General features: G+C 70.7%; 45 protein-coding genes (2 of these 45 running past the window's edge). 21 read left to right on the forward strand and 24 right to left on the reverse strand.

Going from position 1 to position 57,671, the window contains the following annotated elements:
• The 5 genes from tkt to ACH34Q_RS25075 all read left to right on the forward strand — a co-directional run.
• On the forward strand, positions 1–1,438 hold the 3' portion of the coding sequence (gene tkt / locus ACH34Q_RS25055; protein WP_395985548.1) for a transketolase. 614 nt of this gene lie to the left of the window's left edge; the window shows 1,438 of its 2,052 coding nt (coding positions 615–2,052); its start codon lies beyond the left edge, outside the window; the stop codon is at positions 1,436–1,438.
• 111 nt (positions 1,439–1,549) lie between these two features.
• Complete coding sequence (tal, locus tag ACH34Q_RS25060; RefSeq protein ID WP_395985484.1) at positions 1,550–2,662, forward strand: transaldolase; 1,113 nt, start codon at positions 1,550–1,552, stop codon at positions 2,660–2,662.
• Positions 2,659–4,329 (forward strand): glucose-6-phosphate isomerase, encoded by a 1,671-nt coding sequence (locus ACH34Q_RS25065; RefSeq protein WP_395985485.1) that lies wholly within the window; start codon positions 2,659–2,661, stop codon positions 4,327–4,329. The genes tal and ACH34Q_RS25065 overlap by 4 nt, the downstream gene beginning before the upstream one ends.
• Positions 4,330–4,431: 102 nt before the next feature.
• Positions 4,432–6,084, forward strand: coding sequence for a phosphoheptose isomerase (locus tag ACH34Q_RS25070; protein ID WP_395985486.1), 1,653 nt, complete (start codon positions 4,432–4,434; stop codon positions 6,082–6,084).
• Positions 6,081–6,563, forward strand: coding sequence for a hypothetical protein (locus tag ACH34Q_RS25075; RefSeq protein ID WP_395985487.1), 483 nt, complete (start codon positions 6,081–6,083; stop codon positions 6,561–6,563). The genes ACH34Q_RS25070 and ACH34Q_RS25075 overlap by 4 nt, the downstream gene beginning before the upstream one ends.
• A gap of 137 nt (positions 6,564–6,700) precedes the next feature.
• Here the strand turns inward: ACH34Q_RS25075 and ACH34Q_RS25080 are convergent, their stop codons facing one another.
• Positions 6,701–9,295, reverse strand: a complete 2,595-nt coding sequence (locus ACH34Q_RS25080) for a phosphoenolpyruvate carboxylase (RefSeq protein ID WP_395985549.1) — start codon at positions 9,293–9,295, stop codon at positions 6,701–6,703.
• Positions 9,296–9,392: 97 nt separating this feature from the next.
• Here ACH34Q_RS25080 and ACH34Q_RS25085 point away from each other — a divergent pair, with 97 nt between their 5' ends.
• The 4 genes from ACH34Q_RS25085 (at position 9,393) to ACH34Q_RS25100 (ending at position 13,939) form a co-directional block, all read left to right on the forward strand.
• The gene (locus ACH34Q_RS25085; protein WP_395985488.1) at positions 9,393–10,994 is read left to right on the forward strand and encodes an acyl-CoA carboxylase subunit beta; all 1,602 of its coding nucleotides are present in this window, start codon (positions 9,393–9,395) and stop codon (positions 10,992–10,994) included.
• Positions 10,995–11,037: 43 nt separating this feature from the next.
• Entirely contained in the window at positions 11,038–11,268 is a 231-nt protein-coding gene (locus ACH34Q_RS25090; protein ID WP_395985489.1) for an acyl-CoA carboxylase subunit epsilon, read from the forward strand.
• Positions 11,269–11,570: 302 nt separating this feature from the next.
• Entirely contained in the window at positions 11,571–12,626 is a 1,056-nt protein-coding gene (locus ACH34Q_RS25095; RefSeq protein WP_395985490.1) for an NYN domain-containing protein, read from the forward strand.
• Between the two features lie 77 nt (positions 12,627–12,703).
• Entirely contained in the window at positions 12,704–13,939 is a 1,236-nt protein-coding gene (locus tag ACH34Q_RS25100) for a YncE family protein (RefSeq protein WP_395985491.1), read from the forward strand.
• A gap of 110 nt (positions 13,940–14,049) precedes the next feature.
• Here the strand turns inward: ACH34Q_RS25100 and ACH34Q_RS25105 are convergent, their stop codons facing one another.
• From ACH34Q_RS25105 to ACH34Q_RS25150, 10 genes are all read right to left on the reverse strand, one after another.
• Complete coding sequence (locus ACH34Q_RS25105; RefSeq protein WP_395985492.1) at positions 14,050–17,232, reverse strand: BTAD domain-containing putative transcriptional regulator; 3,183 nt, start codon at positions 17,230–17,232, stop codon at positions 14,050–14,052.
• 7 nt (positions 17,233–17,239) lie between these two features.
• Entirely contained in the window at positions 17,240–17,710 is a 471-nt protein-coding gene (locus tag ACH34Q_RS25110; RefSeq protein ID WP_395985493.1) for a TadE/TadG family type IV pilus assembly protein, read from the reverse strand.
• Complete coding sequence (locus tag ACH34Q_RS25115; RefSeq protein WP_395985494.1) at positions 17,707–18,174, reverse strand: TadE family protein; 468 nt, start codon at positions 18,172–18,174, stop codon at positions 17,707–17,709. The genes ACH34Q_RS25110 and ACH34Q_RS25115 overlap by 4 nt, the downstream gene beginning before the upstream one ends.
• Positions 18,171–18,560 (reverse strand): TadE family protein, encoded by a 390-nt coding sequence (locus ACH34Q_RS25120; protein WP_395985495.1) that lies wholly within the window; start codon positions 18,558–18,560, stop codon positions 18,171–18,173. Before ACH34Q_RS25120 ends, ACH34Q_RS25115 begins: the two co-directional genes overlap by 4 nt.
• A 155-nt stretch (positions 18,561–18,715) precedes the next feature.
• Positions 18,716–18,937, reverse strand: coding sequence for a Flp family type IVb pilin (locus ACH34Q_RS25125; protein ID WP_395985496.1), 222 nt, complete (start codon positions 18,935–18,937; stop codon positions 18,716–18,718).
• Between the two features lie 37 nt (positions 18,938–18,974).
• Positions 18,975–19,892, reverse strand: a complete 918-nt coding sequence (locus ACH34Q_RS25130; protein WP_395985497.1) for a type II secretion system F family protein — start codon at positions 19,890–19,892, stop codon at positions 18,975–18,977.
• On the reverse strand, positions 19,889–20,941 hold the full coding sequence (locus ACH34Q_RS25135) for a type II secretion system F family protein (protein ID WP_395985498.1): 1,053 nt from the start codon (positions 20,939–20,941) through the stop codon (positions 19,889–19,891). The genes ACH34Q_RS25130 and ACH34Q_RS25135 overlap by 4 nt, the downstream gene beginning before the upstream one ends.
• A 22-nt stretch (positions 20,942–20,963) precedes the next feature.
• Positions 20,964–22,268: a CpaF family protein gene (locus ACH34Q_RS25140; RefSeq protein WP_395985499.1), complete on the reverse strand. Its 1,305-nt coding sequence runs from the start codon at positions 22,266–22,268 to the stop codon at positions 20,964–20,966.
• Positions 22,269–23,312, reverse strand: coding sequence for a hypothetical protein (locus tag ACH34Q_RS25145; protein WP_395985500.1), 1,044 nt, complete (start codon positions 23,310–23,312; stop codon positions 22,269–22,271).
• A gap of 2 nt (positions 23,313–23,314) precedes the next feature.
• Positions 23,315–24,265 (reverse strand): hypothetical protein, encoded by a 951-nt coding sequence (locus tag ACH34Q_RS25150; RefSeq protein ID WP_395985501.1) that lies wholly within the window; start codon positions 24,263–24,265, stop codon positions 23,315–23,317.
• Positions 24,266–24,658: 393 nt separating this feature from the next.
• On the opposite strand from ACH34Q_RS25150, the gene ACH34Q_RS25155 reads away from it, so the two are divergent.
• Complete coding sequence (locus ACH34Q_RS25155; RefSeq protein ID WP_395985502.1) at positions 24,659–29,398, forward strand: FtsK/SpoIIIE domain-containing protein; 4,740 nt, start codon at positions 24,659–24,661, stop codon at positions 29,396–29,398.
• Here the strand turns inward: ACH34Q_RS25155 and ACH34Q_RS25160 are convergent.
• The 4 genes from ACH34Q_RS25160 to ACH34Q_RS25175 all read right to left on the reverse strand — a co-directional run bounded on the left by ACH34Q_RS25160 (position 29,361) and on the right by ACH34Q_RS25175 (position 32,168).
• Positions 29,361–29,942 carry a hypothetical protein gene (locus ACH34Q_RS25160; RefSeq protein WP_395985503.1) on the reverse strand — a complete coding sequence of 194 codons (582 nt, stop codon included), beginning with the start codon at positions 29,940–29,942 and terminating at the stop codon, positions 29,361–29,363. The genes ACH34Q_RS25155 and ACH34Q_RS25160 overlap by 38 nt on opposite strands.
• A 278-nt stretch (positions 29,943–30,220) precedes the next feature.
• On the reverse strand, positions 30,221–30,772 hold the full coding sequence (locus ACH34Q_RS25165) for an exonuclease (protein WP_395985504.1): 552 nt from the start codon (positions 30,770–30,772) through the stop codon (positions 30,221–30,223).
• A gap of 265 nt (positions 30,773–31,037) precedes the next feature.
• On the reverse strand, positions 31,038–31,307 hold the full coding sequence (locus ACH34Q_RS25170) for a WXG100 family type VII secretion target (protein ID WP_395985505.1): 270 nt from the start codon (positions 31,305–31,307) through the stop codon (positions 31,038–31,040).
• A gap of 321 nt (positions 31,308–31,628) precedes the next feature.
• On the reverse strand, positions 31,629–32,168 hold the full coding sequence (locus tag ACH34Q_RS25175) for a hypothetical protein (RefSeq protein WP_395985506.1): 540 nt from the start codon (positions 32,166–32,168) through the stop codon (positions 31,629–31,631).
• A 177-nt stretch (positions 32,169–32,345) separates the two neighbouring features.
• On the opposite strand from ACH34Q_RS25175, the gene ACH34Q_RS25180 reads away from it, so the two are divergent.
• From ACH34Q_RS25180 to ACH34Q_RS25200, 5 genes are all read left to right on the forward strand, one after another.
• Positions 32,346–32,585 carry a type B 50S ribosomal protein L31 gene (locus ACH34Q_RS25180; RefSeq protein ID WP_395985507.1) on the forward strand — a complete coding sequence of 80 codons (240 nt, stop codon included), beginning with the start codon at positions 32,346–32,348 and terminating at the stop codon, positions 32,583–32,585.
• Between the two features lie 254 nt (positions 32,586–32,839).
• Complete coding sequence (locus ACH34Q_RS25185; RefSeq protein ID WP_395985508.1) at positions 32,840–33,232, forward strand: GntR family transcriptional regulator; 393 nt, start codon at positions 32,840–32,842, stop codon at positions 33,230–33,232.
• Between the two features lie 87 nt (positions 33,233–33,319).
• Positions 33,320–33,940, forward strand: coding sequence for a hypothetical protein (locus tag ACH34Q_RS25190; RefSeq protein WP_395985509.1), 621 nt, complete (start codon positions 33,320–33,322; stop codon positions 33,938–33,940).
• Between the two features lie 71 nt (positions 33,941–34,011).
• Positions 34,012–35,796, forward strand: coding sequence for an acetyl/propionyl/methylcrotonyl-CoA carboxylase subunit alpha (locus tag ACH34Q_RS25195; protein WP_395985510.1), 1,785 nt, complete (start codon positions 34,012–34,014; stop codon positions 35,794–35,796).
• A 292-nt stretch (positions 35,797–36,088) separates the two neighbouring features.
• Positions 36,089–37,510 (forward strand): hypothetical protein, encoded by a 1,422-nt coding sequence (locus ACH34Q_RS25200; RefSeq protein ID WP_395985511.1) that lies wholly within the window; start codon positions 36,089–36,091, stop codon positions 37,508–37,510.
• A gap of 130 nt (positions 37,511–37,640) precedes the next feature.
• Here ACH34Q_RS25200 and ACH34Q_RS25205 read toward each other — a convergent pair whose 3' ends face one another.
• Positions 37,641–39,029, reverse strand: a complete 1,389-nt coding sequence (locus ACH34Q_RS25205; protein WP_395985512.1) for an NAD(P)H-quinone dehydrogenase — start codon at positions 39,027–39,029, stop codon at positions 37,641–37,643.
• A gap of 340 nt (positions 39,030–39,369) precedes the next feature.
• Here ACH34Q_RS25205 and ACH34Q_RS25210 point away from each other — a divergent pair, with 340 nt between their 5' ends.
• The 3 genes from ACH34Q_RS25210 to ACH34Q_RS25220 all read left to right on the forward strand — a co-directional run bounded on the left by ACH34Q_RS25210 (position 39,370) and on the right by ACH34Q_RS25220 (position 42,746).
• A complete protein-coding gene (locus ACH34Q_RS25210; RefSeq protein WP_395985513.1) occupies positions 39,370–39,822 on the forward strand; it encodes a gamma-glutamylcyclotransferase in 453 nt (150 codons plus the stop codon).
• A gap of 232 nt (positions 39,823–40,054) precedes the next feature.
• Entirely contained in the window at positions 40,055–40,855 is an 801-nt protein-coding gene (locus ACH34Q_RS25215; protein ID WP_395985514.1) for a purine-nucleoside phosphorylase, read from the forward strand.
• Positions 40,856–40,886: 31 nt separating this feature from the next.
• Entirely contained in the window at positions 40,887–42,746 is a 1,860-nt protein-coding gene (locus tag ACH34Q_RS25220; RefSeq protein WP_395985515.1) for a phospho-sugar mutase, read from the forward strand.
• 162 nt (positions 42,747–42,908) lie between these two features.
• On the opposite strand, the gene ACH34Q_RS25225 is transcribed toward ACH34Q_RS25220, so the two are convergent.
• Together ACH34Q_RS25225 and ACH34Q_RS25230 are read right to left on the reverse strand one after the other, a co-directional pair.
• Positions 42,909–43,544, reverse strand: coding sequence for a PH domain-containing protein (locus ACH34Q_RS25225; protein ID WP_395985516.1), 636 nt, complete (start codon positions 43,542–43,544; stop codon positions 42,909–42,911).
• A 305-nt stretch (positions 43,545–43,849) separates the two neighbouring features.
• Positions 43,850–44,929 carry an adenosine deaminase gene (locus ACH34Q_RS25230; protein WP_395985517.1) on the reverse strand — a complete coding sequence of 360 codons (1,080 nt, stop codon included), beginning with the start codon at positions 44,927–44,929 and terminating at the stop codon, positions 43,850–43,852.
• A gap of 1,205 nt (positions 44,930–46,134) precedes the next feature.
• Here ACH34Q_RS25230 and ACH34Q_RS25235 point away from each other — a divergent pair.
• Complete coding sequence (locus ACH34Q_RS25235; RefSeq protein ID WP_395985518.1) at positions 46,135–47,421, forward strand: DUF222 domain-containing protein; 1,287 nt, start codon at positions 46,135–46,137, stop codon at positions 47,419–47,421.
• A 5-nt stretch (positions 47,422–47,426) separates the two neighbouring features.
• Here ACH34Q_RS25235 and ACH34Q_RS25240 read toward each other — a convergent pair whose 3' ends face one another.
• Entirely contained in the window at positions 47,427–47,885 is a 459-nt protein-coding gene (locus ACH34Q_RS25240) for a hypothetical protein (protein ID WP_395985519.1), read from the reverse strand.
• 282 nt (positions 47,886–48,167) lie between these two features.
• Here ACH34Q_RS25240 and ACH34Q_RS25245 point away from each other — a divergent pair, with 282 nt between their 5' ends.
• Both ACH34Q_RS25245 and ACH34Q_RS25250 read left to right on the forward strand, forming a co-directional pair.
• Entirely contained in the window at positions 48,168–49,106 is a 939-nt protein-coding gene (locus ACH34Q_RS25245) for an RNA polymerase sigma-70 factor (RefSeq protein WP_395985520.1), read from the forward strand.
• Between the two features lie 560 nt (positions 49,107–49,666).
• On the forward strand, positions 49,667–51,232 hold the full coding sequence (locus ACH34Q_RS25250) for a cytochrome bc complex cytochrome b subunit (RefSeq protein WP_395985521.1): 1,566 nt from the start codon (positions 49,667–49,669) through the stop codon (positions 51,230–51,232).
• Positions 51,233–51,743: 511 nt separating this feature from the next.
• Here ACH34Q_RS25250 and ACH34Q_RS25255 read toward each other — a convergent pair.
• The 5 genes in view from ACH34Q_RS25255 to ACH34Q_RS25275 are tightly spaced (at most 2 nt apart) and all read right to left on the reverse strand, a layout consistent with a single transcriptional unit that may run on beyond the window.
• Positions 51,744–53,021, reverse strand: a complete 1,278-nt coding sequence (locus ACH34Q_RS25255; RefSeq protein WP_395985522.1) for a thymidine phosphorylase — start codon at positions 53,019–53,021, stop codon at positions 51,744–51,746.
• 2 nt (positions 53,022–53,023) lie between these two features.
• Positions 53,024–53,446, reverse strand: coding sequence for a cytidine deaminase (locus tag ACH34Q_RS25260; protein WP_395985523.1), 423 nt, complete (start codon positions 53,444–53,446; stop codon positions 53,024–53,026).
• On the reverse strand, positions 53,446–54,807 hold the full coding sequence (locus ACH34Q_RS25265; protein ID WP_395985524.1) for an ABC transporter permease: 1,362 nt from the start codon (positions 54,805–54,807) through the stop codon (positions 53,446–53,448). The genes ACH34Q_RS25260 and ACH34Q_RS25265 overlap by 1 nt, the downstream gene beginning before the upstream one ends.
• The gene (locus ACH34Q_RS25270) at positions 54,804–56,399 is read right to left on the reverse strand and encodes an ABC transporter permease (protein WP_395985525.1); all 1,596 of its coding nucleotides are present in this window, start codon (positions 56,397–56,399) and stop codon (positions 54,804–54,806) included. Before ACH34Q_RS25270 ends, ACH34Q_RS25265 begins: the two co-directional genes overlap by 4 nt.
• Positions 56,396–57,671: the 3' portion of an ABC transporter ATP-binding protein gene (locus tag ACH34Q_RS25275; protein ID WP_395985550.1), read on the reverse strand. 299 nt of this gene lie beyond the right edge of the window; 1,276 of the gene's 1,575 nt are visible here — the last part of the coding sequence; its start codon lies off the right edge, out of view — the gene reads right to left on this strand; it ends in the stop codon at positions 56,396–56,398. The genes ACH34Q_RS25270 and ACH34Q_RS25275 overlap by 4 nt, the downstream gene beginning before the upstream one ends.

The following is a 57,671-nucleotide window of genomic DNA, read 5'->3' on the forward strand; positions in this document are numbered from 1 at the left end:
GACGGTGAACGGCGACTACGAGGAGAACGTGGGGGCGCTGGCCGCCGCGTTCGAGGCGGCCAAGGCCGACACCGAGCGGCCCTCGTTCATCGCGCTGCGCACGATCATCGGCTGGCCGGCGCCGAACAAGAAGAACACCGGCAAGATCCACGGCTCGGCGCTGGGCGCCGACGAGGTGGCGGCCACCAAGAAGGTGCTGGGCATGGACCCGGCCACGTCGTTCGACGTGGCCGAGGACGTCCTGGCGCACGCCCGCGACGTGGCCGACCGCGGCCGGGCGCTGCACGCGGACTGGGAGAAGACGTTCCGCGCGTGGCGCGAGGCCAACGCCGAGCGCGCCGCCGAGTTCGACCGGATCTCCGCGCGCCGGCTGCCCGACGGCTGGGCCGGGGCGCTGCCGGAGTTCGAGGCGGGCAAGGAGGTCGCGACCCGCGCCGCGTCCGGGCAGGTCCTGGGCGCGCTGGCGGGCGTGCTGCCGGAGCTGTGGGGCGGCTCGGCCGACCTGGCCGAGAGCAACAACACCACGATGAAGGGCGAGCCGTCCTTCGTCCCCGAGGAGTTCCAGACCAAGGAGTTCCCTGGGCACCGGTACGGCCGCACGCTGCACTTCGGCGTCCGCGAGCACGCGATGGGCGCGATCTGCAACGGCATCGCGCTGCACGGCGGCACCCGCCCGTACGGCGGCACCTTCCTGATCTTCAGCGACTACATGCGGCCCGCGGTGCGGCTGGCGGCGCTGATGAAGCTGCCGGTGACGTACGTGTGGACGCACGACTCCATCGGCCTGGGCGAGGACGGCCCGACGCACCAACCGGTCGAGCAGCTGTGGTCGCTGCGCGCGATCCCGGGCCTGGACGTGGTCCGGCCGGCCGACGCCAACGAGACGGCGGTGGCCTGGCGCACGATCCTGGAGAACAACGACCGTCCGGCGGGGATCGCCCTCACCCGGCAGAAGCTGCCGACCCTGGCCCGCGGCGACGGGCTGGCCCCGGCCGAGTGCGCCGCCAAGGGCGGGTACGTGCTCGCCGACGCCGGCAACGGCCGTCCCGATGTGATCCTGATCGCCACCGGCAGCGAGGTGTCGCTGGCCCTGGAGGCCCGCGACACGCTGGAGGCCGAGGGCACCCCCACCCGGGTCGTGTCGATGCCGTGCGTGGAGTGGTTCGACGCGCAGGACGACGCGTACCGGCAGCAGGTCCTGCCGCCGTCGGTCCGCGCGCGCGTGTCGGTGGAGGCCGGCATCGCGCTGGGCTGGCGCGGGTACGTCGGTGACGCCGGCGAGTCGGTGAGCCTGGAGCACTTCGGCGCGTCAGCCGACTACAAGACCCTGTTCCAGCAGTTCGGCCTCACCGCCGAACGGGTCGTGGCCGCCGCTCACGCCAGCCTCATCAAGGCCGGGGTGCACGGCGCCGGACGCGGCGAGACCACCGGCAACTGAACGGCCGGCGCTGACCGCACCTTCGGCGCCGGCCGGAAGGCCGGCGCCGAACCGTCCGCGGCCGTCCCCCCGCTAACTCGACCCCCTGCCAACTCGACGAGGAGAAACGCGATGACAGAGAACCTGAAGAAGCTCTCCGACGAGGGCGTGTCGATCTGGCTCGACGACATCAGCCGGGAACGGCTGCGGACGGGCAACCTGGAGCAGCTGGTCAAGGAGCGGTACGTGGTGGGGGTCACCTCCAATCCCACGATCTTCGCCAAGGCGCTCAGCAAGGGCACGGCCTACGACGACCAGGTCCGCGACCTGGCCGTGCGCGGCGTGGACGTCGAGGAGGCGTCCCGCGCGATCACCACGTACGACATCCGCTGGGGCTGCGACGTGCTGCGGCCGGTCTACGACCGGACCGACGGGCTGGACGGCCGGGTGTCGATCGAGGTGGACCCGCGGCTGGCCCGTGACGGCGAGCGGACCTCGGCCGAGGCGCGCGCCCTGTGGTGGCTGGTGGACCGGCCCAACCTGTTCATCAAGATCCCGGCGACCGAGGCGGGGCTGCCGGCGATCAGCCAGGCGCTGTCGGAGGGGATCAGCGTGAACGTGACGCTGATCTTCTCGCTGGAGCGGTACGGCCAGGTCATCGACGCGTTCTTCGAGGGCCTGGAGCGGGCCCGCGACAACGGCGTCGACCTCACCAAGATCGCCTCGGTGGCCTCGTTCTTCGTCAGCCGGGTCGACACCGAGATCGACAAGCGGCTGGACAAGCTGGGCTCGGACGAGGCCAAGGGCCTGAAGTCCAAGGCGGGCGTGGCCAACGCCCGGCTCGCCTACGCGCTGTACGAGGAGAAGTTCGGTACCGAGCGCTGGACCTCGCTCAAGAACGCCGGCGCCCGGCCGCAGCGCCCGCTGTGGGCGTCCACCGGCGTGAAGGACCCCAACCTGCCCGACACGCTCTACGTCGACCAGCTGGTCGCGCCCGGCACCGTCAACACGATGCCGGAGGCGACGCTGGACGCCTCGGCCGACCACGCCGAGGTGTCCGGTGACACCGTTCGGGCCTTCTACGACGAGGCCCGCGCGCATATGGACGCGCTCAAGGAGGCCGGCGTCGACTACGACGACGTGGTCCGGGTGCTCGAGGACGAGGGCGTCGAGAAGTTCGAGACCTCGTGGAACGAGCTGCTCGGCACCATCGCCGACGAGCTGCGCGACAAGGGCGGCGCATGACCTCGGTGGTGACCGCCGGCGGGGCGTCGGTCACCCTTCGCGGCGGCGCCGTCGGCGAGAGCGAGACCGTTCTGGAACGGCTCGTGTCCGACGGCGTCCCCGGTCGGCTGGCCTCGGGCGCGCCGGGCCTGTGGGGACCGGACGCGGCGCCGTCGGCCGCGCGCGGCCTGGGCTGGCTGGACCTGCCCGAGCGCTCCCGCCCGCTGCTGGGCCAGCTGGCCGAGGTGGCGGGCGAGGCGCGCGGCGCCGGGCTCGACCGGGTCGTGCTGGCGGGCATCGGCGGCTCGGCGCTGGCCGCCGAGGTCGTCACCCGGACCGCGGGGGTGGAGCTGACCATCCTGGACGGCACCGACCCGCACCAGGTCCGGGCCGCGCTGGAGGACGAGCGGCTGGCCCGCACGCTCGTGGTGATCTCGAGTCTCAGCGGCACGACGGTGGAGACCGACGCGCACCGGCGGATCTTCGAGGCGGCGTTCGCCGGGGCCGGGATCACCGGTGCCGAGCTGGGCCGCCGCTTCGCCGTGGTGACCACGCCCGGCTCGCCGCTGGAGGCGCTCGCGCTGGAGGCCGGGCACCGGCTGGTGCTCGCCGATTCCGACGTCGGCGGACGGTACGGCGCCCTGGGCGCGCCCGGCCTGGTGCCGAGCGCGCTCGCGGGCGCGGACGTGGCCCGGCTGCTGGAGGAGGCGGCGGCGTTGGCGCCGGCACTGCGGCAGCCCTACGACAATCCGGCGCTGGCGCTGGGCGCCGCGCTCGGCGCCGCGGCGCTGGCCGGCCGCGGCAAGGTCGTGATCGCCGACCACGGCTCGGGCCTGGCCGGCTTCGGCGACTGGGCCGAGCATCTGCTCGCCGAGTCGACGGGCAAGGACGGCAAGGGCCTGCTCCCGGTCGTGGTGGAGAGCGTGGACGCGCCCGGCTTCGCGGCGACCGGCGACGTGTGCCGGGTCCTGCTGGGCAGCCGGGCCGACGCGCCGGGCCCCGGCCGCGACGCGGGGGTGAGCGTGGCGGGCCCGCTCGGCGCGCAGTTCCTGCTGTGGGAGTACGCGACGGCGGTGACGGGCCGCGTCATCGGGGTCAACCCGTTCGACGAGCCCGACGTGCAGGCGTCCAAGGACGACACCGCGGGGCTGCTGCGGTCCGAGGACGGCGCCGGGCCCACGGTGGTCAACCGGCCGCCCGCGCTCGTATCGGACTCCGTGGAGGTCCACGATCCCGGGGAGCTGCTCAAGGGCGCCCGCGATCTCACCTCCGCGCTGGAGGCGCTGCTGGAGGCCGTCCCGGCGCGCGGTTACCTGGCGGTGATGGCGTTCCTGGACCGCTGGGGCGATCCCGACGCGGGCGGGCTGCGCTCCCTGCTGGCCGATCGCGGCGCGGCGGTGCGCAAGAGTCCGGTCCCGGTCACCTTCGGGTGGGCGCCGCGCTGCCTGCACTCCACCGGCCAGTACCACAAAGGCGGTCCGCAGAACGGCGTGTTCCTGCAGATCACCGGCGAGGTCAGCGGCGATGTCCCGGTGCCGGGCCGGCCGTACACGCTCGGGGAACTGCAGCTCGCGCAGGCGTTCGGCGACCAGCGGACGCTGCGCTCGCGCGGGCGGCCGGTCGTCCGGCTGCACCTGCGCGATCGCGTCGACGGCCTCGCACAGCTCACCAAGGCGCTCACGTCCTGAGCGCCACGGACACGCGATATCTCACGTTCCGGAACCAGAAGATCGCGCAGAAGGTCGCGGACGCCGGTTGAATCCTGGAACGATAGGGAGCCGGGAGGAACGGTGTCCGGATTCGACGTACTGACGCGCGGCGACGTGCTCGACGCGGCGCTGCAGGCACGCGACTATCTCGTGAGCTGCGGCGTGCCGAGCGCGCTCGCCGCCAAGGACCCGCGGCTGTGGGGCCGGCGGACGGTGGACCACAGCCGGCTGGGCTGGCTGGATCTGCCGTACGCCTCCCGCGGGCTGCTCGACCAGATCGAGGGACTGATCGCGGAGGTCCGCTACTCCGGCCTCGATCACATCGTGCTGATCGGGCTGGGCGCGGAGAGCACGGCCGCCGAGGCGATCATGGCGGCGCAGCCGCCCGGGGCTGGCCTGGGTGAGCTGACCGTCCTCGACGGCGGCGACACCGCCGCGCTGGGCTTCGCGCTGCAGCGGCTCGACCGCACGCTCGTGGTGCTGTCCAGCAAGTCGGGGGTCTCCCTGGAGGGCGACGCCTACCGCCGGATCTTCTCCGAGGCGTTCCGCCGGCACGGGCTGTCCGAGCGGGAGATCGCCGGGCGGTTCCTGGTGATCACCGACCACGGCAGCCCGCTGCACGACTACGCCCGGCAGAGCGGCTTCCGGATCGGCCTCACCGATCCGTACCTGCCCGGCCACTACAGCGCGCTGTCGGCGTACGGGCTGGTCCCCTCGGTGCTGGCGGGCGCGGACGCGATCGGGCTGCTGGAGGAGGCGGCGACGCTGTCGCCGTCGCTGGGCAAGGACGACGACAACCCCGGACTGCTGCTGGGCGCCGTCCTCGGCGGCTGCGCGCAGCAGGGCACCGAAGGCGTCGCCCGCGACAAGCTGGTGCTGCGCGAGCCGGGCGGCCCGGGGCCGATGTCCTCGTGGGTCTCGCACCTGCTGTCGGTCGGTACCGGCAAGCGCGGCCGCGGCGTGCTGGTGTTCGAGCCGCCTGGCACCCCCGACGGGAGCGTCGGCGACGCGCACGAGATCGCGATCAACCCGCGCGACGCGCAGACCGACGCCGACACCTCGCTGTGGGCGCCGCTGGGCGCGCAGTTCCTGATGTGGGAGTACGCGACGGCCGTGACCGGATGGCTGCTGGGCGTCAACCCGTTCGAGCCCGGCAGCACCGTCGTCCAGGAGGCCGAGGACGACGCCGCGACCCTGCTGCGGGTGGCCGGGACGGGCCCGCTGCCCGACGAGCCGCCGGTCTTCGTCGACGGCGACATCGAGGTCTACGCCGACTTCGCCTGGCCCGCCGGCACCGGCGCCGACGTCGCGGGTGCGCTGGACGCGCTGCTGGGCGCCGTCCCGGAGGACGGCTACCTGTCGATCGTGACCTACCTGTCCGGCGACTTCTCCGGGCGCTACCTCGCCCCCGCCCTGGCCCGCCGCTGCGGCCGCCCCGTCTCGTACGGCCCGGGCCCGGGGCACCTGCATTCCACCGGCACGGTGCACAAGGACGGGCCGGGCACCGGCGCGTTCCTCATCGTCACCGGCGAGCCGCCGGCCGGCGACGCGTTCGCCGACCATCCCGTGCCGGGCCGCCCGTACACGCTGGGCAAGGTACGGCTGGCCCGCGCGATGGCCGAGGTCCGCGCCCTGCGCCGGCGCGGGCTGCCCGTCGTCCGGCTGCACCTGCGCGACCCGGTGGCGGGCGCCGGGCGGCTCACCGAGGCGGTACGGACGGCGGCGAGGGCGTGACCCCGTACACGGCGGTCGTCTCCGGCAAGGCGTCCATCACCGCCCGCGGCCCGATCCGGGAGGCGGCCGAGCGGATGCTGGGCCGGCTCTGGATCGACCAGGTCCCCGTCCGGCTGGCCTCGGAGGACCCGTCGCTGTGGCCCTCGGCCACCCGCGCCGACCAGGACGGCAAGCAGCTGTGCTGGCCCGGCCAGCCGGGCCCGTCCCGGGCGCTCCTCGACCGGATCGCCGAACTGCGCGCCGCAGCGGAGGCCGACGGCCTGACCGAGGTGGCCCTGTTGGGCAGGGGCGCCCCCGCCCGCGCCGCCGACCTGGTCTTCCGCCACTTCGCCGCACTGCGGGCAGAAGCCGAAGAGGCCGAGGCACAGGAGGCCGAGGCACACCAGGAGGAGCCCCCACCAGAGAACGAGCCGGACGCGGCCCCCGACACGGGGGAACCGGGGGGCGAGGGGGCGGAGCCCCCAGGGGTTGGGGGCTAGGGGGCGGAGCCCCCAGCGGGGGGTGAAGGGGGGCGGAGCCCTCCTTCCAAGGGGTGGGCGCCTCCGGAGCGAGCGCCGGCGAGCGCAGGAGGTGCGCGCCCCGCCTGGGGGTGTGGGGGTCCGCCCCCACAGGCAGCTCAGCCTGTGTTTTGTAGGCCTGCTGCTACTCCGTTTACCGATAGGAGCAGGAGTTCTTCCAGGTGGCGGCGTTCTGTTTCGTCTTCTACGCCGTCGCGGAGAGCCCCTAGGGCGCGGAGTTGCAGGTGGGAGAGGGCGTCCACGTACGGGTTGCGCAGTTCTACGGCTCTGGAGAGGACCTTGCGGTTCTCCAGGAGGCGGGTGTGGCCGGTCGTCGCCAGGACCAGGGAACGGGTGCGGTCGTATTCGGCCAGGACGGTCTCTGAGAGTTCGGGGCGGGCGCCCAGGGCCAGGTAGCGTTCGGCGATCGCGCGGTCGGACTTGGCGAGGCTCATTTCGGCGTTGTCGAGCAGGGCGCCGAAGAGGGGCCATGCCTCGTACGCCTCGCGGAGGGCGTCCAGGTCGGCGCCGTCACCGGAGACCGCGGCCAGGCCGCTGCCCAGGCCGTACCAGCCGGGCAGGTTGACGCGGGTCTGGGTCCAGGCGAAGACCCAGGGGATGGCGCGCAGGTCTTCCAGGCCCTGGGCGGCCTTGCGGCGGGACGGGCGGGAGCCGATGCGCAGTTCGGCGATCTCTTCCAGGGGGCTGACCCGGGCGAACCAGGCGGCGAAGCCCTCGGTTTCGATCAGGGAGCGGAACGCGGCGCGGGCGGCGTCGCTGATCTTGTCGGCGAGCGGGCGGTAGCGGGCGGCGGCGGTACGGGCGCGGTCCTGTACGGCGTCGGTCGAGGCGAGCAGGACCGCGTTGGTGACCTGCTCGACGTGGCGGCGGGCGATCTGCGGCTGGCCGTAGCGGGCGAAGATGACCTCGCCCTGTTCGGTGACCTTGAAGCGGCCGGCCACCGAGCCCGGTGCCTGGGCCAGGATGGCGCGGTTGGCGGGGCCGCCGCCGCGGCCCAGGGAGCCGCCTCGGCCGTGGAACATGGTGAGCTTGATGTCGTTGCGAGCGCCCCAGGAGGTGAGGGCCTCCTGCGTGTCGTACAGGCGGAGGGTCGCGCTGGTGGGGCCCAGCTGCTTGGCGGAGTCGGAATAGCCGAGCATGACCTCCAGGCGGCGCCCGGTGTCGGCGAGCCTGTTCTGTACGGCCGGGATCGCGAGCATGCCTTCCAGGACTTCGGGGGCTCGTTCGAGGTCCTCGCCGGTCTCGAACAGCGGGATCACGTCGAGGATGGGCGCGTTGTCGCCCAGGGACGCGGCCAGGGCGTGGACGTTGGCCACGTCGTCGGCGGTACGGGTGAACGAGACGATGTAGCGGCTGCAGGCTCTGATGCCGAAGCGCTTCTGGATCCAGGCGACGACGCGGAGGGTCTCCAGGACCTCTTCGGTCATCTCGCTGCATGGGCCGCCCGCGCGGACTTCTGCCAGGGCCTTCTCGTGGATCTCCGAGTGCTGGCGGATCTCCAGTTCGGCGAGGTGGAAGCCGAACGTCTCGACCTGCCAGATCAGATGCTGGACGCTGCCGTACGCCTGGCGTGGTGCGTCCGCCTGGGCCAGGGAGTCCTGTACGAGGCGGAGGTCGGCCAGGAGGTCGTCGGGTGCGGCGTAGGCCAGGTCGGCGTCGCGTTCGCGGGTCGCGGCGATGCGGGTGGCGGCGTACAGGAGCAACTGCCGGTGCTGCTCGCCCGGGGAACGCTTGGCGATGTCGGCCAGGCGGGCGGGGTGGGCCGTACGGGCCGCGGCCAGCGCCTCGCGCAGGGCGGCCGAGGGCGGCGTGGTGCTCTCGTGGACGGTCAGTTCGCGGCCGATCCGGCCGCAGGCGGCCTCCAGGGCGCGCAGGACGTGCTCGGCCTGGATCATCACCGCGTCGCGGGTGACCTGGGCCGTCACGTACGGGTTGCCGTCCCGGTCGCCGCCGATCCAGCTGCCGAGGCGGACGTACGGGCGGGCCTGCGGCGGCCGTACGCCGGTGCCCTCGGGGTCGAGGGCGCGGTCGAGGGAGCGGTAGATCTCCGGGACGACGCGGAAGATCGTCTCGTCGAAGGCCGCCATGGCGGTGCGGACCTCGTCCAGCGGGTCCATTTGCGTGTGGCGGCGCAGGGCCGTACGCCAGAGGAGGTCGATCTCCTCGCGCAGCCGCCGTTCCAACTCGGCTTCTTCGCTTGCGCCCGGGGCGGCGTTCAGGCGGGTCAGGAAGTCGCTGATCCGCTGGATCGAGGTGACGACGGCGCGGCGCCGGGCCTCGGTCGGGTGGGCGGTGAAGACCGGCCGGAACTCCAGGCCCTCGATCACCTCGGCCAGCCCGTCGTCGCCGGAGGCGGCGCGGATCCGCGCCACGGCCGCCGGGACCGAGCTGGGCACGGAGGTGTCGGGCGTGTCGCGTTCCCGCAGCGTACGGATGCGGTGGTGCTCCTCAGCGAGGTTGGTCAGGTGGAAGTAGACGGTGAACGCCCGCGCGACCTGGCCGGCGCGTTCCAGCGTCCAGCCGTCGACGAGGGCGGAGACCTCGGCGCTGTCGATCTCGCCGCGGCGGGCGGCGATGACGGCGTGCCGGAGGCGTTCGACGTCGTCCAGCAACTCTTGGCCGCCGTACTCCACGAGTCCATCGCCCAGCATGGCGCCGAGCAGCCGGACGTCGCGGCGCAGCGGTTCGGGCATGTCCTGCCGAAGGGTGTCGCGCGTGTTGGTAGCCACCCGCCCAAGGTTATGGGACCCGCATAAAACCGCCCATCAGCGGCCGGTTAGTCTGACCGGCATGGCGATGGAAGCTCCTGAACCCGCGGCGGAGATCGATGTCCACACCACCGCGGGCAAGATCGCGGACCTGGAACGGCGCCGCTACGAGGCGGTGCACGCGGGATCCGCGCGTGCGGTGGAAAAGCAGCATGCCAAGGGCAAGATGACCGCTCGCGAGCGGATCGAGGCGCTGCTGGACGACGGTTCGTTCGTGGAGTTCGACGAGATGGCCCGGCACCGGTCGATCCAGTTCGGGCTGGAGAACAACCGCCCGTACGGCGACGGCGTCATCACCGGCTACGGCACGGTGGACGGCCGGCACGTGGCGGTGTTCAGCCAGGACTTCACGATCATGGGCGGCTCGCTCGGCGAGGTCTACGGCGAGAAGATCTGCAAGGTCATGGACCACGCGCTGAAGACCGGCTGCCCGATGATCGGGATCAACGAGGGCGCCGGGGCCCGGATCCAGGAGGGCGTGGTCGCGCTCGGCCTGTACGCCGAGATCTTCAAGCGGAACGTGCACGCCTCCGGGGTGATCCCGCAGATCTCGCTGATCATGGGGACCACGGCGGGCGGGCATGTCTACTCGCCCGCGCTGACCGACTTCATCGTCATGGTCGACCAGACCTCGCACATGTTCATCACCGGCCCCGACGTGATCAAGACCGTCACCGGTGAAGAGGTGACGTTCGAGGAGCTGGGCGGCGCGCACGCGCACAACTCGCGGTCCGGTGTGGCGCACTACCAGGGCTCCGACGAGGACGACGCGCTCGAGTACGTCAAGGCGCTGGTGTCCTACCTGCCGTCCAACAACCTCGCCGACCCGCCGGTCTTCGACGTGGACGTGGACATGGCGGAGCTGGACAGTGAGGGCGCTCCGCTCGACTCCCTGATCCCGGACTCCCCGAACCAGCCGTACGACATGCGCACCGTGATCGAGCACGTGCTCGACGACGGCGAGTTCCTGGAGGTCCAGGAGCTGTTCGCGCCCAACATCGTGGTCGGCTTCGGCCGGGTCGAGGGCCACTCGGTCGGCGTGGTGGCCAACCAGCCGATGCAGTTCGCGGGGACGCTGGACATCCACGCCTCGGAGAAGGCCGCCCGGTTCGTCCGCACGTGTGACGCGTTCAACGTCCCGGTGCTGACGTTCGTGGACGTGCCCGGCTTCCTGCCCGGCACCGACCAGGAGTGGAACGGGATCATCCGGCGCGGCGCCAAGCTGCTGTACGCCTACGCCGAGGCGACCGTCCCGCTGGTCACCGTGATCACCCGCAAGGCGTACGGCGGCGCGTACGACGTGATGGGCTCCAAGCACCTGGGCGCCGACATCAACCTGGCGTGGCCCACCGCGCAGATCGCGGTGATGGGCGCGCAGGGCGCGGTCAACATCCTCTACCGGCGCGAGCTGGCGGCCGCCGACGACCCCGACACCCGCCGCGCCGAGCTGATCACCGAGTACGAGGACCGGCTGGCCAACCCGTACGTCGCGGCCGAGCGCGGTTACGTCGACAACGTGATCAAGCCGTCCGAGACCCGCGGCCAGATCATCCGGTCGCTGCGCTCGCTGCGCGACAAGCGCGCGACGCTGCCGCCCAAGAAGCACGGCAACATCCCGCTGTGATGGCGTCCGGTGGGCGTGAAGGAACCGGCGTGAAGGAGGCACCGTGAGCAGTGACGGCAAGCCGTTCCTGCAGATCGTTCGGGGCGACGCGACGCCCGAGGAGGTCGCCGCCCTGGTGGCCGTGCTGACCGCGCGGGCCCGCGCGAACGCCGTGGGCGGCGGGACGGGCGAACGGCGCGTCTCCCGCTGGGCCGACCGGGCCCGGCTGGTGCGCGATCCGGCCGCGCGGCCGCGCGGCCCCGGAGCCTGGAGGGACAGCGCCCTCCCGCGGTGAGGGCCGCGGACCCCGAACGATCGCAGACCATCGGGCCGCCCGGCGCGGCGCCCGGCTCATCGAGGCACAGGCCTTCACGGCGGTGTTCTCGATCGAGGCGGGGCGCCACGCCGGGCGGCGTCGTTCGTACGGGGAACGACCGCGACGCGCTGTCACCCAGGACACCGTGGTCACATACACCGCGTAACGTGGCGTAACACACACCTTCGATGTGTGGGCGGCGCGGGTACGGCAATGCCAGGGGGAGATGTAACCGTGGTTCGCGCCCAGGAAAGGCCCCGGCACGAATAAGGTGAAAGGCCATGGCCACCTCGGAGTTCGTCCCTCAGCCCGCGCGGTACGCCGTCTTCGTCGACGCGGGATATCTCTACGCGGCCTCCGGGGCGCTGTTGCTCGGCTGCGGTTCCAGGCGCGAGTACAGGGTCGCCGCGGAGAAGCTGATCAAGGCATTGACCACCCATGCGGACGACCAGCTGGTCGGTGAGCTGCTGCGGCTCTACTGGTTCGACGCGGCGCCCAAGCGGCAGCCGACCGTCGACCAGCGCGTGATCGCCAACCTGCCGCTGGTGAAGCTGCGGCTCGGCAATCTGAACGCGCAGGGCCAGCAGAAGGGCGTGGACGCCCAGTTGCGCGCCGACCTCGAAGCGCTCGCCCGGCACCGCGCCATCACCGACGCCGTGCTGCTGGCCGGCGACGAGGACATGCTGCCGGCGGTCGAGGCCGCGCAGCGGTACGGCGTGCGCGTGCACCTGTGGGGCGTGGAGCCCACGCACGGCTCCAACCAGGCCGAGTGGCTGGTCTGGGAGTCCGACACGGTCGAGGTCCTGCCCGCCGATTTCTTGCGCCCGTACTTCACTAAAGCCAAGGTCCTGCCCGTTTCGACCACCACGACCCCGGTCCGCGACCCCGTCGCTCCCGCCCGTACGTCCGTGCCGTCGCCCTCGCAGGTGTTCGCCGGCCGTACCCCGGCGGTCAAGCCGGCGCCCGCCGCCGCCCGGCCCGGCGGCGTCCCGGCGGGCACCGGTGTTCCCGTCCCGGCGGCCACGGTCACCGCGCCGACCAACTCGCACGCCGCCCCGCTCGCGGACGGCAAGCTGGGTCCCGACCGCGACCACATGCTGGAAATAGGCGAGCATGTGGCGCAGAAGTGGCTGTTCGAACGGGGCCGCGACAACATCCGCGACCTGCTGCCGGGCCCGATCCTGCCGCCCGTGATCGACAAGGAACTGCTGATCGAGGCGGAGAAGGAGCTGGGCGGTTCGCTGCGCCCCTACCAGGAGGCCCGCACGTGGCTGCGGGACGGTTTCTGGGAGCGCGTCTACCGCGAGTTCGGCATCGGGATCGGGAAGTCCGGCTGACGCTCGGCCGGTCTTCTCGTCAGAACGTGTTGTGACGATCCGTGCACAGGGCGTGCGCGAGCCGGTACAGTCCCGCCGTGATGGGGGTATCACGCAGACCGCGCCGCCGAGCCGTACCCGGCCCGGCGCTCATCGCCGTCTCGGCACTGGTGGCGGCGGCCGGATGCGAGTCCCCGGTGCCGTTCTACCCGCCCGGGCAGGGCGCGCCGGACGCCCCGGTCATCGCGGTCGGCGCACCGGCTCCGGCCACCTTGGACGGTGAGTCCTCCCCGCCCGAGCCACCGTCAGCAGCGCCGCGTTCCGCCGACACGCCCGACGTGCCGGCCAACGTCTACGCCGCGACCGGCCCCGGAATGCTCGGGCCCGAGTCCCGCGACCTGCCGCCCCGCGTGTACGTACCGAACGCCGCCACCGGTACGGCCGATGTCATCGACCAGCGGACCGGGCGGCTCCTCGGCCGCGTCCGCACGGGCGGTGCCCCGACGCTGATCGTGCCCGGCTGGAATCTGCGCCGGCTCTGGGTGCACGACCTGGTCAACGGGACGGCCGTGCCGATCGCGCCCCGTTCCGCGCACCGGGGCGAGTCGCTGCGGATCTCGCGTCCCGGCCCGCTCTACTTCACCCCCGACGGCCGCGACGCGTTCCTCATGGTCGGACGGCTCGCCCGGATCGACTTCCGGCATCCGAAGACCATGAAGCCGCACGGATCCATGAAGCTGCCGTGCCAGGGCGCGACGGGCGCCGACCACTCCGCCGACGCGTCGTTCCTGGTGGCGTCCTGCCCGCCCTCCGGACGGCTCATCCGCGTGGACCCGTCCCGCCGGTCGGTCACCGCCACGCTGCGGCTCCCCGCCGGATCGCGCCCCGATGACCTGCGGCTCTCCCCCGACGGCCGGACGTTCCTCGTCGCGGACGCCGCGAAGGGCGGGCTGTGGCAGGTCGACGCCGCGCGCTTCCGCGTGACCGGCTTCATCCGTACGGGGCCGGGAGCGCACGGCCTCGTCCTCGGCCGGGAGTCCCAGCGCATGTTCGTCCTCGGCGGCGATGGAACGGTCTCGTCCGTCCACCTCGCCACCCAGCGCGTGACACGGCTCTGGCGGACGCCGAGCGGCCGTTCCCCGCTCGCGGGCGGGGTCTCCGCCGACGGCGAGACGCTCTGGCTGACCGATCCCGCGGTCGGCACGGTGTACGCGGTGTCGACCCGTACGGGACGGACCGTCCACGCCGTCAAGGTCGGCGGACGCCCCGGAAACGCGTGCGTCTACCCGCAACCCGCCCGCTACTCGCTAGGCGGCCCCGGCCTGTACCGCTAACCCCCCGGACGACTCTCCTCGTTGACTCGTGGCGTGTTCGCCCCTGGCGTCGCCCGTGGAGGCGAACACGCCACGAGTCAACGTGAGGGGCGACGTGGTGAAGGGGCGTGTCAGCGGGTGGCCATGTGGCGCCACTGGGGCATGAGTTCCTCGACGAGAGCCTCGGTCTCGGGCTGGAGCTGGTCGAGAAGGGGATCGCGGCCGATCCGTCCGCGCAACTCGTCGATGACGACCCGTACCTGGGCCTCGTCACCGGCGGCATGCGTGGCGCGCAGCAGGTCGCGCCACAGTCCCTCGTCCTCGGGCGCGAGGCGGAGCCCGGCGCGGGCGGCGCCGATCGCGCCCCGGATGTCGCCCTCGTCCAGGCGCAGGACGACGAGCCGGTGCGCCACGTCGATGACGCGGGCGGTCGCCTCGTACTCCAGGTCGTCGGTCACCAGCCAGCCGTAGGTGCCGCGCGGCCGTCCGGCCAGCACCGGGCCGCGTACGAGGTCGAGCGCGTACGCCATGTACGCGGTCTCGGACGCGGGCTCAGCCGCCGACCGCCACAGCAGCCAGCGGAACACCGCCCAGTCGACCCGTACCTCCGAGCCCAGCTTGATCCGGCCACGGTCGTCGTAATACAGGTTGGGACGGCCGCGCGCGTCCCGTCCAAGCCAGTCGGACACGCGCGCCACGCAGGCGTCGCGGACCCCGGTGGTCACCCCGCGCGGCCACACCGCCCCGCCCAGAACGGTCGGATGCACACCGCCCGGATGCGTCGCGAGGTAGACCAGGACCTCGGTGCACACCGCCCGGCGGCTCTCGTCCATGGGCCCGGGCGCGTCGATCTCGACCGGCCCGAGCAGCCGGATGTCGACCGACGACTGCTGCCCGCCGGGCCCGCCGGGCGGCTCCGTCATGCCGCCGTCGCCGGGATCGGCCATCGGCACCGACTCCAGCCGGGACGCGCCCCGGAACAGCTCGGCGATGCTGCGGTAGTGCGCCTCCGGGACGAGTTGGGCGTCCACCTCGAAGCCGAGCACGCCCGCCTGGAGCCGCCCGTCCTGGTCGACCTCCCACGTCCAGGTGGCGCCCTGCACCTCGCCCGGGACGAGGTAGCCGGCGGCCATCCGGGTGCCGGTACGGGCCAGCGCGACCAGCCGGTCGGCGTCCCGTTCGGCCGGCTCCTCCGCCATGATCAGGTAGTGCGGCATCCAGGCCTCGCCGAACACCCCGCGGCAGCGTCCGGTCAGCACCGAGTCGACCCCGGAGGCCGCCAGCGCCTGCCGTACCTCCTCGCCACGCCCCTCCAGCTCGGGCAGCGCGTCCGCGAGGGTCGGGACCGTACGGATCCGGTCAGGCGCGATCTCGGCCAGGTTCTCGCCCAGCTCGCCGCCGAAGCCGACCAGCGTGATCCGCATGTGGTCGGACCAGCGGTTGGTGGCCAGCTCCAGGGCCAGCGCCGCCAGTACGGAACGCCGCGTGTCCGCCGGGCCGCGCAGCGCGATCAGCCCGTGCGCCGCCTCCAGATCGACCAGGATCCGGCCGCCCGCGTTCGTACCGATCGAGACCAGACCCGGGTACGGAGCGAGCACGTCGCTCAGATCGGCGGCCTCCAGCGCGGCCAGCGAGTCGGCGTGCAGCCGCCACACCTGCCCGTCGTCATGGGGCTGCCAGGGCGCGGGCGGGTTGCGGTCGGCGGGCGCGATCCACAGGTCGAGGCTGCCGGAACCGAGATGCACCCCGTACACCGTCGGCAGCGCCCGGCCGCCCGCCGCCATCGACTTCGACAGGTGACGCAGCCCGAGGTCGAGCAGCCGTACACCGTCGTCGTCGGACCCGATCCGCAGCGCCTGCTCGGCCACCGCGGCGTCCCCCTCGGGCCGGGGGATCATGTGCCCGAACGCCCGGTGCCACATCTGCGTACGGCGCCGCCGCCCGAGCGCGCTGAGCAGTCCCGCGGCCATCAGCGAGGCCGCCGCCAGCCCCTCGGACCATTCGAGATCGAACGGAAGCGGCGTGTCCTCGGCCTGCGCCCGGTCTTCCCCAGGAGCACTGTCCTTACCAGGAGCGCCGTCCTTACCGGGAGCACTGTCCTTACCGGGAACACTGTCCTTACCGGGGACGCTGGCGCCGCCGGTGCCCGCGTCGCCGCCCAACTCGTCCCCTGGCCGAGGCGCCGGGACCTGCGCCTCCGGCTCGGGCTCCGGCTTGGGCTCGGCTTCCGGCTTCTGCTCCGCTTCCGGCTCGGGCTCGGGCTCGGCTTGGGTCGGTGGCGCGGTCTGGGTAGGCGGCGCGGTCTGGGACGGAGCCTGCGTGGGAGCGCCCGCGCCCGGGAGTTGCGCGCCGGGCTGCTCCGTCCCCTGTCCCGTCTCCGGTACGGGCTCAGGCTCGGGTGCGGGCTCCGGCTGCGGCTCGGGCTCCGGGGCCTTGTCCGGTACGGCATGACCGTGCCGGAAGTAGTCGTTCAGGTCCTTGGCCGGTATGACCTGCGCGTGCTTGGCATCCGCCGGCATCTCCAGGATCCAGCCGGGCCTGATCAGGCTGGCGATGTTCAGCCGGCTGCCGTCCGGCTGGATATGGCCCTTGTTGAGCGCGAAGATCTCCTTGTAGCGGCGGCCCTCGCCCAGGCACTTGTCCGCGATCTCCCAGAGGCTCTCGTGGTGCCGGCCGTGCGGCGGGTTCACCCGGTAGATCTTGGTGGTGGCCGCCTTCTCCATCGGCTGTACGGCCGGGGCCTCGGGAACGGACTGCTCGACCGTCTGCTGCTGGGGCGCGACCGCGACCGGGGCCAGATCCTGCGCCTGCGACTGGGCGGGCCGCTGGTACAGCTCGCGGCCGCTGAACGCGGGCATGATCGAGGTGGTGGCGGTGAACAGCAGCAGCGCCGCGACCACCAGCCGGTGGACGAGCGACTGCGTACCGCCGGCGAGCGGGACCCGGGCCGGGACGCCGACACCGCGGATCCCGGCGTACACCTCGACGACCACGCACAGCGCCAGTTGCAGCCATGCCAGCCAGACCAGCGCGACGAGGATCGGGATGAGCGTGCTGTCACCGATCGGCTGGGTGAGGTCGGACAGCTCGGGAACGTGGTCGGGGATCGGCGCATCGAAGAACGTCAGCAGCGCGAACGGCACGCCCGCCAGCAACGCCGCCAGCGCCACCAGCGCGCCCAGCCCGGCGAGCACGTCGCCGGGGCCACGCCGCCCGCGGACCCGTACCGGCTCGGGAACGCCGTACCCCAGCCGCCTCCCCGAGGCGTCCCGGACGCCGTCGGGCCGCCTGTCGCCTGCCTGCCGTGCCGTCATCGGTCCCCTACTGGTCATCGCTGGTCACCGGTTGAGCGGACGCCGTAGACGTCATCGTAAACTCGCCGAGCCCCGGCACAATGCCCAGCAACTGGGCCCGTACGGTGAGCTGCACGGTCACGTCGACCTGCTCCTGGTCGGCCTCGCAGCGGGACGCGGTGATGTCCTCCTCGTAGCCCGCCAGCAGATCGCACGCCGCCGCCCGCGCCCGATCCGGGTCGATGACCGGCTCGCCCGTCCGCCGCAGGGCGCCGGTGTCGATCTCGTTCGCGCCCGCCCGGGCCGCCTGCTCGGCCATGTCCGCCGCCCGCTGCCGCGCGTGGATCGCCAGGCCGCCGTCCACCAGCAGCCCGGCCAGCAGGAACACCGCCGGCGTGAACAGCACGACGTACATCGCGACCGTCCCCCGATCACCACGCGCCCTGCTTTCCCTGCGCTGCTCGCTTTCCCTGTGCTGCCTGCGCTCGCGGCGGCTCATCCGGCGTCCTCCGTACCGCGATAGGTGAACGTGTCGATCGGCGCCAGCGCCCGGCCGCGCAGGGCCTTGGTGCCGGGGAGCCCGATGAACGACAGGTCCGCCAGATCCACGTCGCAGGTGATGGTCACGGCGACCCGGCCGCCCGGTCCCCACTGGCTGGTGTCGGTGATCACGACGGGACCGCTCGCGCACCAGTCATGGCCGTTGAGGTTCGCGGTCGCGGCCTCCTGCGCCATCCGCTCCGCGCCCCCCGCGCTGCGAGCGATGGACGCGGCCCGTACGGCATCGCGCGCGGCACCGTCCACCTGGCTCTGCGCGTCCACCATCCGCCCGGCCCCGGCCAGCAGCATCAGGAAGATCACGAACAGCGGCGTGACCAGCACCATCTCCATCGACATCGACCCGCGCTCCATCGACATCGACCCGCGGTCCGCGGCGCCCGGGCCCGCTCGGAACGCGCTCACTGAGCGCCTCCCTCGCACGCGATGCCGTCACCCACATCGGGACGGAAGCACTCGATCGGCCCCTGGGACCGCTGCTCCACCCGGAACGTCATGAACGGGATGACCCGTACGGCCTCGCCGCGCACCTCGACCCAGCGCTGATCGCCTGCCTCGCCGGTCTGAACGTCCAGCCCGGTGAGCAGGTTGGCGCCGATCTTGCGGACGTCGCCGGTGGCCTTCTGCTCCGCCGCACCCTCCCAGCCACCGCCGACCGGTGCCGTACGCGCCACCCGGGCACCCGACTGCGCAGCGGCCAGCGCGACATGGCGCGCGTGGTACACCATCGCGAACTGGACCACGGCCAGCATCACGAGGATCAGGATCGGCGTCAGCAGCGCCCACTCCATCGAAGACGCCCCACGATCGCCCGCCGAGCCGTGACAGGCCGTGCCTCTGCGAACCGAACCGCGACGTACCCGCTCTCGGCCCGCCGTCCGGGCCTTCGCGGCTACACGGGCCACCGCGACTACACGGGCCATCCCGGTTACACGGGCCATCGCGGTTACTCCGTTTTGATGCTGTTGGCCTTGTTGACGATCAGGTTGCGGATCGTCGCGCCGATGGTGATCGCGATGACCGCGAGGATCGCCGTGATGATCGCCCATTCGATCGCCGAGGCCCCCTTCGTACGGTCGGGCTCGTTGCGGAGCCGTTCGATACGGCAGCCGAGCAGGGCCCGCAGATAGACGACGGCCGGGTCGTTCCATGGATTGATCGGACCCATCAATCCTCCTTCGAGGGGTACGGGGATGGTCGAAGACTCACGCTGCCATAACCCTCATCAGCGCGGGATAGGCCAGGAAGACAAGGAACGCGGCGCAGAGCAGGAGCTGGGCGACGAGCATCGACTGGGAACGTTCACCGGCCTTGCCCTCCAGTTCCGACAGCTCGCGGCTGCGCATCGAGGCGGCGCGGGCCGACAGCGACTTGCGGACCTGAGCGCCGTCGTCGGAGACCAGGGCCAGCGCGCCCGCCATGTCGCGCAGCTCGGCGATGTCGAGTTCGTCGCCGAGGTTGCCGAGCGCCTGCCACGGGGTGTGGCCGGTGATGCGGGCGTTGGCGAGCGCGTCCCGGATGCGGTGCATCGCCCAGCCCTCGCCCACACCCGACGCGGTCATCAGCGCCTCGGGTACGCCGCGGCCGCCGGCCAGGTTCATCGACACCAGGTCGAGGAACGCGCCGACGACATGGCGGAAGTCCTGCCGCCGTCCGGCCGCTTCCTGCCGCAGCTGCATGTCGGGGAAGAAGAAGAACAGCACCGCGAAGAACACGCACGTCCACGCCGGGATCTGGATCGACACGCCGAGGCCCAGCAGCGCGAAGTAGGCGACCACGACCGGGATGAACAGCAGCGCGGCGGCGGGCAGCAGGAACTTGGTGGCGAGGAAGCCTTCGATGGAACGTTCGGTGATGGCCAGGTCCGCGCGGATCGAGCGCAGCTTCCAGCCGCGCGCCTCGCAGTAGCGGACCAGCTCCTTGCCGACCTTGGAACGCAGCGTGCCGACCCGGTCGAGGGTGGGCGACATCCGTCCGGCCTGCGCGTCCTCCAGGTCGCGGCGGCGGGCGGCGTCGAACGCGGCCAGCCGGGCGGTCAGGCCGGGACGCGACGGGAAGAGGGCACGGAACAGCAGGTAGAGCCCGATCCCCACGAAGGCACCCGCGAGCAGCGGCCCGGTCATGACGCACCACCTCCGCCGGCGTCCATGGTGTGCCGCCCGCGCAGCGGCTTCTGCGCGCCCGTCCCATCCTTCGCACCCTGGCCGCCGCCCTTGGCCTGCCAGGCGGCGACGGTGGTGGGCACCTCTCCGGGTACGCCGGGACGCGTCGTACTGGAACGGGTGAGGAAGCGGCTCGGCATCTCGTACTTCGCCAGCCGGCGCAGCCACAGGAACCCCGCCCCGTACAGCGCGATCACCAGGCACAGGACGAGCTGGCCGAGGAAGTCGTCGTACGGCTCCACGTAGGAGTGGTTGAAGACCGCCAGCCCGATCGCCGTACCGACCGAGACCCCGACGACGATGCGGACGCTGCGGCGGGTGGCACGCCGGTCGGCCTCGACGCGGCGGCGCATGTCGAGCTCGGCGCGGGCGGATCCGGCCAGGGCGCCGAGCATGTCGCGCAGGCCGGGACCGCGCAGCTTGGCGTTCAGGACCAGCGCGGCGATGACCAGGTCGGCGGACGGGTCGTCGAGGTCGTCGGCGAAGCGGCGCAGTGCCTCGGGCATCGGTACGCGAGTGTGCAGCCGGTCGACGAGCGAGCGCAGCGGCTGTTGCAGTACGGGCGCGGAGGCGCGCAGCGAGGCGGGGATGGCCTGCTCCAGGCCGACGGCGCCCGCGATGGTGTCGCGCAGCGATTCGGTCCACGCGGCGAGGGCCTCCAGGCGCGCGATGCCGCGCGCCTCCTCGGCGGCTCCGCCCGCCAGCCCGTTCCAGGCCAGCACCAGGACGCCGGTGCCGATGGCGGCGATCGGCCAGCGGGTGACGACCAGCACCGCGAGCCCGACGATGACGGCGAGCGCGGTACGGGTGGTGAACGTCTTCACCAGGTCCTCGCGGCTGCGCATCCGAGCCGGGCCGCCGCGCCGCACGGGCAGCCCGCGGATCGCCAGGGCCAGCAGCAGGAGGCCGCCGCCGACAAGCGCCCCCGCGACGACGGCGAACAGGACGTCCGGCGCGTACATCACCGGCCTCGCTCTCGCGCCGAACGCCTCGTCCTCACCAGGCAGCACGCGTTCACCAAGCACCCCGGACTCACCAGGCACCCCCCGAGGCGATCGGGTCGTATCCGAACTCGGCCAGTTCGTCGGCGCAGGAGATGGGTGCGGCGGGTACGGCGATGCCCTCGGGGCCGAGCGCGAAGATCTCCGACGACAGCACCCGGCCGTCGCAGCCGGTCACCTCGCGGACGCTGGCCACGAACCGGCGCAGCCGGCCGCCCGCCGCGTACTCGTTGCGCTTCTCGATGAAGACCACGAAGTCGATGGCGCCCGCGATCAGCATGTGGGTCGCCTCGACCGGCAGCCGCTCCTCGGACTGGATCGCGTACGTGGAGATGCGGTTGAAGACCTCCATCGAGGAGTTGGCGTGGATGGTCGACAGCGAGCCGTCGTTGCCCTGCGACATCGCGTTCAGCATCGTGACGATCTCGTCGCCGAGCACCTCGCCGACGATGACGCGGGACGGGTTCATCCGCAGCGAGCGGCGGACCAGCTCGGCCATCGTGATCGTGCCCTGGCCCTCGGAGTTGGGCAGCCGCTGCTCGAACGCGACGCAGTTGGGATGCAGCTCGGGGAACGCGTCCAGGCCCAGCTCCAGGGCCCGTTCCACGGTGATCAGCCGCTCGACCCCCGGAATCTCGTTGGCCACCGCGCGCAGCAGCGTGGTCTTGCCCGCGTTGGTGGCCCCGGCGATCATGATGTTCTTGCGGGCGAGCACGGCGGCGCGGAAGAAGTGCCCCAGCTCGGGGGTGAACGTCCCGTTCCCGACCAGGTCGGACAGGAACACCTTGCCCATCCGGGCCCGCCGGATCGACAGTGCGGGCCGTACCGTCACGTCCATCACCGCCGACAGCCGGGAGCCGTCGGGCAGCCGCAGGTCCAGTTGCGGGTTGGCGGTATCGAACGGGCGCGACGACAGCCCGCTGTAGGCGGCGAGGATCTGGATCAGCTCGACGAGTTCCTCGTCGCTCTCGGCCACCGGCTCGCCCATCACCTCGCGGCCGTCGGCGTACCCGATGAAGACCCGGTCGCAGCCGTTGATGTCGATGTTCTCGATCTCGGGGTCCTCCAGCAGCGGCTGGAGCCGTCCGACACCGAACAGCGCCGCGTGCACGCCCGCGGCCAGCGCCTCTTCCTCTTCGGCGTTGGGCGGGCGGCGGCCGGAGGTGATCTCGCCGCGCGCGTACTCCTCCAGGACCTGGCCGATCAGGGCGCGCGCGAACTGCCGCTCGTCCTCTCCCGACATCGGGGACAGTCCGCTGGCGGCATCGAGCCTGCGCTGCTGGGCCAGCCGGTCGCCGACCTCCTGGCGCAACCGCTTGACGAGGCCGTGATCCACCTACCGACTCCCCTCCTGGACCTGCGGCGAAGGTTGCTGGTGCGCCTGCTGCTGTTGCTGGTGGTCCTGTTGCTGGTGGTCGTGCGGCGGTGGCGCGTACGGGCCGGACGCGTACGAGCCCGGCGTGTACGAGCCGGGTGCGCCGGGCGCGGGCTGCACCGGTGCGGCGGGCGCGGACGGGGCGGGCGGGACGGCGCCGAGGCGTCCGATGATCGTCGCCGCCACCTCGCGTGCCGAACGGATCAGCAGCGAGCGGTCGAGCCGCCCTCCCCAGCGGCCGGACAGCATCTCGGCGCCCTTGGGATCGAGCGCGAGGCCGCCCAGCACCGTCACCTGCGGCGGGGCCGGGCCGTAGTCCGGTGCCTGCAGGGAGCCGGGTAGGGAGCCGTCCGGCGAGCGCAGCCGGCTCTGAACGCCCGCGACGATGCGGTCGACCTCGGCGATCGAGGCGCGGAAGTCGCGCGGGTCGGCGAGCACGATGACGCCGATGGGCGGACCGCCGCGCAGCTCCGCCGACAGCGCCGACACGCGTTCGCGCAGGTGGGCGACCTGCTCCAGGGTGGCGCGGGTGAAGAGCACCACCATGTCGGCCTCGCGCATCAGGTCGTTCAGCGGGGTGCCGGCGCCGAGCCGCCCGCAGTCGGCGAGCACGTCCACGGGGGCGAGCCCGGCGAACGCCCGGCCGAGGGGGCCCCACAGCCACGTCATGCCTTGCGCCTGCTCGGCGCTGGTGATGCCGACCAGTACGTCCAGCCCGCCGACGAGCCGCTGGCAGTGCTCGGCGATCTGGTCGGGACGCAGCCCGCGGCGCGCGGTGGCCGCGAGGCTGAGCAGGCCACGGGACGGGTTGAGCATGCCGCCGTCCTGGCCGCCGCCGCGCCGAACCTCCTCGGGGCCCGCTGCGGGCAGCCGGTAGACCAGGTCGCCGCCGCCCTGGTCGCATTCCGCGACCAGGACCGGGCGCGGCCAGACCGCGCCCAAGGCGACGGCCGCCGTGGTGACGCCCGGCGCCCCCTTGTCGGCCGCGAGCGCGATGAGTGCCACGGTCAGTTACCGCCCGTGCCGTTCGGGGCCTGCCCACCGCTGTTCTGCGTGGGCGTCTGGCCTGGCGTTTGCCCTGGTGTCTGGCCAGGCGTCTGGGTCGTGCCGGGCGTCGGCGGCTGCTCGTCGTCGGCCGGGGGCGGCGGCTGGGTCTGCTTCGCGGCCGGCAGTTTGGTGTCGGGCGGGATCAGCGCGACCGCGATGGCACCGGCCGAAGCCGCCTGGGCGATCTGCGCGGCCTCGCCGGGCGGTACGGCGACGTCCACGCTCATCTGGTCGCCGCGCAGGCGCTGCTGGTCGCCACCCCGGGACACGCCGACCACGATCGCGTCCGACGACAGTACGGTGCCGGCCCGCGGGCCACCGCCCGTACCGCCGCCCACCGCGTACAGGCTGACCCGCTTGCCGTCCTCCAGGCCCTTGGACGGGAACTGGCCGGGCTTGAGCGCCAGCCCCACCACGACCCGGCCCTTGGCGGCGTCGTTGACCGGGCTGACCATCTTGTTGGTGAGCAGCGCGCCGGGGACGAGCGGAACGGCCGCGTACGCCTGCGTCACCTGGTTCCGGGCCGTCCACTTGATGAAGTATTCGGAGCCGGTGTCGCTGACCTGGACCTCTTCGAGGGCGCCAAGGGGGATCCGCTGGCCGGCCGCGACCGGCTCCGCGAGCCGGATCGCCGCCACCCGCTGGCCGCTGGCCATCACCAGGTAAGCGCTGGTGAGCGCGCCGCCGAGGATGAGGAGCACAGCGAGCGCGGCGAGGGCGGGCTTGCGCTCGCGCGGCGCGGCCGGAAGCCGCTGCCCGCCGGAGGCGCCCAGTCCGGTCCGTCCCAGACCGGCCTGGCCGGACCCGTGCTGGCCGGCACCCGGCTGGCCTACACCTGGCTGACCGACACCGGGCTGGCCTGCACCGCCCGCCTGAGTGGTCGCGATACCGCCCGACTTGTTGGACTTCATCGCACGCCCACGTGCTCCTTTCCGCCCCGCATTCGCCCGCATCCGCCCCGCGTCCACCCGCACGGCTCGCCACCCGCGAGATCCCGCTTCCACCGGGCGATCCATGCTCGCGGTGTGGGCGAGGCCGCGTCAATGGATTCGGCAAGGTGAAGCACGCCCGTAACGTGCTGTATCCCAATGACCTGCTCGGACGTCGGACACTTCCGTTCTTACGGGTAGTCACAGGCGTCACTGACAACACCGGAGCCTCACCGGTGCTCAAGGTTGATATATCGCGGTGGTCAGGTACGGATGTCCGGCGGGAAGGATCGAGCGGGTGTACGGTCCCGCCTCCCCGCGCGTCCCGGATTACTAAGCTGGCCCGGACTGCGTCGGCGGCGTTGGAGGGCTTGAATGCGGATCTCGTTCACGGCGCTGACCGGCCAGGGGCCACGGGACGTGGTGATCGACGTCGACAATGAGATGACCGTTGACGGCGTCGCCCACTCGCTCTTCTCCGTGCTGGAGACCACGCAGAAGCTGGAGACCACGCAACTGGACGGAACGTCCAGACCGAGAGAGCGCTCCGGGCCATTGCGGCCCCGTTTTACAAAAGCCGCATTGCCCACATTCTCCGCGGCTTCCCCTGCCTCCCCTACCTCCCCGTTGTCCCCTGCATCCCCGGTGTCCCCGGCGCGGCCGGTGGAGCGCCGGGAGCAGCAGGCGCTGTGGATGGACGGGCGGATGCTCGACCCGCAGGCCCGAGCCGTACGCGAGCTGCGCGACGGCGCCGTCGTCGCGGTGGAGCAGCGCGCCGCCGCGGCGACCGTGCTCGCCGAGCCCACCGGCCTGGTCGAGGTACGGGTCGTCGCCGGCCCCGCCGCCGGGTCGGTGCACCGGCTCGGCCTGGGCACGAGCACGCTGGGCTCGGGCGACGGCGTGGACGTCACGATCGCCGATCCGGCCGTACCGGCCCGCTCGCTACGGATCACGGTCGCTCGCGACTGGGTCGAGGTGGAGGCGTCCGCGCACACCGCCGGGGGCGCGCTGCTGGACGGGGAGCCGCTCACCGGTCTGGCCGTCTGGCCCGCCGGCGGCATGCTGGCCGTCGGCTCCAGCATCCTCACCATCGCCCCCAGTGCCGCCCCGGACACCCACCTGGAGCCGCTGCCTGATGGAGGTCTGGCGTTCAACCGCCCGCCCCGCCTCAACCCGGCCGGGCGTACGCGGCGGTTGGAGGTCCCCAAGCGTCCCGAACGAAATCCCCGCGAACGGCTACGTCTCTTCGGCGCGCTGCTGTTCTCGGCCTTCGGGCTTGTCATGGCGTTCGCACTGGGGCAGTGGTGGTGGGCGCTGTTCGCGCTGGCCTGGCCGGTCATGACGCTAGGCGAGTGGATCGGCGACCGGCTGCACGGACGCAAGTCGTACAAGAAGGCGCTGAAGGAGTACCAGAGCAAGGCTGCGGAGTTCGGCGGCAACCTGGACCGGCTGCGTAGGGAGGACCAGGCCGAACGGCGCGTAGTCCACCCTGACCCGGCCGAAGTGCTGCTGACGGCGACCGGGCCCAGGCGGCGTCTCTGGGAACGCCGCATCACCGACCCAGATGCCCTGCACTTGCGCTTGGGTCTGGCCGACCTGCCCGCCCGGATCGAGCTAGCTGGAAACACGGGGCTAGCTGGAAACACGGGGCTGGCTGGAAACGGTGGGTCGGCCGGAAGCAATGTGCTCGACCCCGAGTTGGGCGACGTTCAGGTGCCCACGGCCCATCTCGTACCGGTCGCGTTGCCTCTCCCCGAACTGGGGGTCATCGGGCTAACGGGACCGCGCCGCACCTCGCGCGCGCTTGCGCGATGGATGGTCGGGCAGGCCGCAGCACTGCACAGCCCCCGCGACCTCGCCATCGTCGTCCTGAGTGCCGACCAGGAAGCCGGCGACGAGTGGAACTGGGTGCGCTGGCTACCGCACAGCAAGCCGCGCGAGGGCGAAGAGTGCACCGCCCTAGTGGGGACGGACCCCGAATCGGTCGCGCACCGCATCACCGAACTGGCGATCCGCGTCACCGAACGGCGCCGTGCCGCACAGCCCTCGTCCGGTCTCGTTAGCTCCAGTCTCCATAGCAAGAGCGAGAGCATCCCGTACAACATCCTGATCGTGCTCGACGGCGCGCGCGCCCTGCGTCGCGTACCGGGCATGCCGATGCTGCTGTCACGCGGTCCCGAGTACGGGCTGTACGCGATCTGCGTGGACGACGAGGAACGGCTGCTGCCCGAGGAGTGCACCGCCGTCGTCGCCTGGGATCCCGAGAGCCCGGAGACCGTGCGGCTGCGCGGGCAGGGACTGGACGTACTCGGGCCCATACTCGCCGACCAGGTGTCCCCGGCCTGGACCGACCGCGTGGCGCGCGCGCTCGCTCCCGTACGGGACGTGTCGCGCGAGGATGCCGCAGAGTCGATTCCAGCCGATGTCCGGCTCCTGGATCTGCTCGATATGGCCGACCCCACTGCAGAGCACGTTCTGGGCTCTTGGGCTCGGACGGGCGGCCGTACGACCCGTGTCCCCATCGGACTCGGCACTGACGGCCCGCACGAGATCGATCTGCGCACCGACGGACCCCACAGCCTCATCGCGGGCACTACCGGCGCCGGTAAGTCGGAGCTGCTGCAGACCCTCATCGCGTCCCTGGCCGTGGCCAACCGACCGGACGAGATGACGTTCGTGCTCATCGACTACAAGGGCGGCGCCGCGTTCAAGGACTGCGCCAAGCTGCCGCACACCGTGGGCATGGTGACGGACCTGGACGGCCACGCCACCGAACGCGCCCTGGAATCGCTCGCCGCCGAACTGCGGCGCCGCGAGGAGATGCTCCTGGAGGCGGGCTCCAAGGACATCGACGACTACAACGACCTCCGAGCCAAGCCGCCCGAGCCTTCCGCGACGCCCGAGCACCCCGCGACATCCCAGTCCCCCACGACGCCGGGTCTGGCCCCGATGCCGCGCCTGGTGCTGGTCATCGACGAGTTCGCCGCGATGGTCGCCGAACTGCCCGCCTTCGTGGCGGGCCTGGTCGACATCGGGCGCCGGGGCCGTTCGCTCGGCGTGCACCTGATCCTGGCCACCCAGCGTCCGGCCGGCGTCGTCACCGCCGACATCCGCGCCAACACCAACCTGCGCATCGCCCTGCGGGTCACCGACCCGGACGAGTCCACCGACGTGCTGGACGCCGCCGACGCCGCCCAGATCTCCAAGACGACGCCCGGCCGCTGCTACATCCGTTCAGGCGCCTCGGAACTGCACGTCATGCAATCCGCGCGCGTCGGTGGGCGGCGCCCAGGGAGCCGTGCCGAAACCCAGGCGACGGTCCTGCCCGTACCGTGGCAGGGCCTGGGACGCCCCTTGCCCGCACCTCGCGAACCCGTCGACGACGCAACGATGGTCACCGACCTCGCCGTCCTCGTCCAGGCCGTGGAGGAGGCCGCGCGCCGCTCCGCCATCCCGCGCCAGCCGTCCCCTTGGCTCACCCCACTACCGGACCAGGTCCGCCTGACGCCGCGTACGGCCGCCGGCGGTTCCGTGGTGAACGTGCCGCCCATCTCGTTCGGCGTCACCGACCTGCCCGCCGTACAGTCGCGCGAGCCGCTCACCCTGGACCTCGCCAGTGGGGGTCACCTCTACCTGGCAGGGTCCGCACAGTCGGGCCGGTCCACCGCCCTACGCACCATCGCGGGATCGCTGGCGGGGGCATGCTCCCCGTACGACGTCCACCTCTACGCCATCGACTGCGGAGCCAACGCGCTCCTCCCCCTGGTGTCGCTCCCGCACTGTGGGGCCGTGGTCACCCGCGACCAACTGGACCGCTGCGAACGCCTCCTGACTGCTCTCGCCACCGAGGTGGCCCGGCGCCAGCAACTCCTCGCCGAAGCAGGCTTCGCCTCACTGGCGGAACAGCGCGCCGCCGTAGCGGCCACCGACCGCCTTCCCTGGATGGTCCTCCTGCTCGACCGCTGGGAAGGCTTCGTCGCCGCGTTCGAGAACTACGACTATGGCCGCCTCGTCGACGCCGTCATGCGCCTCCTACGCGAAGGCGCCGCCGTCGGTCTCCGCGCAGTATTCACCGGCGACCGCACCGGACTCAGTGGCCAGGTCTCCACCGTCTTCGACCGCCGCCTGATCCTGCGCATGGCCGACCCCAACGACTACGGGTACGCGGGCCTCCAGGAGAAGCAGGTCCCTGCGGCCATGCCCCCGGGCCGTGCACTGGAACTCGTCACTCCCGGCGCGCCCCTACGCGAATCGCAGATCGGCCTCTTGGGAGACGATCCCTCTGGCACGGCCCAGGTCGCCGCCCTGCAGGAGATAGCCCGTACGTGCATGAGCCGGTACGGCCGCCTGCCCCGCAAGCAGTGCCCCATCCATGTGGACGAGCTGCCCGTACGGGTCACGTACCGCGAGGCGATGGCCCTCGACCAGGACTTCCTGGCCCCGTCCGCCCTCTGGACCCTGGTCGGCGTAGGCGGCGACACCCTCGCCCCCATCGGAATCGACCTCCTCCATGAAGGCCCCGGTTTCACTGTGGCCGGCCCACCGCGCTCGGGCCGTTCCGCCACGCTCCGTACGATCGTGCACTCGCTCCTCGACCCCACTGTGGGCGGCGGGCTCGTACCGGTAGCGCTCATCACCCCGCGCCGTTCCCCGCTCCGCCTCCTGGCTGGCCGCCCCGGCGTACTCGGCGTCCTCACCGGCGACTCCGACGCGGACGACCTCGTGAACGCCATCGGCGACGAGCACCGCTACGTCGTCGTCGTGGACGACGCCGAACTCCTCGACGAGACCGAACTGGACGACGCCCTGCGCGAAGTCCTCCGTACCGCCCGGGACGGCGAGCACGCGGTCGTCATCGGCGGTACGACCACGGACCTGGGGCGCGGCTACCGCGGCTTCCTGTCCGACACCCGGCGCTCACGTTCGGGGGTCCTGCTCTCCGTCGACTCCCCCGACGACGGAGACATCTTCGGCCTGCGGCTGCCCCGCAACGCACCCCTAGGCGGACCCACCGGACGCGGCCTTTTCGTCGCCACAGGCGCGACCACGCAGATCCAGGTGGCCCTGCCGCCTCCGGTCAGCGGAGATTCCGCAGACAGGGGCTCCGGACGGTGACGAGCACCCCGGCGTCCCCCTCGCCCGGGATCAACTCGACAACGAAGCCCTCCGCGTCCTCGAAGAACGCCTCATGCCGCCGCCCCACGGCCTCATGGTCCTTCGCCAACCCTTCCGCGAGGCGATCCACCGTCTCCTGCCCACGCTCTCCGTCCCGCGTCCCGTCGAGCGTCGTCACCACCTCCACGGCTCCGCTCCCAAAGGGCTGGACCAACCCCTTCTCACGTCCCGCGTAGGCCCAGCACCCACCCGCCCTGACGCGTACCGACGCCCGTCCTTCCTCGGCGACTTCCTCGAGCTTCGCTTCGGCCCGCCGCTCCGCCTCGTACCGGCCCATGGAACTGAACCGATCCGCGTACTGCCGGTACTGCTTGCCCGGGTCATAGAAGTCGGATGCAAGCCCCGTACACCATCCGGCCGTGGCCACCCCAACGACGAGCCACCCGGACATCAGCCCAAGCCCCAGCCAAGGCGACCCGCGCAACATGAGGAAGAGCCCACCGCCAAGGCAAACGAACGCGCAGACCACCGCGACCGCCAGCACCAGGCCCAGCGAGGGAGGCTTGGGCATCCACTGCCGATCAGGCGCCATCCCTATGCCCCAGGGCCACAGCAGCAACGGTACGGAGGCCAGCAAGCACACACCCGCCGCGAGAACGGCCCCGCCGAACACCCGAGCCAATGCGCCCATGGCCCCAGGTTCCGCGTTCGGCACGCACCTGTCACGACGCAGCACCATGATCACTGACGCGGGCGGCGGCGCCAGGGCGGCGAGAACTCCAAGGCTGCACGGGTGCATGGTCTCGGGGCCGGGCGCATGATCTAGGGGCGGGACGCCAGGATGGCCTCGAAGACCTGCGCCAGCTCCGCGGCGTCCTCACCGGCGTGGTGGGTGTGGGGCAGGCCGTCCAGGTCGAGCTTCTGCTTGATGATGCTCTTGCGCGAGCTGACCCATTCGCAGCCGTGCAGGCCCATCCAGTAGCTCCGCAGGTCGATTCCGGCGCCGCTCGCGTTGAACGGGCTCTTGCCGAGGAACCGCAGGAAGTACCAGTGCACGAACATCCCGTCGAAAACGGCCGGCCCGGCCAGGAACACCGGCCGGCCGATCTTCCTCAGGCCATTGATCCACTTCGTGGCGGACGCCATCGCCTCCTCGGCCGCCGGTGCCTCCCGTACGAGCCGGTCACGGTCGAGCCCCGACACCGCCAGCGCCTCCGGTACGAAGTCGTCCGAGATCGGCCGCAGCTCCGTGTAGAACATGAGGTCGGACCGTCCCGTGACCGCCATTCCCAGCGAGATCATGCTGTACGGCCCGGGAATCGGCCCGTCCGCCTCGACATCGACGGCGATGTACAACTCCGGAAGCTTCTCCATGCCCGCGAAACTACCGGCGCGTCCTGGCCAGATCCATCAGATAAACGGCCCTTGAAACCGCCGTCGCATGAACGGCCCTCCCGCCGCCGGCATGAATTCGTCTTCCACGAGATCTTCCACGTGGTCTCCACGAATGGATGCCGCACGGGTGGATGGCGCACGGGTGGATGACGCATGGGTGCGGCGGTTCGGGCGCCAGGAGGTGGGAAGCGGGCCCCGGCCTCGGGGGGATGGGCCGGGGCCCGCAGTCATGGGGAGGCGGGCGTCAGCGCGTGGCCGCCTCGATGTTCTGCTGGGAACGCTTGATGTCCTGGCTGCCCTGCTCCAGCGCGACGGCCATCTTGTCGAAGGCGCTCTTGGCCTCCAGCCAGGCGCTGCGGAACCTGTCGGCCTGCGGGCCCCACCAGATGTCCTGGCTGCTGACGGTACGGCCGTTGAGGTCCTTGATCAGGGCGTCGAGGTTCCGGGAGTGCTTGTTGAACGTCCGGGACAGATCTTCCAGCGCCGCGATGCTGGCGCCCCTCTTGTCTGTCATGACCGACCCTTCCGTTACTGGAACGCTTCATCACTACAACGCTGCGTCGTTGGAACGAGTGTCGCTGGAACGAGCTCGGTATTGCAGGGTGCTTTCCAGGCAATGCCGACAGCCTACGGGTCATCGTTCGCAGGAATCCAGCGGGCATCGACCGCCCGGCCGCCGAATGTGTCGTCCATACCTCGTCGCGCCATGGCCGGACCTGGCCAGCGAGCCCTCGAAATCAGCAGGTGCTTGCGGACGCCGTTCCGCGGCGATGTCAGGCCGAACGATGTCAGGCCGTACGAGCCGGGCCGTACGATGCCGGGCCGTACGGCGGCGCTACCGGCTGGGAGCCGGGTCGTTGACGGGGGTGGCCTTGGGGTCGATGACCCGTTCACCGGTGAGGGTGATGCGTTCGCCCTGGGTGGTGAAGTCGAAGCGCCGGCGGATGGACTGGATGACCTTGCCGGTGCGGTAGCGGACCTCGGTGTGCTCGATGGCCTCAAGGGTGATGTGGTCGCCGGAACGGACGGCTCGGGCGGGTTCGAGGCGGGTACGGGCGCCGGTGTACGGAGGGCCGCCCTCGATCGGGGCGCGGTTCCGGTTCTCCAGTTCGCGTACGGCGCGTTCCTGGACCTTGGCCACCTTCGGGGATATGACGACGCCCAGGATCTCGTCAGGGACGCTCTCGGGGCGTTCCCGGGAACGCTGGACGAGGGCCTGCGACCGGTTCTGCACGAGGGTGCTCGCCGCGGCGGTGAGCTGCTTCTTGGTGTCCTCGTCGACCGTGGGCAGGTCACGGCCGAGCGCGGACGAGGGTGGTACGAGGCAGGCGGCCACGGCGAGCACCAGCCCCAGGCGCGTCCAGTGACGGACCATCCAGTCTCCCGGGTCATCGGCTGATCAATCGGGAAGATACACCTGGTGGGCGAATCTCCGGGCGTTCTCGGGCCGTTCTCTTGGCCGTCGCCCGGGCCGTTCTCGGGAGGGACCCGGGGAATGAAAACGGTTATCATCATGTTGACGCCCACGTAGGTCACGACGGGAGGGATAGCAATGCAGAACATTCATCCGGAGTACCGGCCCGTCGTCTTCCGTGACCGGAGTGCGGACTACGCCTTCCTGACGCGGTCGACGGCCGGCAGCGAGCAGACGATCGAGTGGACCGACGGCAACAGCTACCCCGTCATCGACGTGGACGTGTCGTCCGCGAGCCACCCGTTCTACACAGGCCGGGGCCGCGTGCTGGACACCACCGGGGCCGTGGAGAGGTTCAAGCGGCGGTACGGGCGGTAAGGCCACCGAGACGGCAGGAACCCCAAGACAGACACCCCAAGACAGACGTAGAGCAAGCGGCGGGCCATGAGGCCCGCCGCTTGCTTTTTGACGTCTCGCCTCCTGGCACCCGCCCTCCCTCCTGGCACCCGACCTCGCTGCACTCCTGGGTCGCGGAGCCCGACCCCGCCGAAGAAGGTTGACAGCCATACTTGGCTATGTACTATCCAACTACGCACTTAAAGTACTAGCCATCTAGATAAAAGGACCTCGGGATGATCGACTTCTACCTGGACGCCCGGTCCGGCGTCTCGCCGTACCTGCAGCTGGTCCGCCAGGTGCGGCAGGCGCTGCGGCTGGGACTGCTGCGTGAGGGCGATCAGCTCCCGACGGTCAAAGAGGTGGTGGCGCGGCTGGCGATCAACCCCAACACGGTGCTGAAGGCGTATCGGGAGCTGGAGCACGAGGGCCTGGTCGGTGCGCGGCCGGGCGTGGGGACGTTCGTGACGGCGACGCTGGCCGACGCGTCGCTGGCGGCGCACGGGCCGTTGCGGCAGGACCTGCAGCGCTGGCTGACCAAGGCCCGGATGGCCGGGCTCGACGACGAGAGCATCGAGGCGTTGTTCATGACGACCTTTCGGACCGCCGCTCAGGAGGACATAGCGTGACCGCCGTCCCGCAAGCTCAGGGACCGGGCACGGCCTCGGACCGCTCGCGCGCCGCGAGTTCCCGCAGAGCCTGATGGAGGTCCGGCGATGATCTGGCTGTCCTGGCGCCAGTTCCGCGCCGCCGCCGCGATGATGTTCGGTGCCCTCGCCGCGCTCGCCGCCGTTCTGAGCCTGACCGGCCCGGGCCTGGCCGACGACTACTCCACCGGAATCGCCGCGTGCGTCGCCCAAGGCGCCGACGGTTGCTCGGACTTCTTCCAGCGGTTCTACCACGACAACGCGGCCGCCTTCCTAGGCCTCACCGCCGTCATGCTGGTCATGCCCGCCCTGGTCGGGCTGTTCTGGGGGGCGCCGCTCATCGCCCGTGAACTGGAGGCCGGTACGCACCGGCTGGTGTGGAACCAGAGCATCACCCGTACCCGCTGGCTGGCCGTCAAGCTCGCCCTCACCGGCCTGGCCGCGATGATCGCCGCGGGTCTGTGCAGCCTCGCGGTGACCTGGTGGTCCGGCCCCATCGACAAGAGCGCCGCCAACAATTCCCCGAGCTTTCCGACCGCTCCGCCGACCAGCCAAGGCGGTCGACCAGCCCGGACAGGAGGGCGACCAGCCCGGGAGGGACGGCGGCCGGGCCCGGCGTGGAGGGCGGTCTGCCGGGTAGCGCGCCGAGCTGCGGCCCGTCCCCTATCAGTAGGGCGTTGTGCACCATAAGGAGACCCTTACGAAAGTCAGGCACGGGGATTATCTAGACTGCGCGTGCGAGGTTGAGGGAGGAGACCCACGTGCGCAAGGTCCTGATCGCCAACCGCGGTGAGATCGCGGTCCGTATTGTCCGTGCCTGTCGCGACGCCGGGCTGGCCAGTGTCGCGGTGTACGCCGAGCCGGACCTGGACGCCCTGCACGTTCGGGTCGCCGACGAGGCACATGCCCTGGGCGGCCAGACAGCGGCCGACAGTTACCTGAACATAGACAAGATTCTGAAGATCGCCGTGGATTCCGGTGCGGACGCCGTGCATCCCGGTTACGGCTTCCTGGCCGAGAACGCCGATTTCGCCACCGCCGTCGAGGCGGCGGGGCTGACCTGGATCGGTCCGTCCCCCGAGGCGATCACCGCGCTGGGCGACAAGGTGCAGGCCCGGCACATCGCCCAGAAGGTGGGCGCGCCGCTGGTGGCCGGCACCAAGGACCCCGTCTCGGGTTCCGACGAGGTCGTGGCGTTCGCCGAGGAGCACGGCCTGCCGATCGCCATCAAGGCGGCGTTCGGCGGCGGCGGGCGCGGGCTGAAGGTGGCCCGGACCTTGGACGAGGTCGCCGACATGTACGAGTCGGCCGTACGGGAGGCCGTCTCGGCGTTCGGGCGCGGGGAGTGCTTCGTCGAGCGCTACCTCGACCGTCCGCGCCATGTGGAGACCCAGTGCCTGGCCGACAAGCACGGCAATGTGGTGGTCGTCTCCACGCGTGACTGCTCGCTGCAGCGCCGGCACCAGAAGCTCGTGGAGGAGGCTCCGGCCCCGTTCCTGAGCGAGGAGCAGCTCGAACTGCTGTACCGCTCGTCCAAGGCCATCCTCAAGGAGGCCGGGTACGTCGGTGCCGGTACGTGCGAGTTCCTGGTCGGCCAGGACGGGACGATCTCCTTCCTGGAGGTCAACACCCGGCTGCAGGTCGAGCACCCGGTGACCGAGGAGGTCGCGGGGATCGACCTGGTCCGCGAGATGTTCCGGATCGCCGACGGCGAGGAGCTCGGGTACGGCGACCCGGAGCTGCGCGGGCACTCGATCGAGTTCCGGATCAACGCCGAGGACCCGGGCCGCAACTTCCTGCCGGCCGTGGGCACGCTCACGACCTGGCAGCCGCCGTCGGGCCCGGGCGTACGGCTGGACTCCGGCTGCGTCGAGGGGCAGACGATCCCGCAGGCGTTCGACTCCATGATCGCCAAGCTGGTCGTGACCGGCGCCACGCGCAGGCAGGCCGTGGAACGGTCGCGGCGGGCGCTGGCGGAGTTCGAGGTGGCGGGGATGCCGACGGTGCTCCCGTTCCACCAGGCCGTCCTGAACGACCCGGCCTTCATCCCCGAGGTCGACGACGAGCCGTTCAAGATCCACACTCGCTGGATCGAAACCGAGTTCGACAACACGATCCCGCCGTACGAGGGCGAGATCGCCTCGCCCGACGACGCGGACGCCGGCGAGCGCGAGCGGGTGACCGTCGAGGTCGGCGGCAAGCGGGTCGAGGTCGTCCTGCCGGCCGGGTTCGGTGCCGGCTCGGCAGGCGGCGCGGGGGCGGGCGCGGGCAAGTCCGCCCCGGCCAAGCGGCGCGGCGGCAAGAAGGGCGGCGGAGCCGCTGCTTCGGGCGACTCGCTGGTCAGCCCGATGCAGGGCACCATCGTCAAGATCGTCGCTGCGGACGGCGCCGAGGTGGCGGCCGGCGACCCGATCGTGGTCCTGGAGGCCATGAAGATGGAGCAGCCGCTGAACGCCCACAAGGCCGGTACGATCACCGGCCTGGCGGCGGAGGTCGGCCAGACCGTCTCCAACGGCGCCGTGATCTGCGAGATCAAGGACTCCTGAGGCGGCGAACACCCGTACACGAGCATCCGTACGCGAGCACTGCGTCCAGACGTTCGGGCACTTGAGCCGAGGCGATGCGCCCCCGGCCCCGAGATGGGGCCGGGGGCGCCCGTGTCTCTGGGATCCGTGGTTCTGGAGACCCGTGTTTCTGGAGAGGCTGGGGACCTCGACCAGCCTTGGGACCTATGGCAGGCCACAAGGCCGGGTATGCCCGGATTAGGCGGAACTGGCGGAACTCGCGGAACGTACGGCGACGCCTGCTCGTCTACCAGGTGAGGAGGCCTTTTACCAGATGAACACCGCCGAGATCAACACCGGTCAGATCAACGCTGATCAGATCAACGCTGATCAGATCAACGCTGATCAGATCAACAACGGTCGGATCAACAACGGACCGGTGCGTACCGGACCCCGACGAGGGCGGGCGGTCCGCCGCGGCGCGCTGGCGGTGGTCGCGGCCGCCGTGTTCGCGATGCTGTTCGGCTTCGCCGCCCCCGCACAGGCGGACGACAACGCGTCCACGATCGCCAACGGCCTGATGAACTCCCGGTTGTACGTGACCAGCGAGGCGCAGGCCCAGGCGCAGGGCGCGGCCGCCATCGACCAGAACGCCGTACGGTCGGCGCTCGACAAGCAGGACGAGGCCGACATCCGGGCCGTGGTGGTCCGCAACGGCGTCGGCCAGCAGTCCATGGGCCAGATGCTCGTCGCGGTCAAGAGCCGCGTCGACAAGGGCGAGACCTACGTCGCGATCACGGCGGACGGCTCAAAGATGACGGGTATCTCCGACACGTTCAGCACCCGGGAGATCAACCAGCTGATCGCCCGTTCCGACCCCGCGAGCAACGTCCAGACGCGGCTGACCGCGTTCGCCGACGTCGCCGAGACCAAGGCCGACGAGAAGGCCCGCACCGGCATGATCGGCGGCTTCTTCACGCTCGGCATCGTGGTCCTGGTCATGGCCGGCGCGTTCGGCGCGTTCCTCGTCGCCGGCAAGCGCCGCCGCGACCGTGAGATCCGCGAGATGGCCGAACTGAAGAGGGGCGTCGAGGAGGACGTGACGCTGCTCGGCGAGGACATCGCCGCGCTGGACCTCAACGTCATGGACAAGAGCCTCGATCCCGGTACGCGCCAGGACTACGAGCACGCCATGAACTCCTACGACGAGGCCAAGGTGGCGACCGAACGGGCCGCGCGGCCGACCGACATGCAGAAGGTCACCGAAGCCCTGGAGAACGGCCGCTACCACATGACCGCCACGCGGGCCCGGCTCGCGGGCGACCCCGTACCGGAACGGCGCGCACCGTGCTTCTTCAACCCGCAGCACGGCCCGTCCGCGCAGGACGTCACTTGGGCGCCCCCTGGCGGCGTGGCGCGTTCCGTACCGGCGTGCGAGATGGACGCCCAGCGTGTCCTGAGCGGCCAGGCACCCGACGTCCGGATGGTCCCGTACGGCGACGGCCGCAGGCCCTACTACGACGCGGGCCCGGCGTACGCGCCGTACGCGGGCGGCTACTACGCCGGATACGGCGGCATGGACCTGCTCGGCGGGATGATGATCGGCACCATGCTCGGCTCCATGATGAGCGGCGGCTTCTACGGAGGTGGCGGCGACATGGGAGGCGGCTTCGGCGGTGAAGGCGGCGACGTCGGCGGAGGCTGGGACTTCGGCAGCGGCGACTTCGGCGGCGGAGGCGACTTCGGCGGCTTCTAGCGCCGTGCCCCAGGCCTGGCTTCTAGCGCCGTGCCCCAGGCCTAGGGCAGAGGCGTGGGCCGGGCCTGGGGCGGCCCACGCCATTGGCCGGCTGTACGGGTGGCCGGCTGTACGGGCCGACGCGGGTGGGTCAGTATGCGTGTTCGGTCATGAGGCGGCGGGAGGCCTCGGTGATGCTGCCCGACAGCGACGGGTAGACGGCGAACGTGTGCGCGACCTGGTCGACGGTCAGGTGCTGCTGTACGGCGACCGACACGCCGAGGATCAGTTCGCTGGCCCGGGGCGCCACGATCACGCCGCCGAGCACGATGCCCGTGGACGGCCGGCAGAACAGCTTGACGAAGCCGTCCTCGAAGCCCTGCATCTTGGCACGGGCGTTGCTGAACAGCGGGAGCATGACCGTACGGGCGTTGACGTCACCGGAGTCGACCATCACCTGCGTCACGCCCACCGAGGCGACCTCGGGGTCGGTGAAGATGTTGGACGACACCCAGCCGAGCTTGAGCGGCTGGACGGCCTCGCCGAGCGCGTGCCACATGGCGATCCGGCCCTGCATGCCCGCCACCGAGGCCAGCATCAGGATGCCGGTGCAGTCACCGGAGGCGTAGATGTGCGGGACGCTCGTCCGGGAGACCTTGTCGACCTCGACGAAGCCGCGCGCGCTGAGCTTCACGCCGGACTTCTCCAGGCCGATCCCGCGCGTGTTGGGCTCCATCCCGACGGTCATCAGGCAGTGTGAGCCCCTGACCTTGCGGCCGTCCTCAAGGGACACCACCACGCTGTCGCCGTCGCGCTCGACCCCGGCCGCCCGCGAACGCGACATGACGTTCATGCCCCGGCGCAGGAAGACCTCCTGGAGGACGGCGGCGGCGTCGGCATCCTCGGTGGGCAGGATCCGGTCGCGCGAGGACACCAGCGTGACCTTGGATCCGAGCGAGAGGTAGGCGCCGGCCAGCTCGGCACCGGTGACGCCGGAGCCGACCACGATCAGTTCCTTGGGCAGTTCGGGCAGGTCGTACAGCTGGCGCCAGTTGAGGATGCGCTCGCCGTCGGGCTCGGAACCCGGCAGCACGCGCGGGGTGGCGCCGGTGGCGAGCAGGATGACGTCGGCCCGCAGATGGCGGTCGCCGACCGCGACGACATGCGGCTCCACCAGCCGCGCCTCACCCCGGATGATCTTGACTTCCTCGTAGGCCAGCCGCTCGGCGACATCGAACGACTGCGCCCGCGCCAGGTCCTTCACCCGCTTGTTGACGGTGGGAAGATCGACCTCCAGCCCGCCGACGATGCCGTCCGGGCCGCCGTTGAAGCGCAGCCCGAGCCCTGCGGACTCGGAGACCACGGCCATCCGGGTCGAAGTGGCGATGAGCGTCTTGGAGGGCACGCAGTCGGTCAGCACACAGGCGCCGCCGGGGCCGTCGCGTTCCACCACGGTCACGTCGGCGCCGAGCTGCGCCGCGACGAGGGCGGCCTCGTAACCGCCGGGGCCTCCTCCGATGATCAAGATCCGGGTAGTCACGCTTCCCATTGTTTCTCATCGGGGGCGATGACCTGACCAGGACACCGCGTAACCAGGACAGCTCGTACCAGGACAGCTCGTACCAGGACAGCTCGTACCAGGACAGCTCGTACCCAGGACAGCTCGTACCCAAGGGAACAGGTAACCAGGGACACCCGGCCGTCGGCTGCGTCCGCGTGGCCTAGGCCGCTCGCCCCAGGCCGCGAGGGCGCGAGGCCGCTGGGCCCGGCTCGGCTCGGCTCGGCTCGACCCGGCCCGGCCCGGCCCGGCCCAACTCCATCGACCGGTGCGCTGGACCCGGGCCGCGCGAGTTCGGGGAACTGACGTACGCTTGACGACCGTGGCACTGTACGCGGCGTACGCCTCCAACATGGATCCGGACCAGATGGCGGTCCGGGCTCCGCACTCGCCCATGCGCGGTACCGGCTGGCTCGCGGGCTGGCGGCTCACCTTCGGCGGCCAGGAGGTCGGCTGGGAGGGCGCTCTTGCGACGGTGGCGGAGGACCGCCACGAGCAGGTCTTCGTCGTGCTGTACGACGTTCCGGCCTGGGACGAGACCGAGCTGGACGGCTGGGAGGGCGCGGCCCTCGGCGTCTACCGCAAGATCAGGGTGCGGGTCTCCACGCTGGAGGGCGACGTCCTGTGCTGGATGTACGTCCTCGACGACTACGAGGGCGGCCTGCCGTCGGCCCGCTATCTGGGCATCCTCGCCGACGCCGCCGAGGTGGCCGGCGCGCCCGACGACTACGTGAAGGAATTGCGCAACCGCCCCTGCAAGTCGATCGGCGACTAGCGGACCACGCGGCCCGGGGAACCACACAGCCCGAGGAACCTCACGTCCAGGGAACCCCCTGCAGGACAATCCCGCGCCCAAGAGTCCCCCGGTCAGAAGAACCTCGCGTCCAGAGAACCTTCGCGCCCAAAGAACTTCTGGTACTAGAGAATTCCCGCGCCAGAACCTCCTGCACCAGAGAACCTCCTGCGCCAGAGAACTCCCGGACCAGAGCGCCGGTAGTGTCGACCTGGTGAGCAATGATGCTTTTCCACGGGCCCGAGCCGCCGCGGAGCGGCTGCGGGAGCTGACGTCCTTCGACTCCTTCGACGTGGCCCTGGTGATGGGGTCCGGCTGGGTACCGGCCGCCGACGCGCTCGGCGAGCCTCTGACGGAGCTGACGGTCACCGAACTGCCCGGCTTCGCGCCCCCCGCCGTCGAGGGCCACGCGGGGAAGATCCGCGTGGTGGAGATCGGCGGCCGGCGCGCGCTGGTCTTCCTTGGCCGTACGCACCTGTACGAGGGGCTGGGCGTCGATCCGGTCGTGCACGGTGTCCGTACGGCGCTGGCGGCCGGAGTGCACACCGTGGTCCTGACGAACGCGGCGGGCGGGCTCCGTCCCGAACACCAACAGGTCGGCGACCCGGTGCTGATCTCCGACCATCTCAACCTGTCCGGTGACAACCCGCTCACCGGCCCGACCTTCCTGGACCTCACGGAGGCGTACTCGGGACGCCTGCGGGCGCTGGCCCGCGAGGTGGACCCGTCGCTGGCCGAGGGCGTGTACGCGGCGTTCCGCGGCCCGACGTACGAGACGCCCGCCGAGATCCGCATGCTCCGTACGCTCGGTGCCGACATGATCGGGATGTCCACGGTCCTGGAGACGATCGCGGCGCGGCAGGGCGGTGCCGAGGTTCTGGGCGTGTCGCTGGTGACCAACATGGCGGCGGGGCTGGCCGAGGGAACTCTCGATCACGAAGAGGTCCTCGCCGCGGGCCGCGTGGCCGCCGGCAAGATGGGGACCTTGCTCGGAACGGTCATCTCCAAACTGTGAACGAGCCTCCTGCCGTGAAAGAGCCCATGCCTTGAACGAGCCCCATGCGGTGAAGGAACGCCGACGCAAGCAGGCCGAGGAGTGGCTGGCCCAGGATCCCGATCCCGTGACCCGCGACGAGCTGCGCGAGATCCTGGAGGCTGGGGATGAAGCGGCTCTGGCTGATCGGTTCGGGGCCCGGCTGGAGTTCGGCACGGCGGGGCTGCGCGGCGAGCTGGGCGCGGGCCCTAACCGGATGAACCGCGTCACGGTCATGCGCGCCGCCGCCGGCCTGGCGGCCCGCCTGCGTACCGGCAACGCAACGACCAGGACGGGCGGAAAGGCTCCCAGAACGGACGACGCGGCTACTGGAACGAGCGGAAAGGCTGCTGGAACGGGAAGCGCGGCTGCCGAGGCAGGCGGTGTGGCCGGCGGTGTGGTGATCGGGTACGACGCGCGGTACGGGTCGGAACGGTTCGCGCTCGACACGGCGGCGGTCGTCACGGGTGCGGGGCTCAAGGCCTGGCTACTCCCCCGGACGCTGCCCACCCCGGTACTGGCGTTCGCCGTACGGCTTCTGGGGGCCTCCGCGGGCGTGATGGTGACCGCGAGCCACAACCCGCCGCGGGACAACGGTTACAAGGTCTACTGGGACGACGGGGCGCAGATCGTACCGCCGCTCGACAGCGAGATCTCGGCGGCCATCGACGCGGTCGGACGGGTGGACGCGCTACCGCTCGGCGACGACTGGACGGTCCTGGGCGACGAGATCGTCGAGGCCTACCTGGACGCCCTGTCCGGTCTCCCGCTCGGCGATGCCCGCGACGTCACGACGGTCTATACACCGCTGCACGGCGTGGGCCGAGAGGTCCTGCTGCGTGCCTTCGCTCGCGCCGGATTCCCCGAGCCGACCGTCGTACCCGAGCAGGCCGAGCCCGACCCGGACTTCCCGACGGTCGCGTTCCCGAACCCCGAAGAGCCCGGCGCCATGGACCTGGCACTCGACCTCGCCCGCGACGCGGACATCGCCGATGTCCCGGACATGTCCGGAGGCACGCACCGGACCGGAGCCGTGGACCTAGTGATCGCGAACGACCCGGACGCGGACCGCTGCGCCGTGGCCGTCCCGAGCCATGCCGAACGTGCCGACCGAGCAGAAAGGGCCGACCTAGCAGGAAGCGCCGGCCGAGCAGGACGGCAGCTCACCGGCGACGAACTCGGGGGACTGCTCGCCGAGCACGTCCTGCGGAACACTCCATCGGATGCGCCTGGCGACCGGCTCGTCGTGACGACGATCGTGTCCTCCTCGCTGCTGGCCCGGATCGCCGAGGCGTACGGAGCGCGCTCGGCCCGGACCCTGACCGGCTTCAAGTGGATCATGAAGGCCGGGGACGGGATCGTCTACGGGTACGAGGAGGCGCTCGGCTACAGCGTGGGCGGGATCGTCCGCGACAAGGACGGCATCGGCGCGGCGCTCACGATCGCCGCCATGGCCGCCGAGGCCAAGCGGGACGGCCGGACGCTCCTTGATCTCCTGGACGACCAGGCCCGCCGGTACGGCCTGCACGCGACCGCGCAGCTGTCCATCCGGGTACGGAATCTCGCGCTGATCCCCGAGGCCCTGGAACGCCTGCGGGTCGCTCCTCCGGCCGAGCTTGCCGGGTTCGCCGTCGAACGCTTCGATGACCTTGCACAGGGTGTGGACGGGCTGCCGCCCACCGAGGGGCTGCGGTTCGAGCTGGCCTCGTCCGCGCGAATCGTCGTCCGTCCGTCCGGCACCGAGCCCAAGCTCAAGTGCTACCTGGAGGTCGTACGGCCCGTACACGAAGACGTGGCCGCCACGCGGGCCGAGGCGGCACGAGATCTGGACGCCCTCCGCGACGCCCTCTCCACCGCCCTCGCCCTGGACTGAGCCTCAGGTCGGCAGGCCGAGCCCAAGGTCAACAGAGCAGTTCCAAGTCAACAGAGCAAGCCTTCAGGCCGGCAGAGCACAGTCCCAGGCCAGCAGAGAGAGCGTCAGGTCAGCAGAGCAAGTCTCAGGCCGGCAGGGGCAGTCTCAGGTCACTGAGCAGCTTCAGGTCACCAGAGCAAGCAAGGCCGCGACCGCGACCAGCGCGCCCGGGACCGCCAGCGCCGCGACCGCCTTCCGCGACCAGGTGATCTTGCCGCCCGGCTCCGCGTCTTCCGCAGGAGGCGCGGTCTTCGATGCCTTCACCTTCGGAGTGTGGCTCTTGGCCAGATCATTGAGCTGCTGGACGGCGTACATGGTGGGCGTGCTGTTCCTCAAGGCCGCCGCGGCGGCGCCCTGGGCGCCCGCGGCCTCCCGTCGCTGCCGGGCCTCGGCCTTGGCACGGGCGCGCGGCGACGTCTGGTGCACCCAGGCCTTGACCTTTCGCTCCTCGCCGCCCTGCTCCTTGAACAGGAATGTCAGGGCCTCCGTACCTTCGATCTTGCGCGAGGACGGCCACGGGACCCGTACGTCCCGCATCGGGTTCCGTACCGTGATTCCCTGCTCGTCGGCGACCACGGCCGGGCGCAGGCCCATGACGTACGCGATGCCGCAGCCGAGCAGGAGCAGCGCGGCCATGACCAGCGCGGCCACGTCCCGGCCGCGCACGGCGATATCGATGAGATTGAGCGTGGCGAAGGCCAGCCACGCCCAGGCGCCCACCCGTGCGGCGGTGGACCGGATCGTCAGCAGCGGGGTCATGCCAACATCTTTCCAGGGGACACGGCACTCCAGGGACACAGCGCTCTAGGACACAGCGCTCTAGGGACCAAGGACACAGTGCTCTAGGGACACAGCATTGCGAGGGCCGGCGTTCAGCGACACGGAACGCATTGGTCATGGGACACCTGGGATGCCGAACGCCACGGGACACGGGCCACGGGCCGCCAGACCAGCGACAGACGCGATCCCTGCCGCCGAAAACTCGCCCCCCCACCGCGGAGGACTTAAATCCCGGTCGGGAAGGCGCCCCATCCTTGTCAGGGAAGATCCTTGTCAGGGACGACTCAATCCTGGTCGCGGAGCGCTGCGAATCCGGGCTTGATGATGTTGTTGATGAGCTCCAGCCGTTCGTCGAACGCGATGAAGGCCGACTTCATCGCGTTCACCGTGAACCACTGCAGGTCATCCCATCCGTAGTCGAACGCCTCCACCAGCTTGTCCAGCTCCAGCGACGGCAGGGTTCCACTCATCAGCCGGTTGTCGGTGTTGACCGTGACCCGGAAGCTCAGCCGCCGCAGCAACCCGATCGGATGCTCCGCGATCGACTTGGCGGCCCCCGTCTGGATATTGGACGTCGGGCACATCTCCAGCGGGATCCGCTTGTCCCGTACGTACGCGGCCAGCCGACCCAGCTGAGGGTTGCCGTCCTCGTCCTCGGTGATGTCGTCGATGATCCGTACACCGTGGCCGAGCCGGTCGGCACCGCACCACTGGATCGCCTGCCAGATCGACGGCAGTCCGAAGCCCTCGCCCGCGTGAATGGTGAAGTGGGAGTTCTCGCGCTGGAGGTACTCGAAGGCGTCCAGGTGGCGGGTCGGCGGGTAGCCGGCCTCCGCGCCCGCGATGTCGAAGCCGACCACGCCGGCGTCCCGGTACCGGACGGCCAGCTCGGCGATCTCCATGCTCCGCGCCTGGTGCCGCATCGCGGTCACGAGCGTCCCGACCTGGATCCCGTGATCACGGCTGCCCTGGGCGAACCCGTCCAGGACCGCCTCGACGACCTGCTCCAGCGGCATTCCGGTCGCGGTGTGCAGCTCCGGCGCGTACCGCACCTCCGCGTACACCACACCGTCCTTGGCCAGGTCCTCCGCGCACTCGTACGCGACGCGGGTCAGCGCCTCGGCCGACTGCATGACCCCCACGGTGTGCGAGAAGGTCTCCAGGTAGCGTTCCAGCGACCCGGAGTTGGACGCCTCGGTGAACCACGTACGCAGGTTGCCGGGGTCGGTCGTCGGCAGGTCCTCGTACCCGGCGTCCCGCGCCAGTTCCACGATGGTCTCGGTCCGCAGACCGCCGTCCAGGTGATCGTGCAACAGCACCTTCGGCGCGCGCCGGATGTCTTCGAGAGACGGACGATCGTTCATCTGAACGAATCTACTCCCCGCTCCCCACTCTCACGTTGGCAACTCTCGCCGACGAACCGGCCGTTACTCAGTAATGATCGTCCCGCCGACCCTCCCAAACAGGCCTTGGCCGTACCCGCTCCTCCACTGTCCTCGCCCCCAGGCTTTCCCGACCTTGGAGGCCAGATCAGGGGGCCGGGGGCCAGGGGCCGAAGGCTGGAGGCCGGGCGGGCCATGGCCGAGGCGGGGCGGGGCGGGGACGGAGACAACAGGGCCGGGGAACGGGAAACGGGGGCAGTGGTGGGGGCGGCGCTGCGTACGGGGGCGCCCCTCCAGCGTCAAGGGCGCTTCGCGTCGCTTCGCGATCGGCCTCCGGCCGACCCTTGACCCTGGAGCCTCTGCGCCCCCTGAAGGCAGTCCCATCGGGCAGGCTCCGCCTGCCCCGCCCGACGCGCCACCCCCACCCCTTCCAAAGCTCCAAGGAGGCTCCTCGCGCAAGAGGGAGTCGTTTTCAACGTGACGAGGTCTCGCGGAATTGAAAGACGTGGATACCTTGGCTATGCAGCCCCACATGGAATAGATAACACTGAAGTTTGCGAACCTTTTGCGTTGACTTTGAGTTGGCTCTCAGTACGAATGATCGCATGTTCGCATGGTTCGCCAAATTCGCGCAGCCGAGGGTGTACGTGGTCAGCTTCACCCTTCCAAGGTAACCAGCATTTAGGCACCCTTCCTTCTCCTGGACCGCCCTTCGCGATATCGGCGACATGTCCGTCGACCACATGGCGGGACTGCGCTTTCTATCCCACTTTGTACGCTCCCTTGCAGGTCATAGGTCCCTTCTTCAGATCACAGAGTGCGCTCCTCGATCTAGCCTTTTCTCAAACCACCCTTTCCTACTCCGGAGAACTCTCAGAATTTCGCAGCCCTGGAGGTGGGACATGAACATCAATGATGTCTCCCGACCCGCGATCCTCGATGTGCGCGTGAATCGCCTACTCACTTTCGAGCATCCGCCTCCTGCACCCCTCTTTACGCGACCTTCTTTACATGACTCTGCCTCCGCGACAGAACATGCCGTACACCGAATAGGCCATGTCTCGCCAGCAGGACTATTGTCCAGATAGACATGGTTTGTCTGTCAGACATACCGACTTGCGGAGATGTCGTGGAATTATTGGATGAACTTGTTGTGATCAATCGATTGCACTCGGCAGTATTAGCTCATGCGTTCGAGTGGGGGCGATGTGCAGTCCATGTCCACCGGGGAGCTGGTGGACATGGCCGCTGCGGTCGTGTCCGAGCTCGCTGCCCGTGGGGCGGCCGAGTCGGCGATGGTGTGCATGGAGTGGGCCGAGACGTTGGTCCGGGCCGCTGATGTGCAGGAAGGTGTGCTGGCTGGGCTGATCGGTGTGGTCGATCGTGCCGGTGAGGTGCGTCGCTGGGGTTTTCCGTCCACGCAGGCCTGGCTTCGGTCTCGGCTGGGGATGCGTGATGCGCGCGCCAGGGAACGTGTTCTGCTGGCTCGCCAGCTGCCTCGCGTGCCCGAGGTGGCCGAACGGCTGGGTGATGGGTCGCTGTCGTCGGGGTACGCGGTGGCGATCGTTCAGTCGGTGGCCCGGCTGGGCGAGGAGGACTGTGTCCGGGCCGAGGAACTGCTGCTGGAGATGGCCGACGACGGCTTCTCGGCCGGGAAGGTCGCCTCGTTCGGGTCCCGGATCCGTGAGGTGATCGCCGAACGCGACGGCACCGAGCAGGCTCCAGATGACGCCGTACGAGGTTATGAGCGGTCATGGATCGCCTCGACGCGCTCACTGGACGGCGGCCGGTATGTGAAGGGCTGGCTGAACGCCGAGGACGCCGCTGTCTGGGACGGCACTCTGGGGCCGCTGGCCAAGCCGGCGGGACCCGAGGACCGGCGGGACCTGTCCGAGCGGACGGCCGCCGCACTGTCCTGCGTGCTGGCGGGTGGCCACCGAGCCACCAAGGTCACCGTGATCTGCGATCTGGAGACGCTGACCGGTGGCAACGCCCCGGCCAGACTGTCCGACGGCACCCCGATCCCCGCCGCCCAGGCGCGGCGGATCGCGCTGACCGCCGGGGTCTCACCCCTGCTCTTGGGGCCCGGCAACATCCCGCTGTACTTGGGACGGCGGGCCCGGTTCGCCTCCCTGGGTCAGCGCCGGGTACTGGAGGCCTTGTATCCGACATGTGCCGTACGCGGGTGCGAAGTGCCCGCCACGCTTTGCGAAGTGGATCACGTGGACGGGTGGGCGCTGGGCGATGCCCCGACCGATGTGGACCGGCTCGCGCTGTGCTGCGGCTGGCACAACCGGTTCAAGCACACCGATCCGCACCAGATGAGCGTTCAGAAGGATCGTGACGGACGGTTCGTCTACCGCCTGGAGGCCTACCGGCCTGGGCGAGCCCTTCCCTCGATCACCCAGCGCGAAGGCAGGGCCCACCGGCTGACGGGTAGATGTTCATCCGCTCGGCAACCAGCAGGGCCCTAAGCTGATCAGACCAAGTCGTACATGTGCCCGCCTCGCCTGACGGGTGAACGCGCGCCGGCCAGGCGTGCCGAAGGGTGCCAGGACGACGGCGAGCGCAGTCCACAGTCCGCAGCATCACGCCCGCCGTCATGTAGGTGACCACACAGATGGTGCGGGCACCACGCCACGGCAGCGCGGGTACGCCAATCAACGATCTTGGAGAGCGAGATCTCGAAGTTGCCCGCCGCGCCACCCAGCGCCGACGCGGCGGCAAAGCCGAGCAGCCCGATCTGGAAGGTCCGTTTGCGGCCGGTGTGATCTGCGATCCGGCCGCCCAGCAGCAGGCTGCCGAACGCCAGCGTGTACGCGGTGATGATCCACTGCCGGTCACCATCCGAGATCATCAGATGGGCCGGCCCGATGAAGAACAGCGCGGCCCAGCGGCGCGACGAGACCGCCGGTGCCTGCGCCTTCGTGGTTGCCATGACTCTTCGTCCTCTGCTCGTGGAGTTGCGTACCGCGCGGATCCTTCGTGCGGCGCCGATAAATCACGAGACGCGGGCGTCTGATCCCTGTGACAGAGCGGGCCATGTGACAGAGCCGATCATGTGACGTGCGCCACCGATCGCGGGTGTCACAAAGCGGCGTGGACCGGCGTCTTGTGCATGGAGGACGGTTGGCCCGCAGGGGCGGTTTGAGCAGCCAGGGCGTTGACTAGCAGGGCGATTTGACCAGCCGGGACGGTTGAGAGTGAGCGGGAGCCAGGCATGAGTGAGCACGGCGAACGAGCGACGGAAGCAGTCGAACCACTCGCTCCTGGCGACCGCGTGGACTCCGCTACCGACGTCTTCGTCGCCCACCGGAACCTGCTGTTCACCATCGTCTACGAGATGCTCGGCTCGGCCGCCGACGCCGAGGACGTCCTGCAGGAGACCTGGCTGCGATGGGTGAGCATCGATCTGGACACGGTGCGGGAGCAGCGCGCGTACCTGGTGCGGATCGCCACCCGGCAGGCGCTGGACCGGCTACGCACGCTCGCCCGGCGCAAGGAGTCCTACGTCGGGCCGTGGCTGCCCGAGCCGCTACTGACCATGCCCGACGTGGCCGAGGACGTCGAGCTCGCTGAAAGCATCTCGATGTCCATGCTGGTCGTACTGGAGACACTCGGGCCGACCGAGCGGGCGGTGTTCGTCCTGCGCGAGGTGTTCGCTCTGGACTACGACGAGATCGCCGAAGCCGTCGACAAGACCCCGGCCGCGGTCCGCCAGATCGCCCATCGGGCACGGGGACACGTCGCCGCACGCCAGCCGCGCGGCATCGTGTCCCCGGCAGATACTCGGGCTGCGCTCAGTGCCTTTCAACGGGCGGTCGAGACCGGCGACCTGCAGCACCTGCTCGACATCCTCGCGCCGGACGTCGTCGCCCTGAGCGACGGAGGCGGGATCAAACAGGCCCTGCTGCGACCCATTGTCGGGGCCGACAAGGTGGCTCGACTGTACGCGGCCTCTTTGAACAGGGTCGGCGCCGCGATATCGGCCGAGCCGGTACAGGTCAATGGTGGTCCGGCTCTGATCGTACGACTCAACGGGGAGATCGACGGCGTGATGGCGGTGCTCGTAGAGGGCGGTTTGGTCACCAGGCTCTACTACGTGCGCAATCCCGAGAAACTGTCGCGTGTGGAGCGGGAGACCGTTGTGAGCCGCTGAGGCTAATGAGAACGACCGGATGAAGCGACCTACGGGTGGGACAGCCTACGGACGGATAGGCCTGCGGACTGGCAGACCTGCAGCCGGACGGTCTACAGCGAGAACGTCCGACTGCCGGGACGTTCTTATAGTCGCTGTGCTCGTGGGTTATGTGGGGCCACCGTGGCAGGGGGCTCTCGATGCTCGTTGCGTGACCTCGCCGTTCCGGTCCTTCTCCCGGTGCCGCTGCGAGGACTGCTTGCGTGCGCTGCTAACGCCGAACGTACCAGCCCCGAAGTGCACCGATCTGGGCGGCCGATGCGGCCACAGTTGATGGGCCCGCCTGGCGGTCGGCGGTGCGAGGCGGCCGGGACAGGGGCACTGGCGTGCTCATCAACCAGGGATTTCGAGCGACGGTCATTGATCTGTCTGAGCTCTGAAGCAGCACGACCATAGTCACCTATATCACACGTGGCGTTTATCACCCGGCCGACCTGTCACATTTCATGCCTGGAATCGGTCTAGTTCATTAGACGGGCCTATTCCGGGGGCGTGAGCTGATGAAGAAGAAGCCGATCACAATGGCACGTGCGAATGTGCGTTCGCGGCGGCTCAGGGACGAGAAGGTTCGCCCTGACCGGGGGCGGCCGGGCTCGCCCCGGCCGCTGCCGAACGCGCTGATGACGGTCACCGGCGGGCCTACGAAGGGCAGCCCGCTCCAACGCTTGGTCCGGCGTACGGAGGCGGATCATTGGAGTTTCCTGTTCGCGCAGATCACACTCCACTCCTTCATCGTGCTGCTGGCCACCGGGGCGTTCCTGACGTTCTTCTTCGACCCGGACATGGCGCGGACGACCTACGAGGGCTCCTACGGTCCCCTGCGCGGCGTCGAGGTCAGCAAGGCGTACGAATCCACTCTGCATCTCAGCCTCGAGGTACGCGGCGGGCTGCTGATGCGCCAAGTCCACCACTGGGCGGCGCTGATCTTCACGGCCGCCATCTGCTGCCAGATCCTGCGGATGTTCTTCACCGGCGCGTTCCGCAGCCCACGCCGCCTGAACTGGCTGATCTGGGTCGGCATGCTGACCCTGGCGATGGCCGCGGGCGTGACCGGTACCGTGCTGCCCGATGACATGCTGTCGGGCGGCAGCCTCAGCCTCATCCAGGGTGTCACCCAGTCCATCCCCGTCATCGGGACCGGCGTGACCTTCCTGCTGTTCGGTGCCGACATCCCCGGCGACGACATCATCCCGCGCCTGTACTGGGCGCACATCCTGCTGGTCCCCGCCGCCATCGCCGCGCTGTTCCCGCTCCGCCGCCTGCTGATCACGCGTTTCGGGCACACCCGCTTCCCGGGTTCCCCGCCCGCCGGCCGACGCCGCGGCCTCCGTTCGGTCGCGCTGCTGCTGTACACCTGCGGAGTGCTGGTACTGCTGGGCACCCTCGCCCAGATCAACCCGATCTGGCTGTACGGCCCCTACGAGCCCGGAGCGATCAGCGCCGGGGCCGTACCTGACTGGTACATGGGGTTCCTGGACGGCGCGGTACGGATCATGCCCGGCTGGGAGATCACCGTCGCCGGTCATCCGATCACCCTCGCGGTGCTGGTGCCCGCCCTCCTGGTCCCTGGCGCGTTCTTCACCGCCCTGGCCGCCTATCCGTGGATCGAGCGGCGGTTCACCGGCGACCGCCGCCTTCACCATGTCCTGGACCGGCCCCGCGACCACGCCTTCCGTACCGGGCTGGGCGCCGCCGGGATCGCCTTCTACGGCCTGCTGTGGGCCGCCGCCGCCAACGATCAGATCGCCGATACCTTCCATCTGTCGCTGTTCGCCGTGACGGGATTCTTCCGCATCGCCGTACTCATCGGGCCGGTCGTGGTGTTCGCGATCACCCGCTGGATCTGCCTCGCGCTGGTCGCCCGCGAATGGCAGGAGGTCGAGCACGGCTACGAAACCGGCCGCATCGTGATGACCGCGGACGGTGCTTACAGCGAGATCCACGCCCCCGTCCACGGCCCTGACCTCGACCGTGATCACGACCAGGATCAGGCCCTGGAGCAGGGGCAGGAGCAGGCTCAGGAGCAGGGCGAGATGCCGCGCCCAGATCTCGAAGGTGGGCAACCCCGCCGTCTGATCAGGCAGTGAGAGGTCGCGCAACCTCGCGGAAGCGAGCACCTCTCGGGATTCTTGCGGAAGCTCGCGGGCTGCTGCGGCGGTGCGTGAGGTGGCCTGTGTTGAACTGGGGCTGATTGTGGCGCACTTACCGATGGCTTACGACTCTGGCGGACGGTGCCGTACGTGGGCGGGAAGCCGCGGGGCTGAACGCGTTCTCAGGTACACCCTCGGGCTCGAGTTCGCAGAGCTTGGACGGACCATTCGAGCGCGGGTGTCAGGTCTTCTGGAGGCAGCCAGCCGTTGATCACCAAGAGGAGTTGGATGTACCGCTGCCTGCGCGGGTCGTTGGTTGGAGGCGCAAGGCCTTACACAGACAGCCCCTCGCGATGAGTTCGGAACGGGCGCCGACGTCCTCGGTCAGGGCGTCCGGGCGACCACGCGGCCGGGCTCAGTGAGCCCGGCGTTCAAGGGCCTTGTCGCGGTGCGCATGGGGCCAGGTCGCGGGTCGTTACGAACGTGTGGGGCGGTCCGTTCCTGATCTTCAGGAGATGCGGTCGATGATGAGGGGGTGAAGGTCGGGGGTGCCGTCCTCCACGATCTCGATCGCGCCTTCCAGGGCTTCCAGGGCGCGCGGGAAGCGGGACATGTCGTCGGCGTACAGGGACAGCAGGGGCTGGCCCGCCACGAGCTTGTCGCCTGGTCTGGCGTGGCAGATGACGCCGGCGCCGAACGAGACCGGGTCCTCCTTGCGGGCGCGGCCTGCGCCGAGGCGCCAGGCGGCGACGCCCACGCCGAAGGCGTCGAGGCGGGTGAGGATGCCCGAGGCCGGGGCGGTCAGCTCGTACGACTCGCGCGCGACGGGCAGCGGGGCGCGGGGGTCGCCGCCCTGGGCGGAGATCATGCGCTGCCATACGTCCATGGCGGAGCCGTCGCGAAGGGCGTCGGCGGGGTCCTTGGCGGCGGTGAGGCCGGCGGCGGTGAGCATCTCGCGGGCCAGCGCGATGGTGAGTTCGATGATGTCGGAGGGGCCGCCGCCGGACAGGACCTCGATGGATTCGGCGACCTCGACCGCGTTGCCGACGGCGTTGCCGAGGGGACGGTCCATGGCGGTGAGCAGGGCGACCGTACGGAGTCCGTGGTCGGTACCGATCGCGACCATGGTCTCGGCCAGCTCGCGGGCGTCGGGGAGGGTCTTCATGAACGCGCCATTGCCGACCTTGACGTCCAGGACGAGGGCGCCGGTGCCTTCGGCGATCTTCTTGGACATGATCGAGGAGGCGATCAGCGGGATCGACTCGACGGTGCCGGTGACGTCGCGGAGGGCGTAGAGCTTGCGATCGGCGGGGGCCAGGTTGCCTCCGGCGGCGCAGACGACGGCACCGGTCTCGCGCAGGACGTCGAGCATCTCGGCGGTGCTGAGGGAGGCGCGCCAGCCGGGGATGGACTCCAGCTTGTCGAGGGTGCCGCCGGTGTGGCCGAGGCCGCGGCCCGACAGCTGCGGTACGGCGGCGCCGCAGGCGGCAACGGTGGGGGCCAGGGGCAGTGTGATCTTGTCGCCCACGCCGCCGGTCGAGTGCTTGTCGGTGGTGGGGCGCTCCAGGGCGGACCAGTCCATCCGTTCGCCGGAGTCGATCATGGCCTGGGTCCAGCGGGAGACCTCGGGACGGGTCATGCCGTTCAGCAGGATCGCCATGGCGAGCGACGACATCTGCTCTTCGGCGATCTCACCGCCGGTGTAGGCCTGGACGGCCCAGTCGATCTGCTCCGGTGTCAGCTCGCCGCCGTCGCGTTTGGCGCGGATGACGTCGATGGCGTCCACTCTCAGCTCCTCGAGATCAGGTCGTCGGGGCCGAAGGCGTCCGGCAGGACCTCCGCCATGGGACGGATGCCGGACACCGTCTCCAGCAGCATGCCCGGGCCACCGTGCTCGTACAGCAGTTGGCGGCAGCGTCCGCAGGGCATCAGCGGGTCGCCGTTGCGGTCCACGACGGAGACGGCCAGGAGGCGGGGGCGCTGCGAGGCACCCTCTCCGAACAGTGCTCCCTCTCCGAACAGGGCGCTGGTCAGGCTGCACTCGGCGCACAGGCCGACGCCGTACGAGGCGTTCTCGACGTTGCAGCCGGTGATGACGCGGCCGTCGTCGACGAGGGCGGCCGCGCCGACGGGGAAGTTGGAGTACGGGACGTACGCGCGGCCCATCGCGGTGCGGGCGGCCGTGCGCAGGGCCGGCCAGTCGATCTCCATCAGCGGGCCTCTCCCTTGCGGTAGCGCAGGCCGTTGCTCGCCGGCATCCGGAGCCGCTGGCTCGCCAGGGCCAGGACCAGCAGCGTGGTCAGGTGCGGTGTGAACGAGACCAGCTCGCCCGGCACGGTCTCGCTGAGCATGAACCAAGTGAAGAGCCCGACCGCGGCCACGGCCGCGAGGATGGAGCCCAGGAACGCGTTCCGTACACCGTTGCGGTCGTGTTCGGTGACGACCAGGGGCCGTAGCTGCCTGCCGCGGACGAGCTGCCAGATCGCGACCGCGACCAGGATGACCGTGACGAACAGCAGGAGCGCGTGCACCGACTCGCCGCCGCCGCGCAGGTTCATCGCGTCGGTGTAGCCGAACAGCAGCGAGCCGGTGGCCATCCCGCCCGGGCGCCAGTTACCGAAGATCATCGCGGCGAGGCCGATGAAGCCGCGGCCGCCGGTCTGGCCGTCCTGGTAGACCGGGGAGGCGACCGTGACCAGGAACGCGCCGCCCAGGCCGGACAGCGCACCGGAGATCATCACGGCCGCGTACTTCATCCGGTAGACGTTCACGCCCAGCGACTCGGCCGCGTGCGGGTCCTCGCCGCAGGAACGGACCCGCAGCCCGAACGCGGTCTTCCACAGGACGAAGAAGCTGAGCGGGATCAGCGCGATCGCCAGCAGGGTGAGCAGGGACATGTCGACGGTCAGGCCGCGCAGGATGCCGGCCAGGTCCGAGACCAGGAACCAGTGCTTGTCCTCCAGAGCACCCAGCGCGTCCGGAGTCTTCCAGCCGAAGAAATCCCCGCCCGACAGGACGGGGGCGTTGAGTCTTGGTATCGGATCCACCGGCGGCGACTGCCGCGGACCACCGCCGAGGGCCTTGGCCGCGCCGGTGTTGAAGACCAGCCCGGCCAGGAACTGGGTGAGGCCGAGCCCCAGGATGTTGATCGCGACACCGGACACGATGTGGTCGACGCCGAACGTGACGGTCGCGATGGCGTGCACGAGCCCGCCCAGCGCGCCGCCGATGATCCCGGCGGCGACTCCGGCCCAGGGACCCCACTGGTAGCCCGCCCAGGCACCGGTCCAGGTCCCGAGGATCATCATGCCCTCGAGCCCGATGTTGATGATCCCCGAACGTTCCGACCACAGGCCGCCCAGCCCGGCCAGGAAGATCGGTACCGCCAGCCGGAGGGAGGCGCTGACCGTACCGCTGGAGGTCACGTCGTCGGCACCGGTAAGGACCCGTACCAGCGACAGCAGCACCAGCAGCGCGCCGGCCAGCAGCAGGTAGTGCGGCCAGCGGAGGCGCCGCTTGCCGTTCCCGTTGCCGTTCTTCAGCTTCGCCGCGACGGTGGTGACGGTGCTCATGAGGAGACCCCCTTGGCGCCGCCGTCAGAGGGATCTTGACTGCCAGAGGGATCTTGGCCGGCGGCGGGATCTTGGCCGTCGGGATCACGACCGGCCGCGGAGACGGCGGCCAGGTCGTGGCCGGTGGCGAGTTCGACCGCCACGGTCCGCTGCTGCAGCCGGATCTCCCAGCGTCTGACCAGCTCGTAGACGATGACGACGGTCAGCACGACCACGCCCTGCATCACGCCGACGATCTCCTTCGGCACATCGACCTCCTGGAGCACGTCGGAGGTCTGGTCGAGGAAGGCGAACAGCAGGGCGGCCAGCGCGATACCGGCCGGATGGTTGCGGCCCAGCAGGGCCACCGTGATGCCGGTGAAGCCCAGTCCGGCCGGGAAGTTCAGCGAGTACTCGTACGAGGCGCCGAGCAGTTCGGGCATCCCGATCAGCCCGGCCACCGCGCCGGACATCACCATGGTGATCACCACCATCCGGCGCGCGCTGACCCCGCTGGCCTGCGCGGCGGTCGGCGACAGTCCGGAGATCTTGAGGTCGAAGCCGAACCGGGTGTGGTTGATCACCACCCAGAACACGATCCCGACCAGGGCGGCCAGCGGCAGCAGCCCGTACACGCGGCCGGGCAGGTCGGTCAGCGTCGGGGCGAGCACCCCGGCGGTGATCGCCACGAACACGGCCGCGCCGAGCACGCCCAGGATCAGGCCTGTCGCCGGGCCGCGCCCGGTTCGCCCAGTTTGCTGGGTACCGGACTGCTGGGTGCCGGTCTGCTCGGGGGCCGCGGTGGCCTGGCGGCGGTACGCGGAGTAGATGATCAGGGCGGAGCCGGCGATCAGGATCAGCGCCAGCACCGGGCCGGAGAGCAGCGTGGTCAGCACGCCGTTGAACGCGCCGACCTGGCCGGATCCGGGGATCGGCGGGGTGGCGACGTTGTTGCTGCCCGGCCGGACCTCGGCCAGCCGCTGGTCGTTCAGCAGGTACGCGATCAGCCCGGTGGCGATCGCGTTCAGCATGATCGTGGACAGCACCTCGCTGACCCCGCGGGTGACCTTGAGGATGCCCGCGATCGCGGCCCACAGCCCGCCGACCAGCATCGCGGCCACGATCACCAGGAACTGGCCGATCGGGGCGGGCAGCGCCAGCGCGCCGCCGAGCGAGGCCGACATCATCGCCGCCAGCCGGTACTGGCCGTCCACGCCGATGTTGAGCAGCGCCATCCGGAAGCCGATCGCGACCGCGACCGCCGACAGGTAGTAGCGGGTGGCCCGGTTGAGGATGTCGACGATCGAGTTGTCGGTGGTGCCGTAGTCGATCATGCTCTGGATCGAGCTGAACGGATCGGCCCCGGTCACCCGGAGCAGCCCGATCGTGATCAGCAGCGAGATCAGCAGCGCGAGGACCGGCGCCCCGACCTGCAGGCCCAGCCCGGTCGGGCCCAGGCCCCGCATGATCGCCTTCCACCCGGGCACCGCCGGTGCGGCGGGCGGGGCGTCGGAAGGGGCCTTCTTCGGCGGGTTCTGCTCAGCCTTGTCCTGGTCAGCCTTGTCCTGGTCAGCTTTGTCCTGGTCGGGGGGCGTGTCCTCCGGCCCGCTCATGAGGCGGCCTCGTCCGTGGCACCGGTCATCGCGGAGCCCAGCTCCTCGGGGGTGACCGTGCCCGGATCGACCTCGGCGACCAGCCGGCCGCGCAGGATCACGTGCAGGGTGTCGGACATACCGATGAGTTCCTCGAGATCGGCGCTGATCAGCAGGACGGCCAGCCCGGCGGCGCGGGCCTGGCGCAGGTACTCCCAGATGGCGGCCTGCGCGCCGACATCGATGCCGCGGGTGGGGTGGGCGGCGATCAGCAGGCGCGGGTCGCCCGACATCTCGCGGCCGACGATCAGCTTCTGCTGGTTGCCGCCCGACAGCGCGGCGGCGGGCACGTCGATGCCGGGGGTACGGACGTCGTACTCGCGCACGATCCGGGTCGTGTCCGCGCGCGCGCCGCGGCGGTCGATCCAGGGGCCGCGCACGTTGGGACGCTGGGTCTGATGGCCCAGCATCCGGTTCTCCCAGAGGGACCCTTCGAGGATCAGGCCGTGCCGGTGCCGGTCCTCGGGGATGTAGGCGATCCCGGCCTCCCGGCGGCGCCGGGTCGGCCAGTTCGTGATGTCCTCGTCGCCGAAGGCGATGGTGCCGGCGTCGCGCTGCCGGATGCCCATGATGGCCTCGATCAGCTCGGACTGGCCGTTGCCCTCCACCCCGGCCAGGCCGACGATCTCGCCGCGCCGGATCCGCAGCGACACGCCGTCGACCACGGGACGGCCCTCGGCGGTGAGCACGGTGAGCCCGTCCACCTTCAGCTGGACGTCCTCGGTGACCGTGGACTCGCGCAGTTCGGGGGTGGGCAGCTCGGATCCGACCATCAGCTCGGCCAGCCGCCGCGAGGTGACCTCGGCGGGAACGAGGCGGGTCGCGACGGTGGTGCCGCGGCGCAGCACCGAGATGCTGTCGGCCACCGACAGGACCTCGTCGAGCTTGTGCGAGATGAACAGCACGGTCAGGCCCTCGGCGCGCAGGTCGCGCAGGTTGCCGAACAGCTCGTCGACCTCCTGCGGCACCAGTACCGCCGTGGGCTCGTCCAGGATCAGTACCCGGGCACCGCGGAACAGGACCTTGAGGATCTCCACCCGCTGGCGCTCGCCCACGCCGAGGGTCTCCACCCGCACGTCGGGGTCCACCCGGAGTCCGTACGTGTCGGACATCTCGGCGATCCGGGCCCGGGCGGCGGCGAAGTCGATCCGGCCACGCCGCTTGGGCTCGGCGCCCAGGATCACGTTCTCCAGCACGGTGAGGTTGTCGGCCAGCTTGAAGTGCTGGTGCACC

The organism is Actinomadura sp. 9N407, from assembly GCF_044326315.1.
GTDB lineage: Bacteria > Actinomycetota > Actinomycetes > Streptosporangiales > Streptosporangiaceae > Spirillospora.

Coding starts and splice junctions, on each gene's coding strand:
- ACH34Q_RS25095 (WP_395985490.1), top strand. CDS start 11,571: ATGGCCACCTCGGAGTTCGTCCCTCAGCCCGCGCGGTACGCCGTCTTC.
- ACH34Q_RS25165 (WP_395985504.1), bottom strand. CDS start 30,772: ATGGAGAAGCTTCCGGAGTTGTACATCGCCGTCGATGTCGAGGCGGAC.
- ACH34Q_RS25105 (WP_395985492.1), bottom strand. CDS start 17,232: ATGACGGCACGGCAGGCAGGCGACAGGCGGCCCGACGGCGTCCGGGAC.
- ACH34Q_RS25120 (WP_395985495.1), bottom strand. CDS start 18,560: ATGGAGTGGGCGCTGCTGACGCCGATCCTGATCCTCGTGATGCTGGCC.
- ACH34Q_RS25130 (WP_395985497.1), bottom strand. CDS start 19,892: ATGACCGGGCCGCTGCTCGCGGGTGCCTTCGTGGGGATCGGGCTCTAC.
- ACH34Q_RS25080 (WP_395985549.1), bottom strand. CDS start 9,295: ATGCCCGAACCGCTGCGCCGCGACGTCCGGCTGCTCGGCGCCATGCTG.
- ACH34Q_RS25250 (WP_395985521.1), top strand. CDS start 49,667: ATGGCACGTGCGAATGTGCGTTCGCGGCGGCTCAGGGACGAGAAGGTT.
- ACH34Q_RS25225 (WP_395985516.1), bottom strand. CDS start 43,544: ATGACCCCGCTGCTGACGATCCGGTCCACCGCCGCACGGGTGGGCGCC.
- ACH34Q_RS25235 (WP_395985518.1), top strand. CDS start 46,135: ATGCGTTCGAGTGGGGGCGATGTGCAGTCCATGTCCACCGGGGAGCTG.
- ACH34Q_RS25265 (WP_395985524.1), bottom strand. CDS start 54,807: ATGAGCACCGTCACCACCGTCGCGGCGAAGCTGAAGAACGGCAACGGG.
- ACH34Q_RS25065 (WP_395985485.1), top strand. CDS start 2,659: ATGACCTCGGTGGTGACCGCCGGCGGGGCGTCGGTCACCCTTCGCGGC.
- ACH34Q_RS25170 (WP_395985505.1), bottom strand. CDS start 31,307: ATGACAGACAAGAGGGGCGCCAGCATCGCGGCGCTGGAAGATCTGTCC.
- ACH34Q_RS25270 (WP_395985525.1), bottom strand. CDS start 56,399: ATGAGCGGGCCGGAGGACACGCCCCCCGACCAGGACAAAGCTGACCAG.
- ACH34Q_RS25185 (WP_395985508.1), top strand. CDS start 32,840: ATGATCGACTTCTACCTGGACGCCCGGTCCGGCGTCTCGCCGTACCTG.
- ACH34Q_RS25200 (WP_395985511.1), top strand. CDS start 36,089: ATGAACACCGCCGAGATCAACACCGGTCAGATCAACGCTGATCAGATC.
- ACH34Q_RS25085 (WP_395985488.1), top strand. CDS start 9,393: ATGGCGATGGAAGCTCCTGAACCCGCGGCGGAGATCGATGTCCACACC.
- tal (WP_395985484.1), top strand. CDS start 1,550: ATGACAGAGAACCTGAAGAAGCTCTCCGACGAGGGCGTGTCGATCTGG.
- ACH34Q_RS25190 (WP_395985509.1), top strand. CDS start 33,320: ATGATCTGGCTGTCCTGGCGCCAGTTCCGCGCCGCCGCCGCGATGATG.
- ACH34Q_RS25180 (WP_395985507.1), top strand. CDS start 32,346: ATGCAGAACATTCATCCGGAGTACCGGCCCGTCGTCTTCCGTGACCGG.
- ACH34Q_RS25230 (WP_395985517.1), bottom strand. CDS start 44,929: ATGAACGATCGTCCGTCTCTCGAAGACATCCGGCGCGCGCCGAAGGTG.
- ACH34Q_RS25110 (WP_395985493.1), bottom strand. CDS start 17,710: ATGAGCCGCCGCGAGCGCAGGCAGCACAGGGAAAGCGAGCAGCGCAGG.
- ACH34Q_RS25245 (WP_395985520.1), top strand. CDS start 48,168: ATGAGTGAGCACGGCGAACGAGCGACGGAAGCAGTCGAACCACTCGCT.
- ACH34Q_RS25125 (WP_395985496.1), bottom strand. CDS start 18,937: ATGGGTCCGATCAATCCATGGAACGACCCGGCCGTCGTCTATCTGCGG.
- ACH34Q_RS25150 (WP_395985501.1), bottom strand. CDS start 24,265: ATGAAGTCCAACAAGTCGGGCGGTATCGCGACCACTCAGGCGGGCGGT.
- ACH34Q_RS25175 (WP_395985506.1), bottom strand. CDS start 32,168: ATGGTCCGTCACTGGACGCGCCTGGGGCTGGTGCTCGCCGTGGCCGCC.
- ACH34Q_RS25260 (WP_395985523.1), bottom strand. CDS start 53,446: ATGGAGATCGACTGGCCGGCCCTGCGCACGGCCGCCCGCACCGCGATG.
- ACH34Q_RS25240 (WP_395985519.1), bottom strand. CDS start 47,885: ATGGCAACCACGAAGGCGCAGGCACCGGCGGTCTCGTCGCGCCGCTGG.
- ACH34Q_RS25155 (WP_395985502.1), top strand. CDS start 24,659: ATGCGGATCTCGTTCACGGCGCTGACCGGCCAGGGGCCACGGGACGTG.